This window comes from Streptomyces sp. TRD_SC_5 (assembly GCF_056836825.1).
Map to the genome: position 1 here is coordinate 2,888,996 of NZ_JBWZZS010000001.1, position 54,886 is coordinate 2,943,881.

Below are 54,886 nucleotides of genomic sequence, written 5' to 3' on the forward strand. Positions count from 1 at the left end.
GCGTGGTGATCTTCGGCTTCACGGCGGGTGGCGGGGGCGCGGCGAGCGGAGGGCGTGCGAGCCCCCACTTCTTGGCGGCGGCGACGCGCAGGGTCTGGGCGCGCCGCAGCCGTTCCGCGTACCCGGCCAGATCACCGGCCGCCCCCTGCCGGTCCGCCTGCTGCTGGCCGGCGGCGGGGGCGGCGGGCCGGCCCCCGCCGCCCGGCTCCGGCGTGCCGCCGGGCTCGGTGGCACATCCCGAGCCGATGGCGGAGGCGAGGAGCACGGCCAGGACCATACGGACCCGTCCGCGCCGCTTCCGTTTCATTTCTTCCTTTTGTCGTACTAGTTGCATGGCGTCGGATCCTGTCAGCGCGCGGCACCGTCGCCGGGGCGACACCGCGACCGGGCGCGCACGGTCCCCCGGCTGGCCCACAATTGACCGCGTGAACGACCTTGACGCCCCAGACCCCCTGGAATCCTTCGCCGCCCTGCGCACCGAAGAGGGCCGCGCCCTCCTCGCCGCGCTCCGCGACCACGACCCCGCGCAGGAGCTGGCGACCGCGACGCGGCTGCGCCGTGACCACCCCGCCGCACTGGTCTCGGCGGTGCTCGGGCAGGCGCGGCTGCGGCAGCGGGCGGTGGCGAAGTTCGGCGCCGAGGACGCGTACCGGATGTTCTTCACCCCGAACGGCGTCGAGCAGGCCACCCGCACGGCGGTGGCGACGTACCGCGCCGAGCGCTTCGCCGCGCTCGGCGTGCGCAGCGTCGCGGACCTCTGCTGCGGCATCGGCGGCGACGCGATCGCGCTGGCCCGCGCCGGAATCTCGGTCCTGGCGGTCGACCGCGACCCGCTGACGGCGGAGGTGGCCCGCGCGAACACGGAGGCGCTGGGCCTGTCCTCCCTCGTCGAGGTCCGCTGCGCCGACGTCACGACCGTCGACGCCTCCGCGTACGACGCGGTCTTCGTCGACCCCGCGCGGCGCGGCGGCCGCGGCCGGATCTTCGACCCCGAGGCGTACTCCCCGCCCCTGTCCTGGGCGATCGAGGCCGCCCGTACGTCCGCGCACGCCGCACTCAAGATCGCGCCGGGCGTCCCGCACGAGGCGGTCCCCGACGACGCCGAAGCCGAGTGGATCTCGGACGGCGGTGACGTGAAGGAGGCGGTGCTCTGGTTCGGCACGGCTCCGAAGGCGATCCGGGCCACCCTGCTCCCCGGCCCGCACACGCTGCTGGGCGCCGGTCTGCCTGACCCCGAGCCCGGCAGGGTCGGCCGCTACCTCTACGAGCCGGACGGCGCGGTGATCCGCTCGCACCTGGTGGCTGAGGTGGCGCGGCAGGTGGGCGGCCGCCTGATCGACGAGACGATCGCGTACGTGACGGCGGACGAACTCCACCCGACGCCGTACGCCACGGCGTACGAGATCACGGACCAGATCCCCTTCGGCCTGAAGAAGCTGAAGGCGCTGCTGCGGGAGCGGGGGGTCGGCGTACTGACGGTGAAGAAGCGCGGCTCGGCGATCGAGCCGGAGGAGCTGCGCCGCAAGATGAAGCTGTCCGGCCCGAACTCGGCGACGGTCTTCCTGACGCGGGTGGCGGGCGCCCCGACGGTACTGATCGGCCATCCGGCGCCGTAACCCCCGGCCGGCCCTGCGGGGCTTTCCCCTGCCCGGCCGGCCGGGTCAGCCCGCGTCGACCGACTCGAAGCGCCAGCGGTGAACCGCCCGCGTGACCAATCCGGCGTCGGGCTCCGGCAGTTCCGGCAGGTCGGCGTCGTACTCCGCGTCCCACCACGTCATCACGAGCACCCGGTCCTGCGGCGCCCGCAGGATCTCCCGGCGTACCGGCTCACCCGCCAGCACCCCGGCCTGCACCCGGGCCCACTCCAGCAGCTCCGCGCCCCTGCCCTCGACGGCGCGGGCCTCCCACATCAGCGCGACGGTCATGAGTAGAGGTTGTCCTTGCTGATCTCGTGCACGTGGTCATGATCGTGGGCAGTACCCGGTACGTGCGGCTCCGTCACCGGCAGCGACGAATCCGCCGACAGATCCCAGTCCGACGCCGCCCGCCCCCGCGCCACCATCTCCGCGCCGAGCGCCGCCACCATCGCCCCGTTGTCCGTGCACAGCCCCGGCCGCGGCACCCGCAGCCGGATCCCGGCCCGCTCGCACCGCTCGGCCGCGAGCGCCCGCAGCCGCGAGTTGGCCGCCACGCCGCCGCCGATCATCAGGTGGTCGACGCCCTCGTCCTTGCAGGCCCGCACCGCCTTGCGCGTCAGTACGTCGACGACCGCCTCCTGGAACGACGCCGCCACATCCCGCACCGGCACCTCTTCGCCGGCACTGCGCTTGGCCTCGATCCACCGCGCGACCGACGTCTTCAGCCCGGAGAAGGAGAAGTCGTACGCCGCGTCACGCGGCCCGGTCAGACCGCGTGGGAAGGCGATCGCCTTCGGGTCGCCCTCCCTCGCCAGCCGGTCGATGACAGGACCGCCCGGAAAGCCCAGATCCAGCACCCGCGCGATCTTGTCGAACGCCTCGCCCGCCGCGTCGTCGATCGTCGCGCCCATCGGCCGTACGTCGCTCGTGATGTCGGGGGCCAGCAGCAGCGACGAGTGCCCGCCGCTCACCAGCAGCGCCATCGTGGGCTCGGGCAACGGCCCGTGCTCCAGCTGGTCGACGCAGATGTGCGAGGCCAGGTGGTTCACGCCGTACAGCGGCTTCCCGAGCGCGTACGCGTACGCCTTCGCCGCCGACACGCCCACCAGCAGCGCCCCTGCGAGCCCCGGACCCGCCGTCACCGCGACGCCGTCCAGATCCGAAGCGGCGACCCCGGCCTCCTTCAGCGCGCGCTCGATCGTCGGGACCATCGCCTCCAGGTGCGCGCGCGAGGCGACCTCCGGCACCACGCCGCCGAAGCGGGCGTGCTCGTCGACGCTCGACGCGATCGCGTCGGCGAGCAGGGTCGTACCGCGGACGATGCCGACGCCGGTTTCGTCGCAGGAAGTTTCGATGCCGAGGACGAGCGGTTCGTCAGCCATGGTGAATCTCGGTTTCTTGTACGGAGGTCGCTGGGTTCGCCGGGTCGGTCGTCGTGGTCAGTCGCATCACGAGCGCGTCGATGTTGCCGGGTTGGTAATAGCCGCGCCGGAAGCCGATCGGCTCGAAACCGAACCGCTCGTACAGCTTCTGTGCGCGCGTGTTGTCCACACGCACTTCGAGGAGCACCTCGGTGCATTCGAAAGCGGTCGCGTGACCCAGCAGATCGGTGAGCAGCCGGGGCCCGAGCCCGGTCCCCCACTGGTCCTTCGAGACGGCGATCGTCTGTACGTCGCCGAGGCCGCCGGCGGCGGCCAGCCCGGCGTACCCGACGATCCGGCCGTCCCCGTCTTCGGCCACCACATACCGGCGGGTGGCCCCCGGTCCGCGCGCGTGGGCGAGTTCGGACCAGAACATCCCCGGCGACCAGGCGTCCTCGGGAAACAGCTCCCGCTCCAGATCGAGCACCGGATCGATGTCCCACCAGCGCATTTCTCTCAAGCGCGCGGTCACTTCGGGGTGACCACCTTGTAGTTCTTCGGCACCTGCGCGTCGGGCCGGCGCAGATACAGCGGCAGCGGCGGCAGGAATGCCCCGGACTCCCCCGCCGCGAGCTTCTCGGCGGCCAGCGACGCCAGCGCGCCCGCCGACTGGTGCTCGGGGCCGCGCGCGTCGGGGAAGGCCTCGGGGTAGAGGAGCGCACCGGAGCCGACCACCGGCAGGTCCGCGAGCTGTTCCGCGATGTCGGCGGGCCGGTCGACGGCGGGCTCGGACACGCGAGTACGGGCATCGGCGTACCGCGCCCAGTAGACCTCCTTGCGGCGCGCGTCGGTGGCCACGGCGAACGGCCCCGCGATCCCGGCGAGCCCGGCGGCGTACGCCAGACCGTCCAGGGTGCACAGCCCGTGGACCGGCACCCCGAGCACGAGGCCGAAGATCTCGGCCGTCGCGAGCCCGACGCGCAGTCCGGTGTACGGGCCCGGGCCGACGCCCACGACCACGCCGGTCACGGCGTCGAGTTTCAGACCGGCTTCGGCGAGCACCCGGTCGACGGTGGGCAGCAGAAGCTCCCCGTGACGGCGTGCGTCGACCTGGCCGGCCTCGGCGACGACGGAATCACCGTCGTGGAGAGCGACGGTGACGGCTGGGGTGGCGGTATCAACGGCGAGCAGGAGCACACAAACAGCCTACGGCCCGCGCACGGGGCGCACGGCGTCCCCCGTCCCTCCCGCCCCCTGCTGCTACCGTCACCACAAATACGCGCGCAGTACGAACATGAGGTGGAGCAAGGTGGCTAGGAGCAGCTCGGGAATCGTGGCCGGGCTCACCGCGGCAGCCGTGGCGGCAGTCGCTTTCCTCGCCTACCAGGCGTCGGCGAGCGCCCCCTCCCCCGCGCAGCTCGCCGAACCCCGCACCGGCAAGACCCCCGCGGCCCACGCCTCGCACCCGCCCAAGGCGCCGGCCAAGAAGAAGGACGCGCTCGCGGTGCCGGCCCAGTCGGGCACGGGCACGCGCGTCGTCTACTCGCTGTCCGAGCGACGGGTGTGGCTGGTGAACGGCAAGGGACCGGCCACCAGGACCTTCCAGGTCGCGCCGAGCACGGTCAGCCCGCCGCCCGGCACGTACGCGGTGACCTCGCGCTCCGGAATCATCACCGGCTCCGACGGGGTGCAGGTCGAACACGTCGTACGGTTCGCAACCGTCGAGGGCGTGTCGATCGGCTTCAGCGCGGCGGTCGACGGCTCCATGCCGGTCCCGGACCCGAAGAGCAAGACCGGCGGCGTCCGCATGCCGCGTGCTGACGGCGACGCGATCTGGAGCTTCGCGACGGTCGGCGTGAAGGTCGTCGTCGTTCCGTAAATACGCTCGTACGAGCGACAGGGTTACGCGGCGTCGCGCTGCTGCGGGCGTTCCTCGGCGACCTCGGGCGCGTCGCTCTCCTGCGGCTGCTTCCTCGGCGGTGTGGAGACCGCCGTGGCCGCCGCGCACGAGGCCAGCAGATCACGCATGGAGAGAGGCTGAGTCGGTTCGTGTTCTGAAGCCGGCATGGATGCCTCCTGGGCTCCGGTTGAGCAGGCGTGGTTAGGTAGACCTAACCAGTCACGGTATCCATGTGACCACGCCCGGCCGCACCGGCGCAACATCTTGCCGACGTCTTGTCGGAACGTACGGACCTCAGGCGCCCAGCGCGGCCAGGTCCTCCCCGGCCCAGCGCGCGCCGATACCGCTGACCGTCACCTGACGCACATCGTCGTCGGCGTCGCCCACGGCCCGGTGGATGACCACATGGAGCCGGTCGTCGGACAGCTCCTCGACCTTCCCGTCGCCCCACTCGACCACGACCACGGAGTCGGGCAGCGAGACGTCGAGATCCAGGTCTTCCATCTCGTCGAGCCCGCCGCCGAGCCGGTACGCGTCGACGTGCACCAGCGCGGGACCGCCGGTCAGCGAGGGGTGGACGCGCGCGATGACGAACGTCGGCGACGTCACGGCGCCGCGCACCCCGAGCCCTTCCCCGAGCCCGCGCGTCAGCGTCGTCTTGCCCGCGCCGAGCTCGCCGGTGAGCATCACGAGGTCGCCGGGCCGCAGTACTTTCGCGATCCGGCGCCCGAACTCCTGCATCAGATCGGGCGAGTGAACAGTGAGAACGGCGGTGACATCAGCCGCCGGGCTGTGCGGTGCTTCCATACGTCCCAACGTTAGCGGCTGCCGGTACGGCGCCCACCCTGGCCAGCAGATCCGCGAGCCGGTCGGTGACCACCTCGGGGTGCTCCAGCATGACCAGATGCCCGGCGTCCGGGACCATCACCAGCTCGGCGTCCGGCAGCAGGAGCGCGATCCCCTCGCTGTGCTCGCTGGGCGTCACGAGGTCCTTGTCGCCCGCCAGCACGAGGACCGGCACCTCGGCGAAGATCTCCAGCGCCTCCGCCTTGTCGTGATCGGTGAACGCCGGATAGAACTCGGCGACGACGTCGATCGGCGTCCCCTCGATCAGCCGCTCCGCGAACCGCGCGACGGCCGGATCGACGTCCCTCGAGCCGAACGAATAGCGCTTGATCAGCCCGGCGAAGAGATCCGCGGTGGCCCGCCGCCCGCGCTCGACGATCTCCGCCTGTGTACCGAGAGCGCGCAGCACGCGCGGCAGGACGCGGCGTACGGCGTTCACACCGGCCACCGGCAGCCCGAAATTCACCTCGCCGAGCTTCCCCGACGACGTACCGACGAAGACAGCGCCCACGACCCGCTCGCGAACGATCTCAGGGAACTGATCCGCGAGGGCCATCATGGTCATACCGCCCATCGAGTGCCCCACCAGCACCAGCGGCCCCTCCGGCGCGGCAGCGTCGATCACGGCCTTCAGGTCGCGCCCCAACTGCTCGATGTCGACCGCGACACCCCGGCCCTGGGCCGCGCCGCGCGCCGAGCGCCCGTGGCTGCGCTGGTCCCAGTGAACGGTCCGTACGACACCTCGCAGAGCCGCCCGCTGGAAATGCCAGGAGTCCTGGCTCAGACAGAAGCCGTGACTGAAGACAACAGTCACCGAAGCCGGCGTCTTGCGTCCGAAGAGCCGACGCCGTCGCGGCCCGGCAGTGGCGCCGTCCGCGTCGACCTCGTCCACTTCGTAGTAGATCTCGGTCCCGTCGTCCGCCGGAGCCTGCCCCGGCATGCCGCGCAGAGCGCCGTACGGCCCGGAGGCGTCCAGCGCGAGCCGCGCCTTCTTTCGCATGCCGCGGCCGACGGTCAGCCTCTCCAGAGCCACACCCGCGGCCGCGCCCGCAGCGACCACACCTATCGCGGCGCCGGCCACACCCGCCCGGCGCCAGTTGCCGACGGCGGCGGTCGCGGCCTCCGCCGCCACCTCCGCCACGCCGGGCGCGCTGCTCTCGCTCACGGTGCCGCTCTCCTAGCTTTCGGGGTCCTCATTCACATAGACGCGTGGTACCCGCGATCCGATGCGGGTGACAATTTCGTACGCGATGGTGCCCGCGGCCTGCGCCCAGTCCTCGGCGGTCGGTTCCCCCCGGTCGCCGGGCCCGAACAGCAGAGCCTCGTCCCCCGGCTCCACCCCGTCCCCTCCGAGGTCGACCACGAACTGATCCATGGCGACCCGCCCGGCGACCCGCCGCCACTTGCCGCCGACGAGCACGGGCCCGGTGCCCGACGCGTGGCGCGGAATTCCGTCGGCGTACCCGACGGGAATCAGCCCCAGCGTCGTCTCCTCACCCGTCACGTAGTGATGCCCGTAGCTGACGCCGTGCCCTTCCGGCACCCGCTTGACCAGCGCCACAGAGGCAGCGAGCGTCATCACGGGCCGCAGCCCGAAGTCGGCGGGCGTGCCGAGTTCGGGGCTCGGGGAGACGCCGTACATGGCGATGCCGGTCCGTACGAGATCGAAGTGCGTGCCGGGGAGGGTCAGCGTCGCGGGCGAGTTGGCGATGTGCCGCACCTCGGGCTCGACACCGGCCTTCTCGGCATAGGCGACGAGATCCCGGAAAACAGCCAGCTGAACATCGACCGAAGGATGCCCGGGCTCGTCCGCACAGGCGAAGTGAGACCAGAGTCCGGTAATCCGGACAGCGTCCCGCGCCGCCAGCGCATTGCGCACCAGCTCGGGCCAGTCGGCCGGCTGACACCCGTTGCGCCCGAGTCCGGTGTCGGCCTTGAGCTGTACGCGCGCCACCCGCCCCGCCGCACGCGCGGCCCGGGTGACTTCCTCCAGCGCCCACATCCCGCTCACGGACACGTCGATGCCTGCTTCGACCGCCTCGCGCCAGGGCCCGCCGGGGGTCCACAGCCAGCACAGCAGCGGCCCGTCGAACCCGGCGGCGCGCAGCGCCAGCGCCTCCTCGGGGGTCGCGGTCCCCAGCCAGGTGGCCCCCGCGTCGAGGGCGGCGCGGGCACAGCGCACAGCGCCGTGGCCGTACGCGTCCGACTTCACCACGGCCATCAACTGGGCACCCGCCGCGCGAGCACGCAAAGCCCGCACATTGGCTCGCAGGGCCGCCAGGTCGATCTCGGCGCGGGCTCGCATGGGGGTATGGGTCATCGCGGTCATCGCGCCAAGTGTCTCAGAGCCCTGCGACAGCCCCGGCGCACCCGACACCTCACGGGGCGCATGCCTCGGCGATCGACAGGCTGTTCTCGTAGAGGCGGTGCCGGGTGATCCGGCCGTCCTCGACGGTGAGGTGCAGCGCGAACGGGCCCTCGAAGAACTTTCCCGTCGCGCGTACGGTCCCCGACACGTGCCCCATCAGGACGGCGTCGGTGCCGTCGACGAGGAAGGTGTCGACGGAGGCGCGCGCGTCCTCGGGCACGGTGTGCTCCATCAGCTCCGTGAACTGGGCGGCGCATTCGACGGCGGTGGACCGCGGGCGGATCCACGGGACGGCGGGGTTCTCGGCGAGCAGCCAGTCGACCTCGTCGGCGAAGAGCGCGACGAGCCGCCCGGTGTCCCCGGCCGGCCGGGCGGCAAGGAACTCCTGCACCACGGCCCGGGTGGCCTCGGCGACGGAACTCGCTGTGGTGGCCGAACTCGCGGTGGTGGCAGTGGACTTTACGGACATGGCGCTCTCCTCGCGGCTGCGGCCGGAACCCGGCGGGGGTTTACGTCGATGTGCTTGATCCTGCCGGGGGAGGGGCGAGCGGTCGATTACCCCGGAGGTAATGGCCCCGGACTCTCTGCCGCCGCAGCCCGCTCGTCGCGCCCGCGCAGCATCCGCATGGGCGCCCCGAGCCGGTTTGGTGCCACCCGACCGAGGCCTCCCCCCGATCACGCAGTCCCGAATACCCTCCCCGGAGCGGCGCTCCCCCGCCCCACGACCCCCTGCCAAGCCGCCCGCAGCGCATCCGCGACATCCAGCGCCCCCACCGGCGCCCCGGACGCCGCCAACCGCCCCGCCAGCCCATGGACGTACGCCGCGACCGAACCCGCGTCCATCGCCCCGAGCCCCGCGGCCAGCAACGCCCCCGCAAGCCCCGACAGCACGTCCCCACTCCCCGCCGTGGCCAGCCACGGCGTGCCCGTCGGATTCACCCGCACCGGCCGCCGCCCCACAAACCCCACAGCCCCCGCGCCCCCCGCCGGCGCCACCAGCGTCGTAGACCCCTTCAGGAGCACAGTCGCCCCGTACAGCGCGGCCAGCTCCCGCACCGCGACCAGCCGCCCCGCCTCCACTTCCTCCCGCGACACCCCGAGCAACGCGGCCGCCTCCCCCGCGTGCGGTGTCAGCAGCGTCGGCGCGTCCCGCCCGCGCACCATCTCCGGCTCCAGCGGCCGCAGCCCGTCGGCGTCGACCAGCACCGGCACATCACTCGCCAGCACATCCCCCAGCGCCCCGCCCGCGTCCTCCCCCAGCCCGGGCCCGACCACCCACGCCTGCACCCGTCCCGCCTCGGACGGCGGGCCCGCGTGCACCAGCGCCTCGGGGAAGCGCGCGATGACCGCGTCCGCCCCGTGCCCGACGTACCGCACCGCCCCGGCCCCACCCCGCAGCGCGCCCGCGACCGCCAGCACCGCCGCCCCCGGATACCGCTCCGAGCCCGCCACGACGCCCACCACCCCGCGCCGGTACTTGTCACTCTCCGCACCAGGAGCCGGCAGCAGCGCGGCCACATCCGCGTGCTGCAGCGCCTCGACATCCGCCTCCGCCACTTCCAGGTCGAGCCCCAGCTCGACCAGCCGCACGGCCCCGGCGTACTCCCGGGCAGGGTCGATCAGCAGCCCGGGCTTGTACGTACCGAAGGTGACCGTCACATCGGCCCGTACGCACTCCCCCCGCACCTCCCCGCTGTCCGCCTCGACCCCGCTGGGCAGATCCACGGCGACGACGACCGCCCCGGAGTCCCGCGCGGCCCGCACCAACGGCACAGCGGTGTCCCGCAGCCCGCCCCGCCCTCCGATCCCGGTGATCCCGTCAACCACAAGCTCGGCCCGCGCAAGAGCGACAGCCGCAGCAGCACCCGCATCACCGGCCGCCGACCCCCCGGCGCGCCGCAAGGCGGCCAACCCGCCCGCGTGCACGCGTCCCTCATCCAGCAGCACGGCAGTGACACCGGCCCCCCGCCGGGCCAGCCGCGCCCCCGCGTACAGCGCGTCTCCCCCGTTGTCCCCACTCCCGACGAGGAGCACGACCCGCGACCCGTAGACCCGCCCCAGCAGCCCCGCGCACACCGCCGCAAGCCCCGCCGCGGCCCGCTGCATGAGCGCACCCTCGGGGAGCCGGGCCATCAGCTCCCGCTCGGCGGTCCGTACCGTCTCCACTCCATAAGCAGCACGCACGAGCAACACACCTCACCCTTCGGCAATGACAACCGCGGAAGCGATCCCCGCGTCATGACTGAGCGACACATGCCACGACCGCACCCCGAGCGCCTCCGCCCGCGCCAGCACCGTCCCGCTCACCCGCAGCCGGGGCTGCCCGCTGTCCTCGACGTACACCTCCGCGTCCGTCCAGTGCAGCCCGGCCGGCGCGCCCAGCGCCTTCGCGAGTGCCTCCTTCGCCGCGAACCGGGCGGCGAGCGAGGCGATCCCCCGCCGGTCCCCGCTCGGCAGGTTCAACTCACTTTCCACAAACAGCCGTTCCGCCATCTGCGGCGTACGCTCCATCGACGCCCGGAAGCGCTCGATCTCGGCGACATCGATCCCCACACCAATAATCACGAACTAACCCACTCACTCCACCGTCACCGACTTGGCCAGATTCCGCGGCTGATCAACCTCGTTGCCCCGAGCCGTAGCCAGCTCACACGCGAAAACCTGCAACGGCACAGTGGAGACCAACGGCTGCAAGAGGACCGGCGTAGCGGGAATCCGGATCAGGTGATCGGCGTACGGAACAACCGCCTCGTCCCCCTCCTCCGCGATCACAATCGTCCGCGCCCCCCGAGCCCGGATCTCCTGGATGTTCGACACGATCTTGTCGTGCAGAACAGACCGCCCCCGAGGCGAAGGCACAACGACGACCACCGGCAGATCATCCTCAATGAGCGCGATGGGCCCATGCTTCAGCTCGCCCGCCGCGAATCCCTCCGCATGCATATAAGCGAGCTCCTTCAGCTTGAGCGCACCCTCCAGGGCGACCGGATACCCCACATGCCGCCCCAGGAACAGCACCGTGTTCTTCCCCGCCAGCGACCGCGCCAGCTCGCGCACCGGCTCCATGGTCTCCAGGACCCGCTCCACCTCCCCCGAGATCGCGGACAGCTCACGCACCACGCCCCGGACCTCGTCCCCCCATTTGGACCCGCGCACCTGCGCCAGATAAAGGGCGACGAGATAACAGGCAACCAACTGCGTCAAGAACGCCTTGGTGGAAGCGACAGCGACTTCCGGCCCGGCATGCGTATAGAGCACCGCATCCGACTCCCGGGAAATGGTCGACCCGTTCGTATTGCATACGGCGAGCACCTTCGCGCCCTGTTCCCGCGCATGCCGCAGTGCCATCAGCGTGTCCATGGTCTCCCCGGACTGCGAGATCGCGATCACCAGCGTCCGCGAGTCGAGAATGGGATCGCGATACCGGAATTCGCTCGCCAGCTCGGTCTCGCAGGGAATCCGCGTCCAGTGCTCGATGGCGAGCTTCGCGATCATCCCCGCGTGATAGGCGGTCCCGCAGGCGACCACCACGATCTTGTCGACTTCCCGCAGCACAGCATCGGGGATCCGTACCTCGTCGAGCCTGAGCGAGCCACCGCCGTCGATCCGCCCCAGCAGCGTGTCGGCGACAGCCTTCGGCTGCTCGGCGATCTCCTTGAGCATGAAGTAGTCATAGCCGCCCTTCTCGGCGGCGGAGGCGTCCCAGTCGATGTGGTACGGCCGCACCTCTGCCGACGCACCGTAGAAGTCGGTGACCGCGACCGACACCCCGGAGGCAGCGCCGCCCCCGCCCTCGTCCCGCCGCAGCTCGACGACCTGGTCCTGCCCCAGCTCGATCGCCGACCGCGTATGCGCGATAAAGGCAGCCACATCCGACGCGAGGAAGGCTTCCCCTTCCCCCACACCCACCACCAGCGGCGAATTGCGCCGCGCCCCCACCACCACGTCGGGCTCGTCCGCGTGCACGGCGACCAGCGTGAACGCCCCGTCGAGCCGCCGGCAGACCAGCCGCATCGACTCCGCCAGGTCCCCGCACGAGGAGAACGACTCCGCGAGCAGATGCGCCACGACCTCGGTGTCCGTCTCGGAGACCAGCTCATGTCCACGCTCGGCGAGCTCGGCCCGCAGCGCCGCGAAGTTCTCGATGATCCCGTTGTGTACGACGGCGACGCGCCCGGCGTTGTCCAGATGCGGGTGCGCGTTGGCGTCGGTCGGCCCGCCGTGCGTGGCCCACCGGGTGTGTCCGATCCCGGTGGCCCCGGCCGGCAGCGGCCGTCCCACCAGCTCTTTCTCCAGGTTGACGAGCTTGCCCGCCTTCTTCCCCGAGGCCAGCCCACCGTCGGCGAGCACGGCCACGCCTGACGAGTCGTAGCCCCGGTATTCGAGCCGCTTCAGTCCCGCGACGACAACATCAAGCGCCGACTGCCCGCCGACGTACCCCACGATTCCGCACATGTCCGCACCCTACGGCCGACGCCCCCACGTGACCGAGCACACCACCCACGACGGCCCCGCGCACCCGACAATGTTCATGTGATCACTTCGCACCCAGGAAGCACCCAGCAAGGCGCCGCGCGAGGCGGCCCGCGCCGGCCGGACGTCTCGCCGTACCTGGACCTCACCCGGGCGGAGTGGAGCGCGCTGCGGGAGAAGACGCCGCTCCCCCTCACGGCGGAGGAGCTCGAACAGCTCCGCGGCCTGGGCGACGTCATCGACCTCGACGAGGTACGGGACGTCTACCTCCCCCTCTCCCGCCTGCTGAACCTCTACGTCCAGGCGACCTCGGGCCTGCGCGGCGCCCTGAACACCTTCCTCGGCGACGCGGCCAACGGCCACGGCTCCCAGCGCGGCACCCCGTTCGTCATAGGAGTGGCGGGAAGCGTCGCCGTAGGCAAATCAACAGTCGCCCGCCTCCTCCAGGCGCTGCTGGCCCGCTGGCCCGAGCACCCCCACGTCGAGCTGCTCACGACCGACGGTTTCCTCTACCCCATGGCGGAGCTCAAGCGCCGCGGCCTCATGGCGCGCAAGGGCTTCCCGGAGTCGTACGACCGGCGTGCCCTGACCCGCTTCGTCGCCGACATCAAGGCCGGCAAGGACGAGGTCACCGCGCCCGTCTACTCCCACCTGATCTACGACATCGTGCCGGGCGAGCGCCTCACGATCCACCGCCCGGACATCCTCATCGTCGAGGGTCTGAACGTCCTGCAGCCCGCGCTCCCCGGCAAGGACGGCCGCACCCGGGTCGGTCTCGCCGACTACTTCGACTTCAGTGTGTACGTCGACGCCCGCGCCGAGGACATCGAGACCTGGTACCTCAACCGCTTCCGCAAGCTGCGCGCGACGGCGTTCCAGGACCCCTCCTCCTACTTCAGGAAGTACACCCAGGTTTCCGAGGAAGAGGCCCTCGACTACGCCCGTACGATGTGGCGGACCATCAACAAGCCCAACCTGCTGGAGAACGTGGCGCCAACGCGGGGCCGCGCCACGCTGGTTGTGCGCAAGGGCCCCGACCACAAGGTCAAACGCCTCTCACTTCGCAAACTCTGAGGGACAGACACCGTGCTTCACCTTCGCCTGATCGTCCCGGCCGACCGCACCGAAGAGGTCGTAAGCACGGTGGAGAAGACGGTAGGCGCCACACACATCGCCGTCGTCCCCGGAGCGGCCCGCGACCCGGCGGGCGACCTGATCATGTGTGACGTGGCGCGCGAGGCGGGCGACGACCTCATCAACACACTCCGCGACCTCGGCATCGACGAATGCGGTTCGATCGCCGTGGAGAACATCGACCTCTCCCTCTCCACGCGAGCCGACCAGGCGGAGAAGGACGCGCCGGGCGAGGGCGCGGACGCGGTGCTGTGGGACCAGCTGTCGGACGCGACCCACGAGGAGTCGACGCTCTCCGTCACCTACATCGCGTTCCTGTCGCTGGCGACGATGATCGCGGCATGCGGTGTGGTGCTCGACAACGCGATCCTGATCGTGGGCGCGATGGCGGTGGGCCCGGAGTTCGGCCCGCTGGCCGGCTTCTGCACGGCGCTGGTGCAGCGCGCTCCGAAGCCGGCGTGGCGCTCGTTCGCCGCCCTGATCATCGGCTTCGCGGCGGCGATGGCCGTGACGGTCGCGTTCAGCCTCTTCATGAACGCGACAGGCATGTTCACCGAGGCCATGCTGGACGCGAAGCGCCCCAACACGGGCTTCATCTACGCCCCGGACCGGCTGTCGTTCGTAGTGGCCGTACTGGCGGGCGCGGCCGGCATGCTGTCTCTCACGTCGGCCAAGTCCGGCGCCCTGGTCGGCGTCGCCATCTCGGTGACGACGGTCCCGGCGGCGGCCAACGCCGCCGTGGCACTGAGCTACGGCGACGTGAAGCAGACCTGGGGCTCCACCGAGCAGCTCCTGCTGAACCTGCTCGGCATCGTCGTCGCCGGTACGCTCACGCTGCTGGCCCAGAAGTACTTCTGGGCGAAGCAGCGCGAGCGTACAGCCGCCAAAAGCGCTTAACCGAGCGCGGACTTCACCACATCGGCGAGCCGCCCCGCGACCGCCTTCGCCTGCTCGATGTCGGCCGCCTCGACCATGACCCGCACGAGCGGCTCGGTGCCCGAGGACCGCAGCAGCACCCGCCCCGTGGCGCCCAGCTCACGCTCGGCGTCGGCGACGGCGGCCGCCAGCTCGGCGGAGGTGGTGACGCGCGACTTGTCGACGTCGGGCACGTTGATGAGGATCTGCGGCAGCCGGTTCATGACCCCCGCGAGGTCCGCGAGCGTACGCCCGGTGGCGGCCACCCGCGCGGCCAGCATCAGACCGGTGAGGGTGCCGTCGCCGGTGGTCGCGTGGTCGAGCACGATGACATGCCCCGACTGCTCACCACCCAGCGCGTACCCCTCGGCCTTCATCGACTCCAGCACATACCGGTCACCGACAGCGGTCTGTACGAGCTGAATACCCTCGCGCTCCATGGCCAGCTTGAAGCCAAGGTTCGACATGACAGTGCCGACAACAGTGTTCTTACGGAGCTGACCGGCTTCCCGCATGGCAAGGGCCAGCACAGCGAGAATCTGATCCCCGTCGACCTCACGCCCCTCGGCATCAACGGCCAGACACCGGTCGGCATCCCCGTCATGCGCAACCCCAAGATCGGCGCCGTGCTCGACGACGGCGGCCTGGAGCATCCCCAGATGCGTGGACCCGCACCCGTCATTGATGTTCAGCCCATCAGGCTCGGCACCGATGGTGATGATCTCGGCGCCGGCCCGCGCGAAGGCCTCCGGCGAGACACGGGAGGCAGCCCCGTGCGCCTCGTCCAGCACGACCTTCACACCATCGAGCCGATTGGGCAGCACACCGATCAGATGGGCGATGTACTGGTCGAAGCCCGCGTCGTAATCGGAAACGCGACCGACACCGCCGCCCGTCGGCCGGGCCCACGGCTCACCGGTCCGGTGCTGCTCGTACACGGCCTCGATCCGGTGCTCCAGCTCGTCGGCGAGCTTGTGCCCACCGCGCGCGAAGAACTTGACACCGTTGTCCGGCATCGCGTTGTGGCTGGCGGAGAGCATGACGCCGAGATCAGCCCCGAGCGCGCCCGTCAGGTACGCCACCGCGGGGGTGGGCAGCACGCCCACCCGCAGCACATCGACGCCCGCACTCGCCAGGCCCGCCACGACGGCGGCCTCCAGAAACTCCCCCGACGCACGCGGATCACGTCCGACCACGGCGGTCGGCCGATGCCCCTCAAAGGTGCCCGCCTCGGCGAGCACGTGCGCCGCCGCGACCGACAGACCGAGCGCGAGCTCGGCCGTCAGATCCGCGTTGGCGACACCGCGCACACCGTCAGTGCCGAAGAGTCGTCCCACTGGTGTCCTCCGAAAATGCTCCGAAAATGCGAGGTGGCTACAAAGCCATAAACGAACGCCCCGGCAGCACACAATGTGCCGCCGGGGCGAACGTCTGATGCAGGCGAGCAGGCGGGATTAGCGCTTGCTGTACTGCGGCGCCTTACGGGCCTTCTTGAGACCGGCCTTCTTGCGCTCGACCGCACGGTCGTCGCGAGAGAGGAAGCCGGCCTTCTTCAGCGTGGCGCGGTTGTTGTCCACGTCCGCCTCGTTCAGCGCACGGGCGACACCGAGACGGAGCGCACCGGCCTGACCGGAGACGCCGCCACCCGAGATGCGGGCGATGACGTCGTAGCGGCCGTCGAGCTCGAGCACCTTGAAGGGCTCGTTGACTTCCTGCTGGTGAACCTTGTTCGGGAAGTAGTCCTCGAGCGTACGCCCGTTGATCTTCCACTTGCCGGTGCCCGGGACGATCCGGACGCGGGCGATGGCGTTCTTGCGACGGCCCAGTCCGGCCGCCGGCTGCGGGTCACCGAAGCGGCCCGCGAGGGACTCGCTGGTGTACTCGCCCTCGACGGGAACCTCGGACTCGAAGGTGGTCACCTCGGCGAAGGTCTCTTCAGCCTCGGAACCCTCGACGGGCGTCTCTGCAGTGGTCTCGGCCACGATTCTCCTCAGATTTCTTTCGTTCTTAGGGGGGTGTGGCCGGAACTACTGCGCGACCTGGGTGATCTCGAACGGCACCGGCTGCTGGGCAGCGTGCGGGTGCTCGGGACCTGCGTAGACCTTCAGCTTCGAAAGCATCTGACGCCCCAGGGTGTTCTTGGGGATCATGCCCTTGATGGCCTTCTCGACGGCCTTCTCGGGGTTCTTCGAAAGCAGCTCGTCGTAACGGACGGAACGCAGACCACCCGGGAAACCGGAGTGGCGGTACGCCATCTTCTGGGTCTTCTTGTTGCCGGAAAGGTGAACCTTCTCGGCGTTGACGATGATGACGAAGTCACCCATGTCCATGTGCGGGGCGTAGATCGCCTTGTGCTTGCCCCGCAGGAGGGTGGCGGCGGTCGTCGCCAGACGGCCCAGGACGATGTCCTGCGCGTCGATGATGTGCCACTGGCGCGTGACATCGCCGGGCTTGGGGCTGTACGTACGCACGGTCGTAGCCTTCGCTTCTTCAGTGAGTGAGTCCTGACAAGGCCACTGGGACGATCACGACAGCCATGGCGGCATTCGGGGACGCAACCCGTCTGCCTGCCGCTGGTCATCGGCCCGGTGGACCGGCGTAAGGGCCCCTCGCGTGAGAACGACCAAGCCAATACGCATAACGAACTGGAAGCTTACCCGCCTGCCCCCGCGCGGGTCAAAACGATCCGGCTGCCCCAAGCCCCCACCCACATTCGGCCCACCCCGCCTCGCAGGTCTCGGTGCCGGGAGGGGACGCCCCGGCGCGGCACCGACCCCAGAGCCCCGCACCGACCCCAGAGCCCCCGCTCCCGCCCCCCGGACGCCGCCGCCCGTCCTACCGGGCCCGCTCCACCCGCCGCTCGTCCCACACCGGCTCCGCCGTCTCCCGCACAACCCCGTCCGACCCGAACACCAGATACCGATCGAAGGACTTCGCGAACCACCGGTCGTGCGTAACGGCCAGCACAGTCCCGTCGTACGCCTCCAGCCCCTCCTGCAACGCCTCCGCCGACTCCAGGTCAAGGTTGTCCGTAGGCTCGTCGAGGAGCAGCGCGGTCGTCCCCTCCAGCTCCATCAGCAGGATCTGGAAGCGCGCCTGCTGCCCGCCCGACAGCCGGTCGAACGCCTGGTCCCCCTGGCGCTCCAGCTCGTACCGCCGCAGCATGCCCATCGCCCCGCCCCGGTCCTTGGAGTGCTCGGACCACAGGATGTCGACGAGCGTCCGCCCGACCAGCTCGGGGTGCGCGTGCGTCTGCGCGAAGTGCCCGGCCACCACCCGCGCGCCCAGCTTCCACTCCCCCTTGTGCGCCACGTCCTCCCCCGCCAGCAGCCGCAGGAAGTGCGACTTCCCGGACCCGTTCGACCCGAGCACGGCGACCCGCTCCCCGTAATAGACCTCCAGATCAAAGGGCTTCATCAGCCCAACGAGCTCAAGCCCCTCACACACAACGGCCCGAACCCCCGTCCGCCCGCCCCGCAGCCGCATCCGGATGTCCTGCTTCCGCGGCGGCTCCGGCGGCGGCCCCGCCTCCTCGAACTTCTCGAACCGCGTCCGCATGGCCCGGTACCGCGAGGCCATGTCGGGGCTGCTCGCGGCCTGCCCCCGCAGCCTCAGCACCAGCGCCTTGAGCCGCGCGTGCTCCTCCTCCCACCGGCGCAAGAGTTCCTCGAACCGGGCGAACCGCTCGGCCCGCGCCTCGTGGAAGGTGTCGAACCCGGCGCCGTGCACCCACGCGTCGGCCCCCGTCACCCCCGGCTCCAGGCTCACGATCTTGTCGGCGGCCCGCGAAAGCAGCTCACGGTCATGTGAAACGAAGAAGACCGTCTTACGGGTCTCCTTCAACCGCTCCTCCAGCCACCGCTTCCCCGGCACATCCAGATAGTTGTCGGGTTCATCCAGCAGCAGCACTTCATCCGGCCCCCGAAGCAGCGCCTCCAGCACGAGCCGCTTCTGCTCACCCCCGCTGAGCGTCCGCACCTCGCGGAACTGCGCCGTGTCGTAGGCAATCCCCAGCGCCGCCATGGAGCACATGTCCCAGACGGTCTCGGCGTCGTACCCGCCCACCTCCGCCCAGTCGGACAACGCCTGCGCATAAGCCATCTGCGCCTTCTCGTCGTCCACGGTGAGGATCCCGTGCTCAGCCCGATCGACAGCGGCGGCCGCCTCCCGGATCCGCTCCGGAGACACCGAGACCAGCAGGTCCCGCACGGTCCGCTCGTCCTGTACGGACCCCACGAACTGCCCCATCACCCCGAGCCCGCCGCTCACCGTCACCGACCCGCCGTGCGGCTGCAGCTCCCGGGAGATCAGCCGGAGCAGTGTCGTCTTGCCCGCTCCGTTGGGCCCCACCAGGGCCACGACCGCGCCCTCCCCGACCCGGAACGAGACGTCGCCGAGCAACGGCCGCCCGTCCGGCAGGTAGTACTCGACGTGTGCGGCCTCAAGATGTCCCATGCTCCGCATTGTCACCGCCGTCACCGAGATCACCCAACCGGATTAGGATGCGCGGCATGAGCTTTGGGCAAGGGGGGCCCTCCTGGGGCGGCCCCGAGGGACAGCAGAACCCTCAGGATCCGTACGGAACGACGAACAGCACCACACCCGACACACCGGACTGGGCGGCACTCGCCGACGCCTCCGCCGCACGCGCCCGCCGCAAACGGTGGACGTACATCGGCGGCGGCATCCTGGCGACGGCCGTGGTCGGCGCGATCGTCGCCACGGCGGTGGTCACGACAAACAGCAACAGCCCGAACAACACCAACTCCGCGAGCGAGCTGCCGACCCCCGAGACCCTACCGACGGAATCCGCGCAGCCGGGCCCCTCCTTCTCCTCCCAGGCGCCGCCGCCCCCGCCGAACCCGAGGGACTTCATCTCCAGCGCGAAGAAGGACAAGCTGCCGCTGAGCGCCGGCACCCTCTTCCCCGGCACGAAGCTGAAGATGGGCGACCGCGCGTACGCCAAGGGCGCGACGAACCGCACCACCAGCTGCTCCGCCGCGACCCAGGGCGCGCTGGGTTCCGTACTCGCCAACAACGGCTGCGACCAGGTCATCCGCGCGACGTACACGAAGAACGGCGTGGCCGTCACCGTGGGCGTCGCGGTCTTCGACACCGCCGCCCAGGCCGAGAAGGCCAAGGACCAGGCGAGCGGCGGCCTCGCCTCCCTCTCCGGAGGCGGCGTCCCCACGTTCTGCCGGGGTGGTTCGATCTGCCGCAGGACCACCAACGCCTACGGCCGCTACGCCTACTTCACGGTGAGCGGCTTCACCAGCGGCAAGAACGTCACGCAGGCCGACAAGGACGTCTTCACGACCGGCGACGACCTCGCGGAGTTCACGTTCCGTCAGATCCACCAGCGCGGAAAGACCCAGGCGTCAGCAGCAGCCACCGCCGGACAGTGAACCGGCCGGCGATCCCGGCAGTGTCCGCATGTTGCGGGCCTGCCGAGCCCGCGCCGCCAGCAAGTCATCAGCCGGGTAGCCGACCTCCTCCAGAGTGAGGCCGTGCGGGCGTACGACATGGACGGCCGAGTCCCGTACGCCCGCCGCCAGCACCTCCCCCGGCCAGTCCGCGTCCCGGTGCCCGTCCCCGACGAACAGCATCGCGCCCACCAGCGAGCGCACCATGTTGTGGCAGAAGGCATCGGCGCGCACGGTAGCGGTAATGACACCGTCCGCCCCCCGCTCCCACGCGAGCTGCTGCAAGGTGCGAATGGTCGTCGCGCCCTCACGCCGCTTGCAGTACGCCGCGAAGTCGTGCTCTCCGACCAGCTTCTCCGCCGCCCGGTTCATGGCGTCCACGTCCAACGGCCAGTCGTGCCACAGCACATGTCCGCGCAGCAGCGGGTCGACGCCCCCGGGATTGTCCGTCACGCGGTACGCGTAGCGCCGCCAGACGGCCGCGAACCTGGCGTTGAACCCCGCGGGTGCCTCCGCCACCTTCCAGACCCGTACGTCGTGCGGCAGCCGCCCCGCGAGCCGCCGCAGCAGCTTGTCGTGGTGCTCGGCCCACACGTCTTCCGGCAGGTCGACGTGCGCGACCTGCCCGCGCGCGTGCACGCCCGAGTCCGTACGCCCGGCGACCGTCAGCTCGTACGTCACCGAGGACCGCGTCACGGTCCGCAGCGCACTCTCCAGCTCACCCTGGACCGTGCGCCGCTCGGTCTGCTTCGCCCACCCGGAAAAGTCCTTCCCGTCGTACGAAAGATCCAGCCGCACCCGCACGAAGCCGGGCGCCGCACCCTCAATGCCGTCGCTCACGAGCGATTCCTCTCCCACAGATCCCACAGACTCGAAAACCAGAACGGGCCCGCACCGCCCCGAAGGGTGATGCGGGCCCGCCCAGTGGTGTCAGAACGCTCAGGCGTCCTTGGACTCACCCTCGGCAGCTTCGGCGGCCGGAGCGTCGTCCTTGGCAGCCTCGTCCTTCTTGAGGGCGTCTTCCTTCACCGCACGCTTCGTCGCGGCCTCTGCCTCACCGGTGGCGGCCTGCGCCACGGTCAGGGCCTCGACGAGCTCGATGACCGCCATCGGGGCGTTGTCGCCACGACGGTTGCCGATCTTCGTGATGCGGGTGTAACCACCGGGGCGGTTCTCGTACCGCGGGGCGATCTCGGTGAAGAGCGTGTGCACGATGCTCTTGTCCGTGATCGTCTGCAGCACCAGGCGACGGTTGTGGATGTCGCCCTTCTTCGCCTTGGTGACCAGGCGCTCGGCGACGGGGCGCAGGCGGCGGGCCTTGGCCTCGGTCGTCGTGATGCGGCCGTGCTCGAACAGCGACTTCGCCAGGTTGGCGAGAAGCAGACGCTCGTGCGCGGCGCTGCCGCCCAGACGGGCACCCTTTGCGGGACGCGGCATGGTGTTTCTCCTAGTGTCTGCACCGGCCGTATCAGGTACCGGTGTCAGTTACCGACGAGCTAGTGCCCGCCGGAAGTCTTGATCAGTACTGCTCGGTCTCGACGAAACCGGCGTCCGCGTCGTCGTCGGCGCCGAAGGCGTCGGCGGCAGCGGTCGGGTCGAAGCCGGGAGGCGAGTCCTTCAGCGCGAGGCCCATACCGGCCAGCTTCGCCTTGACCTCGTCGATCGACTTCGCACCGAAGTTGCGGATGTCGAGCAGGTCGGCCTCGGAGCGGGCCACGAGCTCACCCACGGAGTGGATGCCCTCGCGCTTGAGGCAGTTGTACGAACGAACGGTGAGCTCGAGCTCCTCGATCGGCAGCGCGAGATCGGCAGCGAGCGCGGCGTCCGTCGGGGACGGGCCCATGTCGATGCCCTCGGCGTCGATGTTGAGCTCGCGCGCCAGACCGAACAGCTCGACCAGGGTCTTACCGGCGGACGCCATGGCGTCGCGCGGGCGCATGGCCTGCTTGGTCTCGACGTCGACGATCAGCTTGTCGAAGTCGGTGCGCTGCTCGACACGGGTCGCCTCGACCTTGTACGTGACCTTGAGCACCGGCGAGTAGATGGAGTCGACCGGAATACGGCCGATCTCCTGGCCCACCTGCTTGTTCTGGACGGCGGAGACGTAGCCGCGACCGCGCTCGACGGTCAGCTCCATCTCCAGCTTGCCCTTGCCGTTGAGCGTGGCGAGCACCAGGTCGGGGTTGTGCACCTCGACGCCGGCCGGCGGGGCGATGTCAGCGGCGGTGACCAGGCCCGGTCCCTGCTTGCGCAGGTACATCACGACGGGCTCGTCGTGCTCGCTGGAAACGACCAGCTGCTTGATGTTCAGGATGAGGTCGGTGACGTCCTCCTTGACACCCGGCACGGTGGTGAACTCGTGCAGGACGCCGTCGATCCGGATGCTGGTGACAGCAGCGCCGGGGATCGAGGAGAGGAGCGTACGACGCAGGGAGTTGCCGAGGGTGTAACCGAAGCCCGGCTCGAGGGGCTCGATCACGAACCGCGAGCGGTACTCGTCGACGACCTCTTCGGTCAGCGACGGACGCTGAGCGATAAGCATGAGAAATGCCTCCAGTCTTGGCACCCACTATTTGATGCCAACTGTTACAAGGGTACGGGCGGCACGGCCCGAAGGACCGTACCGCCCGAGTACAACGCGTTCGGAAGTGAAGGTCGGTCTTCACTCCGAACGCATTGCAACAACCAGAGTCGGACGCGAAGCGTCAGACGCGGCGGCGCTTGGGAGGGCGGCAGCCGTTGTGCGGGGTGGGGGTGACGTCCTGGATCGAGCCGACCTCGAGGCCAGTGGCCTGGAGGGAGCGGATCGCGGTCTCACGGCCGGAGCCGGGACCCTTGACGAAGACGTCAACCTTGCGCATGCCGTGCTCCTGCGCGCGACGGGCGGCCGACTCGGCGGCCATCTGCGCGGCGAAGGGGGTGGACTTGCGCGAGCCCTTGAAGCCGACGTGGCCGGCGGAGGCCCAGGAGATCACGTTGCCCGAGGGGTCCGTGATCGAGACGATCGTGTTGTTGAACGTGCTCTTGATGTGGGCGTGCCCATGAGCGACGTTCTTCTTTTCCTTGCGGCGCACCTTCTTGACAGCGCCCTGACGACCCTTGGGGGGCATCTATAACTCCTACGGGAGGTGGTCGGTCCTACAGCGAAGACCGCTGGTAAGCGTCCGGCTGAGGACTACTTCTTGCCCGGCTTCTTCTTGCCGGCGATCGCGCGACGCGGGCCCTTGCGGGTACGAGCGTTCGTGCTGGTGCGCTGGCCGTGAACCGGCAGGCCGCGGCGGTGACGCAGACCCTGGTAGCAGCCGATCTCGACCTTGCGGCGGATGTCGGCCTGCACCTCGCGACGGAGGTCACCCTCGGTCTTGAAGTTGACGTCGACGTACTCGCGGATCTTGACGAGGTCTTCCTCGGCCAGGTCACGAACGCGCGTGTCGGGGTTCACGCCGGTAGCGGCGAGAGTCTCCTGGGCACGGGTGCGACCGATGCCGAAGACGTAGGTGAGGGCGACCTCGATACGCTTTTCGCGCGGGAGGTCAACGCCTTCAAGGCGTGCCATGCATGGCTCCTGTTTGCTCGGAGGTCTTCCGCAGAACCGCTCCGTGGCCACCGACCACTCCCGTCAGGGAGCGTTACGGACCAGGTCCCCGGCCTCCGCCGGAGGTATCAGCACCCGAGGGCACTGGGTTCTGCGTAATTACGTTTTTACGTGCGTCGCGCGAAGTACTGCGAGATGCAGGGGGTCGTGCGTCAGCCCTGGCGCTGCTTGTGGCGCAGGTTGTCGCAAATGACCATGACCCGGCCGTGACGGCGGATCACCTTGCACTTGTCGCAGATCTTCTTGACGCTCGGCTTGACCTTCATGAAAGTGAGGTTCTCCGGGTCAGTGCCACCGCCCCGCTGACACGAGGCGTGGGCAAGATCTACTTGTACCGGTAGACGATCCGGCCACGCGTGAGGTCGTACGGAGAAAGCTCCACCACGACCCGGTCATCCGGGAGGATGCGGATGTAGTGCATACGCATCTTGCCGCTGATGTGCGCTAGGACTTTGTGACCGTTCTGAAGTTCCACCTTGAACATTGCGTTCGGGAGGGACTCGATCACGGTGCCCTCGATTTCGATGGCACCTTGCTTCTTGGCCACGCTTCGCCCTTCGAATCGGCTACCTTGATCGACTTACGCATCCGTATGCAGGCATACGGGTACACGTGAGCCGACGAGTCAGTCTACGTCAGGCACCCGGAAAAGACGAATCCGGGGAGTTTGCCCAACTGTCAAGATCGTTAAGCTGTTCGGTCCAGCGCTCGTCCGGGCTCAGCCCATCGGATCCGGCGCCGTCGTGACCCCGTACTCCGCCAGCTTCGCCTTGCCGCCGTCCACCGCGGTCAGGACCAGCGGTCCCTCCTCGGTCAGCGCCACCGAGTGCTCCCAGTGCGAGGACCAGGTCCCGTCCGTCGTGACGACGGTCCAGTTGTCCTCCAGGACGTCCGTCTGCGCCGTACCGAGGCTCACCATCGGCTCGATCGCCAGGCAGAAGCCGGGCACCAGCTTCGGGCCCTTGCCGCGCTTGCGCGTGACGTAGTTCAGCAGGTGCGGGTCCATGTGCATCTCGGAGCCGATGCCGTGGCCGCCGTAGTCCTCGATGATCCCGTACTTGCCCGTCGCCGGACGCGGCTGCCGGCGGATGTACGACTCGATCGCCTTGGAGATGTCGACGAGCCGGTTGCCCAGCTTCATCGCGGCGAGGCCGGCCCACATCGACTCCTCGGTCACCCGGGAGAGCTCGACCAGCTCGGGCGCGTGTCCCGTACCGACGAAGGCGGTGTACGCCGCGTCGCCGTGCCAGCCGTCGACGATCGCGCCGGCGTCGATCGAGATGATGTCGCCGTCCTTCAGGACGGTCTTCTCGTCCGGGATGCCGTGGACGACGACCTCGTTCACCGAGGTGCAGATGGTGGCGGGGAAACCGCCGTACCCGAGGAAGTTCGACTTCGCACCGTGCTCGGCGAGCACCTTGCGGGACACCTCGTCCAGGTCCCTGGTGGTGGCGCCCGGTACGGCCGCCTCACGCGTGGCCGCGTGGACGGCGGCGACGACCAGCCCCGCCTCACGCATCTTCGCGATCTGCTCGGGGGTCTTGATCTCCACCATGCGTGTGCCTTCCACATTCGCTGTAACTACTTGTACCCGCCCAACAGTACGGCCGCGGCGCCTCTCGGACACCGCGGCCGCAACCGTTGTACTGCTTGCTCGATCAGCCCTCGTCGGAGGACTTCTTCAGGGCTTCCATCGCACGCTTGGTCACTTCGTCGACCTTGCCCAGCGCGGAGATGGTGACCACCAGGCCCTGAGCCTTGTAGTGGTCGATGATCGGCTCGGTCTCGCTGTGGTAGACCTCCAGCCGGCGCCGCACCGTTTCCTCGGTGTCGTCGCCACGCTGGTAGAGCTCGCCGCCGCAGACATCACAGACGCCGTCCTGCTTGGGCGGGCTGTACGTCACGTGGAAGACGTGGCTCGAGTCGTTGCGGCAGGTACGGCGACCCGCGATCCGCTTCACGACCTCGTCCTCGGGGACTTCCAGGTCCAGTACGCCGTCCAGCTGCTGCCCGTCGGCCTTGAGCGACTCGTCGAGCGCGACGGCCTGCGAAACGTTTCGCGGGAAGCCGTCCAGCAGGAACCCGCCCTCGGCGTCGGGCTGGGCCATGCGGTCCTTGGCCATCCCGATGGTGACCTCGTCCGGTACCAGGTTGCCGGCGTCCATGAAGGCCTTCGCCTGCTTGCCGAGGGCCGTGCCCTGGCTGATGTTGGCGCGGAAGAGGTCGCCCGTGGAGATGTGCGGGATCGACAGGTTCTTGGCAAGGAACGCAGCCTGCGTTCCCTTGCCGGCACCGGGCGGCCCGACGAGGACGATTCGCATCAGCGGAGGAACCCTTCGTAATTGCGCTGCTGGAGCTGGCTCTCGATCTGCTTCACGGTCTCCAGACCCACACCCACGATGATGAGGATGCTTGTCCCGCCGAAGGGGAAGTCCTGGTTCGCGCCGAAGCTCGCCAACGCCATCGTCGGCACAAGAGCGATCAGACCCAGATACAGCGAGCCCGGCCAAGTGATCCGGTTGAGCACGTAGCTCAGGTACTCGGCGGTAGGCCGACCTGCCCGGATACCCGGGATGAAGCCACCATACTTCTTCATGTTGTCGGCGACTTCCTCGGGGTTGAACGAAATCGCCACATAGAAGAAGGCGAAGAACACGATCAACAGGAAGTACGTGGCGATGTAGATGGGCTTGCCATCGACGAAGTTCGCCTGAATCCACGTGCCCCAGCTGGTACTTCCGCCGCCACCGCTGAACTGGACGATGAGCATGGGGATGTAGAGCAGCGACGAGGCGAAGATGACCGGGATCACACCGGCCTGGTTCACCTTGAGCGGGATGTACGTCGACGTACCGCCGTAGGACTTGCGCCCGATCATGCGCTTCGCGTACTGCACCGGGATCCTGCGCTGCGCCTGCTCGACGAAGACCACGAGGCCGACCATGGCGAAGCCGACGAGCATCACGATGCCGAACTCGATCCAGCCGTCGGCGAGTTCGCCCTTCTTCTTGATGGTCCACAGGGCGCCGGGGAAGCCGGCGGCGATCGAGATGAACATCAGGATCGACATGCCGTTGCCGATGCCCCGGTCGGTGACGAGCTCACCGAGCCACATGACGGCCGCGGTGCCCGCGGTCATCGTGACGACCATCACGAGGGTGATGAAGATGGACTTGTCCGGCACGATCTGGTCCGCGACCTGACAGCCCTGGAAGATCGCGCCGTTACGGGCGGTGGCCACCAGGCCCGTGCCCTGAAGCACCGCGAGGGCCACCGTCAGATAACGCGTGTACTGCGTGATCTTGGCGGTACCGGACTGCCCCTCCTTCTTGAGCGCCTCGAGCCGCGGGATCACCACGGTCAGAAGCTGGAGGATGATGCTCGCCGTGATGTACGGCATGATGCCGAGCGCGAAGATCGTGATCTGCAGCAGGGCGCCACCACTGAACAGGTTGACGAGCCCGAAGAGCCCGCCTGTCTCCGCCTGGTCGACGCAGATCTGCACGTTCTTGTAGTTGACGCCGGGAACCGGAACGTGGGCCCCGAGCCTGTACAGCACGATGATGCCCAGTGTGAAGAGCAGCTTCTTGCGCAGGTCGGGCGTCTTGAACGCCCGGGCGAACGCGGTGAGCACGGTGCCTCCTGCGACCCCCGCGCTACTGCGTCAGAGGTGACGGTATTGAGGATCGACGAATCCGACGAAAAACGATTAGCAGTCAAAAGCCGTGCGGACGCACCGCACGGAAGTTAACGGTGCACGCCACCATACCGGCGACCATGCCCCCCTAGGAACGACCAACCGGGGATGCCCCTTTTGGGAGGCATCCCCGGTCGGTGTTCAAGCCATCGGGCTCGTCTCTCAGACGAGCTCGGTGACGGTGCCGCCAGCGGCAGCGATCTTCTCCTTGGCGGAGGCGGAAACGGCGTCAACCGTCACCGTCAGCGCCACGGAGATCTCGCCGGCGCCGAGCACCTTGACGAGTTCGTTCTTACGAACCGCACCCTTGGCGACCAGATCGGCCACCGTGACCTCTCCACCCTGCGGGTAGAGGTCGGCGAGCTTGTCCAGGTTCACGACCTGGTACTCGGTGCGGAACGGGTTCCGGAAGCCCTTGAGCTTCGGCAGACGCATGTGGAGGGGCATCTGCCCGCCCTCGAAGCGCTGCGGAACCTGGTAACGGGCCTTGGTGCCCTTGGTGCCACGACCTGCGGTCTTACCCTTGGACGCCTCGCCACGACCCACACGGGTCTTGGCGGTCTTGGCGCCCGGGGCGGGCCGGAGGTTGTGGACCTTCAGCGGGTTGTTCTCCGCCATGTCAGTCGACCTCCTCAACCGTCACGAGGTGGCGGACGGTGTGAACCATTCCGCGGAACTCGGGGCGGTCCTCCTTGACAACCACGTCGTTCAGGCGCTTGAGCCCGAGCGAACGCAGGGTGTCGCGGTGGTTCTGCTTGCTGCCGATGTACGACTTCGTCTGCGTGATCTGGAGACGGGCCATTACGCACCCGCTCCCGCACGCGCACGGAGCAGGGCCGCGGGGGCCACGTCCTCGAGGGGCAGACCACGGCGAGCCGCGATCTCCTCGGGACGCTGCAGGCCCTTGAGGGCCGTCACAGTCGCGTGAACGATGTTGATCGGGTTCGACGAGCCGAGCGACTTCGACAGGATGTCGTGAACGCCGGCGCACTCGAGCACGGCTCGCACCGGGCCACCGGCGATAACGCCGGTACCGGGGGAAGCCGGCTTGAGCAGGACGACGCCCGCAGCCTTCTCGCCCTGAATCGGGTGAGGGATGGTGCCCTGGATGCGCGGAACCTTGAAGAAGGACTTCTTCGCCTCTTCAACGCCCTTGGCAATGGCCGCGGGAACTTCCTTGGCCTTGCCGTATCCGACGCCTACAGTGCCGTCACCGTCGCCCACCACGACCAGCGCGGTGAAGCTGAAGCGGCGACCACCCTTGACAACCTTGGCAACGCGGTTGATCGCGACAACGCGCTCAACGTAAGCGGTCTTCTCGGCGGCAGCGCCACCGTCGCGACCCTTCCGGTCCCGCCGCTCGCCGCCACCGGCACCGCTTCCGCGGCGCTGGGGTCCAGCCATTGGATTTACCTCTCTCTGTTACGTCCGTTAGTCCCGGAACCGGGGCTTAGAACTTCAGCCCGGCTTCGCGGGCGGCGTCAGCCAGAGCGGCAATGCGCCCGGCGTACCTGTTGCCACCACGGTCGAACACGACGACCTCGACGCCGGCAGCCTTCGCGCGCTCGGCGACGAGCGCGCCAACCTGCTGGGCCTGGGCGCTCTTGTCGCCTTCGCCACCACGGATCGAGGTGTCCAGGGTCGACGCCGAAGCGAGCGTGTGGCCCGCGATGTCGTCGATGACCTGCGCGACAATGTTGCGGTTGGAACGCGTCACGACCAGGCGCGGACGCTCCGGCGTACCGGAGACGTGCTTGCGAACCCGGATGTGGCGGCGCTTGATGGCAGCGCGCTTGTACGCGTCACCCTTGGCGATCTTTACACCGTATGCCATGGCTTACTTACCCGCCTTTCCAACCTTGCGGCGGATAACCTCGCCGGCGTACTTGACGCCCTTGGCCTTGTACGGGTCGGGCTTCCGCAGCTTGCGGATGTTAGCGGCGACCTCGCCGACCTTCTGCTTGTCGATGCCCTCGACGCTGAGCTTCGTGGGCGACTCGACCTTGAAGGTGATGCCCTCGGGGGCCTCAACGACGATCGGGTGGCTGTAGCCCAGGGCGAACTCCAGGTTGGAGCCCTTCGCCTGGACGCGGTAACCGACACCGCTGATCTCGAGCGCCTTCGTGTAACCCGTGGTCACGCCGGTGATCATGTTCGCCACCAGCGTGCGGGACAGGCCGTGGAGGGCCTTGTTCTGACGCTCGTCGTTGGGGCGCAGCACCGCAAGGGTGCCGTCCTCGCCCTTGGTGACCTCGATCGGCGCGGCGACGGTGTGCGAGAGGGAACCCTTGGGGCCCTTCACCGCGACCGTGCGGCCATCGATGGTGACGTCCACACCGGCGGGAACCTGGATGGGGAGCTTGCCGATTCGCGACATTAGCTTTTCCTCCGTTCCCGACTACCAGACGTAGGCGAGGACTTCCCCACCTACGCCCTTCTTGCCTGCCTGCTGGCCGGTCAGAAGACCGTGGGACGTGGAGATGATCGCCACGCCCAGGCCGCCAAGGACCTTCGGCAGGTTGGTGGACTTCGCGTAAACGCGCAGACCCGGCTTCGAGATCCGCTTGATGCCCGCAATGGAGCGCTCACGGTTCGGGCCGAACTTCAGCTCGAGGACGAGGGACTTGCCAACTTCGGCATCCTCGACCTTCCAGCCAGTGATGAAGCCCTCCTGCTGGAGGATCTCCGCGATGTGCGACTTGATCTTGCTGTGCGGCATAGCCACGGTGTCGTGGTACGCCGAGTTCGCGTTACGCAGACGAGTCAGCATGTCCGCGATCGGATCAGTCATGGTCATGAATTGGCCTTCGGCCTCTCTCGCCGGGGTTTCCTGTATGCGCCATCCCTCTCCCCACTCAGTGGCGGGACGGGTGCGGTGCGGGGACCTACGGCGTAGTAAGTCGGTCAGGGCGGCAGGCGCCCAACCCTTCAAGCCTACGGCATTCGGGGGAGGGCTCCTGCCGACCAGATACTTACCGAGAGCTTCGGGAAATCCGTACGCCCAAAGGGCAGTACTGGATTACCAGGAGCTCTTGGTCACGCCCGGCAGCTCGCCACGGTGAGCCATCTCACGAAGGCACACGCGGCACAGGCCGAACTTGCGGTAGACGGAGTGCGGCCGGCCGCAGCGCTGGCAACGCGTGTACGCGCGCACAGCGAACTTCGGCTTGCGGGCCGCCTTAGCGATCAGGGCCTTCTTCGCCACGGTCAGTTCTCCTTGAACGGGAAGCCGAGGTGACGAAGGAGGGCACGACCCTCGTCGTCGTTGGTCGCCGTGGTGACCACGGTGATGTCCATGCCCCGGACCCGGTCGATCTTGTCCTGGTCGATCTCGTGGAACATGACCTGCTCCGTGAGACCGAAGGTGTAGTTGCCACGGCCGTCGAACTGCTTCGGCGACAGACCACGGAAGTCACGGATACGCGGCAGCGCGAGCGACAGCGTACGGTCCAGGAACTCCCACATGCGGTCACCGCGGAGGGTGACGTGGCAGCCGATCGGCTGACCCTCGCGCAGCTTGAACTGCGCGATGGACTTCCGGGCCTTGGTGACGGCCGGCTTCTGGCCCGTGATCGTGGTGAGGTCGCGAATGGCGCCATCGATCAGCTTGGAGTCGCGGGCGGCGTCGCCCACACCCATGTTGACCACGATCTTGACGAGACCGGGGATCTGCATGACGTTCTCGTACGAGAACTCTTCACGCAGCTTGCCCGCGATCTCCTCGCGGTAGCGCAGCTTGAGGCGCGGTGCGGTGGTGGTAGTCATCAGATGTCCTCACCGGTCCGCTTGGCAACGCGGATCTTGTTGCCCTCGTCGTCAAAGCGGTAGCCGACGCGGGTAACGACCTTCTTGCCGTCCTTCTCCACAACCAGCTGAACGTTGCTGACGTGGATCAGGGCCTCGGTCGTCACAATGCCACCGGTCTGCGAACCGCGAGCGGTCTGACCGGCCTTGGTGTGCTTCTTGACCCGGTTGACACCCTCGACCAGGACACGGTTCTCGCGGGGCACGGCCAGAATGACCTTGCCCTGCTTGCCCTTGTCCTTACCGGTGATGACCTGAACCAGGTCGCCCTTCTTGATCTTCATGCTTACAGCACCTCCGGCGCGAGCGAGATGATCTTCATGAACTTCTTCTCGCGCAGCTCACGGCCCACCGGGCCGAAGATACGGGTGCCACGAGGGTCGCCGTCGTTCTTGAGAATGACAGCGGCGTTCTCGTCGAAGCGGATGTACGAGCCGTCCTGGCGGCGGCGCTCCTTGACGGTGCGAACGATGACAGCCTTGACGACGTCACCCTTCTTCACGTTGCCGCCGGGGATCGCGTCCTTGACGGTGGCGACGATGACGTCGCCGATGCCCGCGTAGCGGCGACCCGAGCCACCGAGAACACGGATGGTGAGAATTTCCTTCGCACCCGTGTTGTCGGCGACGCGCAGTCGCGACTCCTGCTGGATCACGTCTATCTCCTGATCGTCTGCCGGTTCCCGGCAGGGGCACCGAAATGCCCCTGCCGAGCCTGGCGGAACTGCCCTGAGGGAAACCCCTCAGGGGTTTTTACTTGGCCTTCTCGAGGATCTCGACGATGCGCCAGCGCTTGCTCGCCGACAGCGGACGCGTCTCCATGATGAGGACGCGGTCGCCGACGCCTGCGGCGTTGGACTCGTCGTGAGCCTTGAGCTTGTTCGTACGGCGGATGACCTTGCCGTACAGCGCGTGCTTGACGCGGTCCTCGACAGCGACGACGACAGTCTTGTCCATCTTGTCGCTGACGACGAGACCCTCACGGGTCTTGCGGAAGCCGCGGTCGGTGTTGGTCTCAGTCACAGTCTTCTCGCTCATCAGGCGCTCTCCACCGTCTCGATGCCCAGCTCGCGCTCACGCATCAGGGTGTAGATCCGGGCGATGTCCTTACGGACGGACTTGAGCCGGCCGTGGTTCTCGAGCTGTCCGGTCGCCGCCTGGAAGCGGAGGTTGAACAGTTCTTCCTTGGCCTCACGGAGCTTGGCGACGAGGTCCTCGTCGTTCAGCTCGCGCAGCTCAGTCGCCTTCGTACCGGCCACCATCACGACTCACCTGCCTCGCGCCGAACAATCCGGCACTTCATCGGAAGCTTGTGAGCAGCGCGGGTGAGCGCCTCACGAGCAATCTTCTCGTTCGGGTAGGACAGCTCGAACATGACCCGGCCCGGGTGCACGTTCGCGATCCACCACTCGGGAGAACCCTTACCGGAACCCATGCGGGTCTCGGCGGGCTTCTTCGTCAGCGGACGGTCCGGGTAGATGTTGATCCAGACCTTGCCGCCACGCTTGATGTGGCGGGTCATCGCGATACGAGCAGCCTCGATCTGGCGGTTCGTCACGTAGGCCGGGGTCAGCGCCTGGATGCCGTACTCGCCGAATGCGACCTCAGTGCCACCCTTCGCCATACCGCGGCGCTTGGGGTGGTGCTGCTTGCGGTGCTTGACCCTACGAGGGATCAGCATTTCGGTCAGGCCTCCGTTCCGGTGCTCTCAGCCGGAGCAGCGGCGGCGGGAGCGTCGGCCTTGGGGGCCTCTGCTGCCGGTGCGCCCTGCTGCGGCTTGCGGCCGCGGCCGCCACGCTCGCCACCACGACCACCACGGCCACCGGCCGGACGGTCGGCCGCGCCGCCACCACGGGCCGGGCGGTTACCCGCACGGGCCGCGGCGTTCTCGGCACGGACCTCGGCGATGTTCTTGACGTCGCCCTTGTAGATCCAGACCTTCACGCCGATACGGCCGAAGGTGGTCTTGGCCTCGAAGAAGCCGTAGTCCACGTTCGCGCGCAGCGTGTGCAGCGGCACACGACCCTCGCGGTAGAACTCGGACCGGGACATCTCGGCGCCGCCGAGACGGCCACCACACTGGATCTTGATGCCCTTGGCGCCGGCCTTCATCGTGCCCTGCATGCTCTTACGCATGGCGCGACGGAAGGAGACGCGGGAGGAGAGCTGCTCGGCAACGGCCTGAGCAACCAGCTGAGCGTCCATCTCGGGGTTCTTGACCTCGAGGATGTTCAGCTGGACCTGCTTGCCCGTGAGCTTCTCGAGGTCGCCGCGGATGCGGTCGGCCTCGGCGCCACGGCGGCCGATGACGATGCCCGGACGTGCGGTGTGGATGTCCACACGCACGCGGTCACGGGTGCGCTCGATCTCAACCTTCGAGATGCCGGCGCGCTCCATGCCGGACGTCATCATCCTGCGGATGGCGACGTCTTCCTTGACGTAGTCCTTGTACAGCTTGTCGGCGTACCAACGGGACTTGAAGTCCGTGGTGATGCCGAGCCGGAACCCGTGCGGGTTTACCTTCTGGCCCATTACCGGGAACCTTCCTTGCTGCTGACGACCACGGTGATGTGGCTGGTCCGCTTGCGGATCCGGTAGGCACGGCCCTGAGCACGCGGACGGAACCGCTTCAGGGTCGGGCCCTCGTCGACGTACGCCTCGCTGATGACCAGCGAGGAGGCGTCCGTGTGGTCGTAGTTGTGCGCAGCGTTGGCAATGGCGCTGTCAAGCACCTTGCCGACCGGCACGCTCGCGGCCTGCGCGGCGAAACGCAGGACCGCCTGAGCCTCCGTGGCATCCATGCCACGGATAAGGTCCACCACGCGGCGGGCCTTCATGGGCGTGACGCGGATGTACCGCGCCTGGGCCCTGGCTTCCATGGTTGTCCCTTCGGTGTCGTTCATAGTCATCGCACCCCGCCTTAGCGGCGCTTCGACTTGCGGTCGTCCTTGACGTGGCCGCGGAAGGTGCGGGTCGGCGCAAACTCGCCGAGCTTGTGGCCGACCATCGACTCGGTGACGAACACCGGGACGTGAATCTTGCCGTTGTGCACCGCGATGGTGTGACCCAGCATGCTGGGAATGATCATCGAGCGCCGGGACCAGGTCTTGATGACGTTCTTGGTGCCAGCTTCGTTCTGGACGTCCACCTTCTTTACGAGGTGTCCGTCGACGAAGGGCCCCTTCTTGAGACTGCGCGGCATCTAAACCCGCTCCTAGCGCTTCTTGTTCGACTTGCGGCGGCGGACGATGTACTTGCTCGATGCCTTCTTCGGCGAGCGAGTACGACCTTCCTTCTGACCCCACGGGCTGACCGGGTGACGACCACCGGAAGTCTTGCCCTCACCACCACCGTGCGGGTGGTCAACGGGGTTCATCGCGACACCACGAACGGTCGGGCGGACGCCCTTCCAGCGCATGCGGCCGGCCTTGCCCCAGTTGATGTTCGACTGCTCGGCGTTGCCGACCTCGCCAATCGTGGCGCGGCAGCGGGCGTCGACCAGGCGGATTTCACCGGAAGGCATACGAAGGTGGGCCATCGTGCCCTCCTTCGCCAGCAGCTGCACGGAGGCACCCGCGGAACGGGCGAACTTCGCGCCGCCGCCGGGCCGCAGCTCGATGGCGTGGATGGTCGTACCGACCGGGATGTTGCGCAGCGCCAGGTTGTTGCCGGGCTTGATGTCGGCGCCAGGGCCGTTCTCAATCCGGTCACCCTGCGTGAGCCCACGCGGTGCGATGATGTAGCGCTTCTCGCCGTCTGCGTAGTGCAGAAGCGCGATGCGCGCGGTGCGGTTCGGGTCGTACTCGATGTGCGCGACCTTGGCCGGCACGCCGTCCTTGTCGTGACGACGGAAGTCGATCACGCGGTAGGCGCGCTTGTGTCCGCCACCCTGGTGGCGAACGGTGATCCGACCGGCGTTGTTACGGCCGCCCTTGCTGTGCAGGGGGCGAACCAGCGACTTCTCCGGCGTGGACCGCGTGATCTCGACAAAGTCGGCGACGGAGGAGCCACGGCGGCCCGGCGTCGTCGGCTTGTACTTGCGGATTCCCATTTCTCAGTCCTCGTCCGATTCCGGACGACTCGACCTCCGTCAGGAGGTCGGGCCGCCGAAGATGTCGATACGGTCGCCCTCGGCGAGGGTCACGATGGCGCGCTTCGTGTCGGAGCGCTTGCCGAAGCCGGTCTTGGTGCGCTTGCGCTTGCCCTGCCGGTTGATCGTGTTGACCCCGGTGACCTTGACCCCGAAGACCGCCTGAACGGCCTGCTTGATCTGGGTCTTGTTGGAGCCGGGCGCGACGATGAACGTGTACTTGTTCTCGTCGAGCAGCGCGTAGCTCTTCTCGGACACAACCGGCTTGACGAGTACGTCACGCGGGTCCGTGAAGGTCTTGCTGGTTACGGTCGCCTCAGCCATCAGACGTCGCTCCCTTCGGTCTCATCGGCCTTGGTGGGGCCAGACACGAAAGACTCGAAAGCAGCCTTGGTGAAGACCACGTCGTCAGAGACGAGCACGTCGTACGTGTTCAGCTGGCCCGGCTCCAGGAGGTGCACCTGGGGCAGGTTGCGGGCGGAGAGCCACGCGGCCTCGTCCGAACGCTCGGCGACCAGGAGCACGTGCTTGCGCTCGCTGACCTTGCCCAGCAGGTTCTTCGCGGCCTTCGTGGACACAACCGCACCCTCGACCACGTCGGAGACGACGTGGATACGAGCGTTGCGGGCCCGGTCGGTCAGGGCGCCACGCAGAGCGGCGGCCTTCATCTTCTTGGGCGTGCGCTGCGAGTAGTCACGCGGCTGCGGGCCGTGAACGACGCCACCGCCTGCGAACTGCGGGGCGCGGGTCGAACCCTGACGGGCGCGGCCGGTGCCCTTCTGGCGGTAGGGCTTCCTGCCGCCACCACGGACTTCGCCGCGACGCTTGGTCTTGTGCGTGCCCTGACGGGCAGCGGCCAGCTGTGCGACAACGACCTGGTGGATCAGCGGAATGCTGACCTTGGCATCGAAGATCTCCGCGGGGAGTTCGACGGTACCGGCCTTGTCGCCTGCCGGCGTAAGGATGTCAATGGTGCTCATCGGTTCCTCAAACCCCCTTGGCCGCGGTACGGACCAGGACGAGGCCACCGTTGGGGCCGGGGACGGCGCCCTTGATGAGCAGCAGACCCTTCTCGGCGTCAACGGCGTGGACGGTCAGGTTCTGGGTGGTGACCCGCTCGTTGCCCATACGACCCGCCATGCGCATGCCCTTGAAGACACGGCCGGGGGTGGCACAGCCACCGATGGAACCAGGCTTGCGGTGCACGCGGTGGGCACCGTGCGAAGCCTTGCCACCGGCGAAGTTGTGACGCTTCATGACACCGGCGAAGCCCTTGCCCTTGCTCTTGCCCGTGACGTCAACCTTGACGCCGGACTCGAACACCTCGGCAGTGATCTCCTGGCCGAGCGTGTACTCGCTGGCGTCGGAGGTACGGAGCTCCACCAGGTGGCGGCGCGGGGTCACGTCGGCCTTGGCGAAGTGGCCCTTGAGGGGCTTGTTCACCTTGCGAGGGTCGATCTCGCCGAAGGCGATCTGGACCGACTCGTAGCCGTCGGAGTCATTCGTGCGGACCTGGGTCACGACATTAGGCCCGGCCTTGACGACGGTCACCGGGACAACCCGGTTGTTCTCGTCCCAGACCTGGGTCATGCCGAGCTTCTCGCCCAGGATTCCCTTAATCTGCTTAGCCATCTCCGCGCCCCTCAGAGCTTGATCTCGATGTCAACGCCGGCCGGAAGGTCCAGGCGCATCAGCGAGTCAACGGTCTTGGGGGTCGGGTCGAGGATGTCGATGAGGCGCTTGTGCGTGCGCATCTCGAAGTGCTCGCGAGAATCCTTGTACTTGTGCGGCGACTTGATGACGCAGTACACGTTCTTCTCTGTGGGCAGCGGCACCGGGCCTGCGACCGACGCACCAGTGCGAGTCACCGTCTCGACGATCTTCTTCGCCGAAGAGTCGATGACCTCGTGGTCGTAGGCCTTGAGCCGGATGCGGATCTTCTGTCCCGCCATGGCTACCTAGTAGTCCTGTTCTCTCGTAACGCTCTGGGACCCGGGGGCTGTCTTTGCCAGCACTGCTCTTCTCCGACCCACGCGGTCGGGCGTGTCGCATCCTCGCCAGTAAGAAATCCCGAAGGTTTTCCCTGCTGTAGGGGATGCGGTCCGCGACCGCAAGCCGGGGGAGAACGCCCACCGGGTGCCTGGCTTCAGCCCCGCTGACACTTCCCGAAAGATTCCCGTACGTCCGCTCCAGCGCTGCCCAGAGGGCAGTTGGGGCGACGAGTACTGTGGGACTCGCTTCCGGTCCTCCCGACGGGAGGCGCGCAGCATCGGCACTCAACCGAGCAACCCCGACAGTCTGCCATACGGGGCACAGCCCACGCCAATCGGGCGCAGAAGATTACCCCGTGCGTGACGTAGGTCAAACCCAGGGCTACACCCGGGCGCGCCGCACCGCCCACCACCCGTGCTCTCGAACGCCACGACGCACGGCCTCGTACGAGGCGGGACTTCCGTCTCACGCTCACCATCACGGCCGCCGACACGCTCCGTATCGAGGTGACCGACGCACGCGGTGACCGGTTGCCCACGATTCAGGCGTCCGGCGACGGGGCCGGTGCCCTGCAAGACGGTGTGGGCCGAGACGGGCCTCTGAACCGGGTCGCGGGCTGTCGCGACCCGGTGAGCCGCGTCGTGGGGCCGCACGACGTCTGAAAACATTCAATCCCCGGGAGCAAAAGACCCCTCCCAACCCCACCTACCTCCCGTCACTCACACGGGTGGTCTCCGCCAACTGGGCTGGCGTCCATGCCTGTTGGCTGGCATATGCTCGCCGCGACAACCCCAGACATGCGACGGCCCCCGGCCGGGACGGCCATCCCGAACGAGGGCCTGACCAACGAGGAAGCGAACCCCTTCCCGATGGATGTTCAGCACCTTAGCGCGCGCTCGCGCGCCTCGTCCGGTGTTCGCCGGGCCGCCGTCCGTTCCGGCGTCGTACACGCCAACACCCGGCACACCAGCCGCTACACCGTCGTCGGCAATCACCTCAGCCAGCACCGTGAGCTGACCCTCGTCGCGATCGGACTCGCCGTACACATCCAGTCACTGCCCGCCGGGGCCCGTATCGGCATCAAGTTCCTCGCGGCGCGGTTCCCGGAGAGCGAGGCCCGTATCGCCTCCGCGCTGCGCGAGCTGGAGGCTTGCGGGTACTTGGAACGTTCGCGGGAGCGGCTGCCCAATGGGCGCATCGTCACCCGTACGGTGTCCTGCAACCAGCCGGGGGCACGACCCGCCGCCGCTGCCCCGCCACGGGCCCGGCGGCCGAAGGCGCCCCGGCCCGCGCCCGTCGACGTACCGGCGGGGCAGGAAGTCACGGCGTACCCCTGGCCGGAGCTCGTCGACGTACCACCGGAGCAGGAACCGGCTCCCGAGCCCGACACGGACTCCGCCCCCGCGCCGCACCGCGCCCCGCCGCCGCCACTCCCCGTGCCCCTCACCCAGGACCCGGTACGCGACCAGGCCGCCCGCGACCTCCTCGCCGGGCTGCGCCGGGACGACCCGCGCCTGACGCTCGCCGAGCGGGACGTGCACCGGCTGGCTCCCGGCGTCGCCACCTGGCTGGAGCTCAACACCGCGCCCGAGGCGGTGCAGCAGGCGCTGCGCGCCAACCTCCCGGAGCAGCTGGCCAGCCCGGCGGGGCTGATCGCGCACCGGCTGACCGCGCTGCTGCCGGGCCCGCTCCCGGCCGAGCCCGTCGTCGTACGGCCGGATCCCTTCCAGGACTGCGAGGGCTGCGACCGCCCGTTCCGGGCGCCGGAGCCGGGGCGCTGCCGCGACTGCCGCACAGGCATGACGGGGGCTGCCTAGCATGAGGGTGAACTGACCAGCGGGAGATTCGAGATCACCAAGGAAGACGGAGCAGCTGCCCCGCTACCCGAAGGGACCAGCGCCCTCACCGCTCACAGCCGGTTGGCGCGCCGGCGTCGCTTGATTACGACGTAGCCCACGGTCAGAGCGGCGGCGACGGCCGTCAGACCGAGGCCGAGTGCGGTCTCGGCATTACTGCTGCCGCCTTCGACGGTGCTTCCGGTGCCGCCCCTGACCCCAAGACTCGGGGACACGGTGGGCTGAACGGGTGCCGCTGTGGTGGCTGGAGCGGTGGCGGTGGTGGCCGGGGCCACGGGCGGCGCTGTGGTCGTGGTGGTAACCGTGGCCGTGGCCGGCGGCGGGGGCACAGCCGTGGCTGTGCCGATTTCACCCCTGCTGGGCAGCGCCTCGCAGGCCATCCGGTCGTCGTCCCCCGGGTCCTCGTCCAGCCGGTACGGGTCGCTGGGGTCCCGGTCGAACTCCGCCTGCGCCTCCTCCTGGAAGGTGAAGTCGCTGCAGTCGAGGTCGGGCTGCGCATGCGCGACGCCGGACAACGGGGCGGAGGCGGCGGCAGCCAGCACCAGGGCCGCTGCGGCAGTGCGAAGGTTCATTTCTCGAACGTAAGCAGGGTGATCATTCCCTGCCACTCGACCGCGATCACGACACCGGTGAACCGGGTTGCCCGGCCGGGCAACCCCGACGTCCCGACAGCCGTCTAGACCAGCGCGGCCCGGACCAGGGGGTGGGTCGCCGCCTTCAGTGATCGACGGGGTGCACGCGCGGCGCGAGAAACGCCCGTTGCGGGGGAAGCGGACGGAGCGCGGGTCTTGGGGAGCATGAACGAAGGCGGCCGCGTGCCCGGACGCTCTGGAGAGGGTGGGCTCGGGGCCGGCCCCGGCAGGCGCGTCGTGATCACCTCGGCCGCCGCCGTCACCGCCGGGCTGGCCGTCTCCTCCTGCTCGGTCCCCGCTCCCCGCCGCAAGGGCCCCGCGCCCGACCCCCTGCCGGGCAAGCGCATATCCAGCCCCCGGCACGCACTGCTGATGCAGATACTCGCGCACCCGGACGACGACCTGTACTTCATGAACCCGGACACCCGGCAGACGCTGGACTCCGGCGTCCCCCTGGTCTGCGTGTACGTCACGGCCGGCGAGGCCAACGGCGTCAACCGGATACCGGGCGCGGGACCGCAGCCGGCCGACCGGACGGCGTACTCCTCCGCTCGCCATCAGGGACTGCGTCAGGCGTACGCCGTCCTCCTGGGGCTCCCCCGGTTCACCAAGTGGCAGAAGTCCGTCACCACCCTGCGCGGGGACCACCGCGCCGAGCTCAACACACTCGTGAACGGCGGCCGCCGGGTCGAGCTGATCTTCCTCAACCTGGCCATGCACACCACATGGGGGCGGATGGGCCTGCCCAGCCTCTGGGAAGCGCGCGGCCTGTCACTGCGCACCGTCGTGGCCGACGACTCGCCGCTGCAGAAGGCCGGCTCGTACGACTACGACGGGCTCATCGACGTACTCGCGGGGCTGATGGAGCAGTACCGGCCCACGGTCGTGCAGACCCTCGATCCCGACCCCGACATCCAGCACAGCGACGAGGCCACCCGTCGCCGCGACAGCGAGCAGCCCGGGTACTCGGACCACGCGGATCACACCGCCGTCGCCTCCTTCGCCTGGGCCGCGATGATCCGACGGATCGCCGAGGCCACCGAGGGCGGCGGTGAGGTGCCGGGCTTCGTCGCCACGGCGTACCGCGGCTACTACAACCGGCACTGGCCGAAGAACCTCCCCGCGCAGGTGGTCCGGGAGAAGGCCGCGCACCTCGTTCCGTACGGCGGCGCTCCCGACTGGGAGTGCGGGAACCCGGCGGGCTGCGGCGACTACAACGTCGGTGGCGACCGCCCCCTCACCAACCGCAAGGGCTGGGTCCGCTCCACGCACTACCGCTACCCCGGCGCCCGCCCGGTCGTCGCCACCGGCCCCGACGGGCGGCTGACGGCGTACGGCGTGCTGGGTCTGCGCGTCGTGCGCCGGCGCGAGACGGCGCCCGGCAGCGCCGTGTGGGGCGCGCCGGACGACCTCGGCGGCGGGCCACTCGCGCCCGCGCTCGGCGCGGCCACGCTCGCGGACGGCCGGCAGTTGCTCTTCGGCCTGCGCTTCTCCGCGCTCGCCGGTCATGGCGCGGCCAATACGCGCGAGATCGTACTGCTCGAACAGCGCGCACCCGGCGGTCGGTTCGGCGCCTGGACCGGTCTCGGCAATCCGGAGAAGCGCCACGACCGGGGCCGCCGCATCGGCTCCCCCGTCGCGGTGACGGCCCCCGACGGCCGAGTCCACCTCTTCGTACGGAACGCGGACAAGGGCATCAGTACGCGCGTCCGCAGCGCGGCCGGCCGCTGGAACGCCTGGCGCGACCTCGGCGGCGGCGAGATCCAGGACGGCCTGGCCACGGCGGTGGACGGCGACGGCCGCGTCCATGTCTTCGCCGCCGGCCACGAGACCGTGCACCACTGGACGCAGGGCACCCCGGGCCGCCCGATGGCCCCCGGCCCGGCCACGGGCCTGCCCACTCCGGGCGGCTCCCCCACCGCGTTCGCCGCACCCGACGGCGGCATAGACCTGGTCTACCGACGCCCGGCCACCGCCCGCCTGACGACCGCACGGGTGGGCGGCAGCAGCCCGGTACGGCTGCGCTTCCACGGTTACGGCGCGGTGGGCGCCGCGTCGGCACCGGCGGGCCCGGTCCTCCTGGGCCGGGACCGGAAGGGCCAGGTGCAGCTGCTGGCGGAGGGCCGCCTGATACGCCGCAAGGACGCCGTCTCAGCCCTGGAGGGCCCCACTCTCCACCTCGGCCCGAAGGGCCCGGTAGTGGTCGGCCTGGGCCCGGACGCGACACCGTGGCTCTGGCGCCCCTAGGAGGGCTGCCACGCACGACAGAAGGGCCCCCGCACCGCCGCGAACGACGGAGCAGGGGCCCTTCTTGGTGCTCGTTCAGGAGCAACCAGGTCAAGCCGGCAAATTACTTGCTGATCTTGGTGACCTGGCCGGCGCCCACGGTCCGGCCACCCTCACGGATGGCGAACTTCAGGCCCTCCTCCATGGCGACCGGCTGAATCAGCGAGACCGTCATGATGGTGTTGTCGCCCGGCATGACCATCTCGGTGCCCTCGGGGAGGGTAACGACGCCGGTCACGTCAGTCGTACGGAAGTAGAACTGCGGGCGGTAGTTGTTGAAGAAGGGGGTGTGACGACCACCCTCGTCCTTCGACAGGATGTAGGCCTGGGCCTCGAACTCGGTGTGCGGCGTAACCGAACCGGGCTTGATGATGACCTGGCCGCGCTCGACGTCCTCGCGCTTGATGCCACGGAGGAGCAGACCGACGTTCTCACCGGCCTGGCCCTCGTCGAGCAGCTTGCGGAACATCTCGATGCCGGTGACCGTGGTGGTGGTCTTCTCGGTCTTGATACCGACGATGTCGACGGTCTCGTTGACCTTGAGGATGCCACGCTCGATACGGCCGGTGACGACCGTGCCACGACCGGTGATCGTGAAGACGTCCTCGATCGGCATCAGGAACGGCTTGTCGACGTCGCGCTCGGGCTGCGGGATCGACTCGTCGACGGCCTTCATCAGGTCGAGGACGGTCTGGCCCCACTCCTTGTCGCCCTCGAGCGCCTTGAGCGCCGAGACCTTGACGACCGGGAGGTCGTCGCCCGGGAACTCGTACTCGGAGAGGAGCTCACGAACCTCGAGCTCGACGAGCTCCAGGATCTCCTCGTCGTCCACCATGTCGGCCTTGTTGAGGGCGACGACGATGTACGGCACGCCTACCTGGCGGGCCAGGAGCACGTGCTCCTTGGTCTGCGGCATCGGGCCGTCGGTGGCCGCGACCACGAGGATGGCGCCGTCCATCTGCGCCGCACCCGTGATCATGTTCTTGATGTAGTCCGCGTGACCGGGGCAGTCGACGTGCGCGTAGTGACGCGACTCCGTCTGGTACTCGACGTGCGCGATCGAGATCGTGATACCGCGCTGGCGCTCCTCGGGAGCCTTGTCGATCTGGTCGAAGGCCGAGGCCTCGTTCAGGTCGGGGAACGCGTCGTGCAGCACCTTGGTAATCGCCGCGGTCAGCGTCGTCTTACCGTGGTCAATGTGACCAATGGTGCCGATGTTGACGTGCGGCTTAGTCCGCTCGAACTTTGCCTTCGCCACTGGGTCCTCCTGCGGAGTGGTTCTGTACGCCTTGCTTCATCGGCGCCAGGTGATCTTTGCTGGGATGCCGACCGCCGGGGGTTTCCCATACGGGTCGCGGGGGAAAGCCCCCGGCGGTCGGGTCAAGCCTAAAGCGTCAACTCGGGGGAGTTACTCGCCCTTGGCCTTCGCGATGATCTCCTCGGCGACGTTCCGCGGAACCTCGGCGTAGGAGTCGAACTGCATCGAGTAGCTTGCGCGACCCGAGGTCTTGCTGCGGAGGTCTCCGACGTAGCCGAACATCTCCGAGAGAGGCACGAGGCCCTTCACGACGCGAGCGCCGCTGCGCTCCTCCATGGCCTGAATCTGGCCACGGCGGGAGTTGAGGTCGCCGATGACTTCGCCCATGTAGTCCTCGGGCGTGGTGACCTCGACGGCCATCATCGGCTCGAGGAGTACGGGAGATGCCTTGCGGGCACCTTCCTTGAACGCCTGCGAACCGGCGATCTTGAAGGCGAGCTCCGAGGAGTCGACCTCGTGGTAACCACCGTCGAGAAGGGTGACGCGGACGCCCACCATCTCGTAGCCGGCCAGGATGCCGAACTGCATGGCTTCCTGCGCGCCCGCGTCCACCGACGGGATGTACTCCCTGGGGATGCGGCCACCGGTGACCTTGTTGACGAACTCGTACGAGGCGTCGCCACCCTCGATGGGCTCAAGGGCGATCTGCACCTTCGCGAACTGGCCGGTACCACCAGTCTGCTTCTTGTGCGTGTAGTCGATACGCTCGACGGTCTTGCGAATCGTCTCGCGGTAAGCGACCTGGGGCTTGCCGACATTCGCCTCGACGCGGAATTCGCGCTTCATGCGGTCGACGAGCACCTCGAGGTGAAGCTCGCCCATACCACCGATGATGGTCTGGCCGGTCTCCTCGTCCGAGTGCACCTGGAAGGAGGGGTCCTCCTCCGCGAGCCGCTGGATGGCAACACCCAGCCGCTCCTGGTCACCCTTGGACTTGGGCTCGATCGCGACCTGAATGACCGGCGCCGGGAAGTCCATGGACTCCAGGATCACCGGGTTCTTGTCGTCGCACAGCGTCTCACCGGTGGTGGTCTGCTTCAGACCCATGACGGCGACGATGTCACCGGCACCCACCGAGGGGATCTCCTCACGCTTGTTCGCGTGCATGCGGTAGATCTTGCCGATGCGCTCCTTCTTGCCCTTCACCGAGTTCAGCACCGCGGTGCCGGCCTCGAGGCGACCGGAGTAGATCCGGACGAAGGTGAGCTTGCCCAGGTGCGGGTCGCTCGCGATCTTGAAGGCAAGGCCGGAGAACGGCTCCTCGTCCGACGGCTGACGCTTGACGACCTTCTCCGGGTCCTTGACGTCGTGGCCCTCAATGGCCTCGACGTCCAGGGGAGACGGCAGGTAGCGAACAACGGCGTCGAGCAGGGGCTGGACGCCCTTGTTCTTGAACGCGGTACCGCAGAACACCGGGGAGACGGTGACGGAGTCGGCACTGCCCTTGGAGGCCAGAGTGATACGACGGATGGCGGCGTACAGCTGCTCCTCGGTCGGCTCCTGGCCGTCGAGGTACATCTCCATCATCTCGTCGTCGTGCTCGGAAACAGCCTCGAGGAGCTTGCCGCGCCACTCGTCGGCAGCCTCGACGTGCGTCGCCGGGATGTCGACGATGTCGTACGCCTCGCCCTTGGCCGCCTCGGCGGACCAGACGAAGGCCTTCATCGTCACGAGGTCGACAACACCCTGGAAGTCGGCCTCGGCGCCGATCGGCAGTTGCATGACCAGCGGAACCGCACCGAGGCGGTCGACGATCATGTCGACGCAGCGGTGGAACTCGGCGCCGGTACGGTCGAGCTTGTTGACGAAGCAGATACGCGGCACGCCGTAGCGGTCCGCCTGACGCCAGACAGTCTCGGACTGGGGCTCGACGCCCGCCACACCGTCGAACACGGTGACGGCACCGTCGAGGACGCGGAGCGAACGCTCCACCTCGACGGTGAAGTCGACGTGACCGGGGGTGTCAATGATGTTGATCGTGTGATCAACTTCATTGAGCGGCCAGTGGCAGGTCGTCGCGGCAGACGTGATCGTGATGCCGCGCTCCTGCTCCTGCTCCATCCAGTCCATCGTGGCTGCGCCGTCGTGGACTTCACCGATCTTGTAAGACACACCGGTGTAGAAGAGGATCCGCTCGGTGGTGGTCGTCTTGCCCGCGTCGATGTGGGCCATGATCCCAATGTTGCGGACCTTGGCCAGGTCAAGCGAAGTGGTGGCCATAAGGCTCAATCTTCTCTCGGTCTCGAGGTGGGTAGCGACTACCAGCGGTAGTGCGCGAAGGCCTTGTTGGACTCGGCCATCTTGTGGGTGTCCTCACGCTTCTTGACGGCAGCGCCAAGACCGTTGGAGGCGTCGAGCAGCTCGTTCATGAGGCGCTCGGTCATGGTCTTCTCGCGGCGGGCGCGGGAGTAACCCACGACCCAGCGCAGCGCGAGGGTGGCCGCACGACCGGGCTTGACCTCGATCGGCACCTGGTACGTCGCGCCACCGACACGGCGGGACTTGACCTCGAGCGAGGGCTTGACGTTCTCAAGCGCGCGCTTCAGCGTGATGACCGGGTCGTTGCCGGTCTTCTCGCGGAGGCCTTCCATGGCGCCGTACACAATGCGCTCGGCGGTGGAACGCTTGCCGTCAAGCAGAAGCTTGTTGATAAGCGACGTGACAAGAGGAGAGCTGTAGACCGGGTCAATGATGACCGGGCGCTTCGGGGCGGGGCCCTTACGAGGCATTCTTACTTCTCCTTCTTGGCGCCGTAGCGGCTGCGGGCCTGCTTGCGGTTCTTGACACCCTGGGTGTCGAGCGAACCGCGGATGATCTTGTAGCGAACACCCGGCAGGTCCTTCACACGGCCACCACGCACGAGCACAATGGAGTGCTCCTGCAGGTTGTGTCCCTCACCCGGGATGTAAGCAGTAACTTCGATCCCGCTGGTCAGACGCACACGCGCGACCTTACGCAGGGCCGAGTTCGGCTTCTTCGGGGTGGTCGTGAACACTCGCGTGCAGACGCCGCGACGCTGAGGGGAACCCTCAAGTGCGGGCGTCTTGTTCTTCTCGACCTTGTCCTGTCGGCCCTTGCGGACCAGCTGCTGGATCGTAGGCACTACTTCTCCGGTTTCTGTGTGCCGATCACTGTGAAACTAACCTGGAACACCTCCGACCCACGCGGTCGGGTGTGTCGAACACTGGAAGCCCCCACCGAAGCGGAGAAGTCGCAGATTGCGGCGTGTTTTCTTCCTGGCTCCCCGAGCGGACATAAGCACGCGCGCGGCAGCCGGGACACACCCCAGGCACAAGGTCTGACTGTACCTACCTCATCGACTCCGGTCAAAACAAATGCCGTGCACCCCAACACGCCGGACTTCCTGGGGGCGCCGGCCACGCCGAACGCGGCCACAACGCCGAAGGGCGGCCACCCCGTGGGGTGACCGCCCTTCGTCAGACATGCGCCTTACTGGTTGTACGGACCGTAGTCGTAGTCCTCCAGCGGAACGGCCTGGCCGGAGCCGGTACCGAACGGCGAGTAGTCGATGTCGTCGTAGCCGACGGCCGAGTACATCGCGGCCTTGGCCTCCTCGGTGGGCTCCACCCGGATGTTGCGGTAGCGGGACAGACCCGTACCGGCCGGGATGAGCTTACCGATGATGACGTTCTCCTTGAGGCCGATCAGGGAGTCGGACTTGGCGTTGATCGCCGCGTCCGTCAGAACCCTGGTCGTCTCCTGGAAGGACGCCGCCGACAGCCACGACTCGGTCGCCAGCGAGGCCTTGGTGATACCCATCAGCTGCGGACGGCCGGAGGCCGGGTGGCCGCCTTCCGTGACCACACGACGGTTCTCGCCCTCGAAGCGGCCGCGCTCGACGAGCTCGCCCGGAAGCAGCTCGGCGTCGCCCGACTCGATGATCGTCACGCGGCGGAGCATCTGCCGGATGATGATCTCGATGTGCTTGTCGTGGATCGACACACCCTGGCTGTTGTAGACCTTCTGGACTTCGCCGACCAGGTGGACCTGGACCGCGCGCTGACCAAGGATGCGAAGCACGTCGTGCGGGTTGGTGGCACCCACGGTGAGCTTCTGGCCCACCTCGACGTGGTCGCCCTCGCCCACGAGCAGACGGGCACGCTTCGAGATCGGGAACGCCGTCTCGTCGCTGCCGTCGTCCGGGGTGACGACGAGCTTCTTGGTCTTCTCGGTCTCCTCGATACGGATGCGGCCTGCCGCCTCCGAGATCGGGGCGACACCCTTGGGCGTACGAGCCTCGAAGAGCTCGACGACACGGGGCAGACCCTGGGTGATGTCGTCACCGGCCACACCACCGGTGTGGAAGGTACGCATCGTCAGCTGGGTACCGGGCTCACCGATGGACTGGGCGGCGATGATGCCGACCGCCTCACCGATGTCGACCAGCTTGCCGGTGGCGAGCGAGCGTCCGTAGCAGAAGGCACAGGTGCCGACCGCGGACTCGCAGGTCAGGACCGAGCGGGTCTTGACCTCCTCGACGCCGTGCATGAGCAGCTGGTCGATGAGCACGTCACCGAGGTCGACGTTCGCCGGCGCGATGACCTTGCCGTCGATGACGACGTCCTCGGCGAGCATGCGTGCGTACACGCTGGTCTCGACATCGTCCGTCTTGCGCAGGACACCGTCGGCGCCCTTGGCAGCGATCTTCAGCTTGAGGCCGCGGTCGGTGCCACAGTCCTCCTCGCGGATGATCACGTCCTGCGAGACGTCCACCAGACGACGGGTCAGGTAACCCGAGTCGGCGGTACGCAGGGCGGTGTCGGCCAGACCCTTACGGGCACCGTGGGTGGAGATGAAGTACTCCAGCACGGACAGACCCTCACGGAACGACGCCTTGATGGGGCGGGGAATCGTCTCGTTCTTGGCGTTCGACACCAGACCACGCATACCGGCGATCTGACGCATCTGCATCATGTTTCCTCGGGCACCCGAGTCAACCATCATGAAGATGGGGTTCGTCTTGGGGAAGTTCGCGTTCATCGCCTCGGCAACCTCATTGGTCGCCTTGGTCCAGATCGCGATGAGCTCCTGAGTGCGCTCTTCCTTGGTGATGAGACCGCGCTCGTACTGCTTCTGGACCTTCTCGTCCAGCGCCTCGTAGCCCTTGACGATGGCCTTCTTGGCCTCGGGCACGACGACGTCGGAGATGGCCACGGTGACGCCCGAACGGGTCGCCCAGTGGAAGCCGGCCGCCTTCAGGTTGTCGAGCGTCGCCGCCACGATCACCTTGGGGTAGCGCTCCGCCAGGTCGTTGACGATCTCGGAGAGCTGCTTCTTGCCCACCGAGTAGTCGACGAACGGGTAGTCCTCGGGCAGCAGCTCGTTGAAGAGCGCGCGGCCCAGCGTCGTACGAAGACGGAAGCTGTCGCCCTGCTGGAACTCCTGCTCGCCCTCCTCGGCGACCGGCGGCACCCAGCCACGCGGCGGGATGGTGCCCACCGGGAAGCGGATGTCGACCTTGGCCTGGAGCGAGAGCTCGCGGTTGTCGAACGCCATGGTCGCCTCGGCGGTCGAGCCGAAGCTGCGGCCCTCACCGATGACCTTGCGCTCTTCCTCGTCGGTCGTGAGGAAGAAGAGACCGAGAACCATGTCCTGGGTCGGCATGGTGACGGGACGACCGTCGGCCGGCTTCAGGATGTTGTTCGAGGACAGCATCAGGATGCGGGCCTCGGCCTGCGCCTCCGCGGAGAGCGGCAGGTGCACGGCCATCTGGTCACCGTCGAAGTCCGCGTTGAACGCGGTGCAGACGAGCGGGTGGATCTGGATGGCCTTGCCCTCGACCAGCTGCGGCTCGAAGGCCTGGATGCCGAGGCGGTGCAGCGTCGGCGCACGGTTCAGCAGAACCGGGTGCTCGGCGATGACCTCTTCCAGTACGTCGTACACGACCGTGCGGCCGCGCTCGACCATGCGCTTCGCCGACTTGATGTTCTGCGCGTGGTTGAGATCGACCAGGCGCTTCATCACGAACGGCTTGAAGAGCTCCAGCGCCATGGCCTTGGGCAGACCACACTGGTGCAGCTTCAGCTGCGGGCCGACGACGATCACGGAACGCGCGGAGTAGTCCACACGCTTACCGAGAAGGTTCTGACGGAATCGACCCTGCTTGCCCTTGAGCATGTCGCTCAGGGACTTCAGCGGGCGGTTACCGGGACCGGTGACCGGACGGCCACGACGACCGTTGTCGAACAGCGCGTCGACGGCCTCCTGAAGCATGCGCTTCTCGTTGTTCACGATGATCTCGGGAGCACCGAGGTCAAGGAGACGCTTCAGACGGTTGTTGCGGTTGATCACGCGGCGGTACAGGTCGTTCAGGTCGGAGGTCGCGAAGCGGCCACCGTCCAGCTGCACCATCGGACGCAGGTCCGGCGGGATGACCGGCACGCAGTCCAGAACCATGCCCTTGGGGCTGTTGCTGGTCTGCAGGAACGCGGAGACGACCTTGAGGCGCTTGAGCGCACGGGTCTTCTTCTGGCCCTTGCCGGTACGGATGATCTCGCGAAGCCGCTCGGCCTCTTCGTCGAGGTCGAAGGACTCCAGGCGCTTCTGCAGAGCAGCGGCGCCCATCGAGCCGTCGAAGTACGTACCGAAGCGGTCGCGCAGTTCGCGGTAGAGCAGCTCGTCGCCCTCGAGGTCCTGGACCTTGAGGTTCTTGAAGCGGCTCCACACCTCGTCGAGACGGTCGATCTCGCGCTGCGCACGGTCGCGCAGCTGCTTCATCTCACGCTCGGCACCTTCGCGCACCTTGCGGCGTACGTCGGCCTTGGCGCCCTCGGCCTCGAGCTCGGCCAGGTCGGTCTCGAGCTTCTTGGCGCGGGCTTCGAGGTCGGAGTCGCGACGGTTCTCGACCTGCTGACGCTCTACGGAGACGTGTGCCTCCAGCGACGGCAGGTCACGCGTGCGGCGCTCCTCGTCCACGAACGTGATCATGTACGCGGCGAAGTAGATGACCTTCTCGAGGTCCTTCGGCGCGAGGTCCAGCAGGTAGCCAAGGCGCGACGGGACGCCCTTGAAGTACCAGATGTGGGTGACGGGTGCGGCCAGCTCAATGTGGCCCATCCGCTCACGACGCACCTTGGCGCGAGTGACCTCGACGCCGCAGCGCTCGCAGATGATGCCCTTGAAGCGGACACGCTTGTACTTACCGCAGTAGCACTCCCAGTCCCGGGTCGGGCCGAAGATCTTCTCGCAGAAGAGTCCGTCCTTCTCGGGCTTGAGCGTGCGGTAGTTGATGGTCTCCGGCTTCTTCACTTCGCCGTGCGACCAGGTCCGGATGTCGTCCGCGGTGGCGAGGCCGATCCGCAGCTCGTCGAAGAAGTTGACGTCGAGCACTTGTCGTCAATCCCTCTTTCGGGGTCGAGAGTCAATCATGGTCTGAACGGGTCCGGGGAGAGCCGGCCGCTGCGGTGAAGCAGCGGCCGGACAACCCGTCAGACCTCTTCGACGCTGCTCGGCTCGCGCCGGGACAGGTCGATACCGAGCTCTTCCGCAGCGCGGAAGACGTCCTCGTCGGTGTCGCGCATCTCGATGGACATGCCGTCCGAGGACAGCACCTCCACGTTGAGGCACAGGGACTGCATCTCCTTGATGAGCACCTTGAAGGACTCGGGGATGCCGGGCTCAGGAATGTTCTCGCCCTTGACGATGGCCTCGTAGACCTTCACGCGGCCGGTGACGTCGTCGGACTTGATGGTCAGCAGTTCCTGGAGGGCGTAAGCGGCGCCATAAGCTTCGAGCGCCCACACCTCCATCTCACCGAAGCGCTGGCCACCGAACTGGGCCTTACCACCCAGCGGCTGCTGGGTGATCATCGAGTACGGACCGGTCGAACGAGCGTGCAGCTTGTCGTCGACCAGGTGGTGGAGCTTGAGGATGTACATGTAGCCGACCGAGACCGGCTCCGGGAAAGGCTCACCCGAGCGGCCGTCGAACAGGTTGGCCTTGCCCGAGGGCTGCACCATCCTGTTGCCGTCGCGGTTCGGGATCGTGGACTCGAAGAGACCCGAGATCTCGTCCTCGCGCGCACCGTCGAAGACCGGGGTGGCGACGTTGGTACCGGGGGCGACCTCGTCGGCCCCGATCACCTTCAGACGCTCCATCCAGTCCTCGCCGCCCTCGACCTTCCAGCCCTGACTGGCGAGCCAGCCCAGGTGGATTTCGAGGACCTGTCCCGGGTTCATTCGGGACGGGACACCCAGCGGGTTCAGGATGATGTCGACCGGGGTGCCGTCCTCCAGGAACGGCATGTCCTCGATCGGCAGGATCTTCGAGATGACGCCCTTGTTGCCGTGACGGCCGGCGAGCTTGTCACCATCGGTGATCTTGCGCTTCTGCGCGACGTAGACGCGAACCAGCTGGTTCACACCCGGCGGCAGCTCGTCGCCCTCTTCGCGGTCGAAGACGCGGACACCGATGATCTTGCCGACCTCGCCGTGCGGCACCTTCAGCGAGGTGTCGCGCACTTCGCGCGCCTTCTCACCGAAGATCGCGCGCAGCAGGCGCTCTTCCGGCGTCAGCTCGGTCTCACCCTTGGGCGTGACCTTGCCGACGAGGATGTCACCGGCGACGACCTCGGCACCGATACGGATGATGCCGCGCTCGTCGAGGTCCGCGAGGACCTCTTCGGAGACGTTCGGGATGTCCCGGGTGATCTCCTCCGGGCCGAGCTTGGTGTCACGGGCGTCGACCTCGTGCTCCTCGATGTGAATCGAGGAGAGGACGTCGTCCTGCACCAGACGCTGGCTGAGGATGATCGCGTCTTCGTAGTTGTGACCCTCCCACGGCATGAACGCCACGAGCAGGTTCTTGCCGAGCGCCATCTCACCCTGCTGGGTGGCGGGCCCGTCGGCGAGGACCTGGCCCTCGACGACCCGGGCGCCCTCGTCCACGACAACCTTCTGGTTGACCGAGGTGCCCTGGTTGGAGCGGGAGAACTTCGCGATCCGGTACGTGGTGTACGTACCGTCGTCGTTGGCGACGGTGACGTAGTCCGCGGAAACCTCCTGGACCACACCGTCCTTCTCCGCCTTGATGACGTCACCGGCGTCGACCGCGCAGCGGTACTCCATGCCGGTGCCGACGAGCGGCGCCTCGGACGTGATCAGCGGCACGGCCTGACGCATCATGTTCGCGCCCATGAGCGCGCGGTTCGCGTCGTCGTGCTCGAGGAACGGGATCATCGCGGTGGCGACCGACACCATCTGGCGCGGCGAGACGTCCATGTAGTCGACGTCGTCGCCGGGGATGTAGTCGATCTCGCCGCCACGACGGCGGACGAGCACGCGCGACTCGGTGAAGCGCATGTCCTCACCCAGCGTCGCGTTGGCCTGCGCGATGACGAAGCGGTCCTCTTCATCGGCGGTCAGGTAGTCGACGTCGTCGGTGACGACACCCTCGACAACCTTGCGGTACGGCGTCTCGACGAAGCCGAACGCGTTGACGCGGCCGTACGAGGCGAGCGAACCGATCAGACCGATGTTCGGGCCTTCGGGGGTCTCAATCGGGCACATACGGCCGTAGTGAGACGGGTGCACGTCACGGACCTCGAAGCCGGCCCGCTCACGGGAGAGACCACCCGGGCCAAGCGCCGACAGACGGCGCTTGTGGGTGAGACCCGACAGCGGGTTGTTCTGGTCCATGAACTGCGACAGCTGGCTGGTGCCGAAGAACTCCTTGATGGAGGCGACGACCGGCCGGATGTTGATCAGGGTCTGCGGCGTGATCGCCTCGACGTCCTGAGTCGTCATCCGCTCACGCACGACGCGCTCCATACGAGCCAGACCCGTACGGACCTGGTTCTGGATGAGCTCGCCGACGTTGCGCAGACGACGGTTGCCGAAGTGGTCGATGTCGTCGGTCTCGACGACGATGCTCCGGCCCGACTCGCCGACCGTCTCGACCTCGCCGGCGTGCAGCCGGACCAGGTACTTGATGGTGGCGATGATGTCCTTGCTGGTGAGGACACCCGCGTTCAGCGGCTCATCGGCGCCGAGCTTCTTGTTCACCTTGTAGCGGCCGACCTTCGCGAGGTCGTAGCGCTTCGGGTTGAAGTAGAGGTTCTCGAGCAGCGTCTGAGCGGCCTCACGCGTGGGCGGCTCGCCCGGGCGGAGCTTGCGGTAGATGTCGAGCAGCGCGTCGTCCTGGCCCTGGGTGTGGTCCTTCTCCAGGGTGGCGCGCATGGACTCGTACTCGCCGAACTCTTCGAGGATCTGCTCGGTGGTCCAACCGAGAGCCTTGAGGAGAACGGTGACGGACTGCTTGCGCTTGCGGTCGATGCGGACACCGACCATGTCGCGCTTGTCGATCTCCATCTCCAGCCAGGCACCCCGGGAAGGGATGATCTTGGAGGAGAAGATGTCCTTGTCGGACGTCTTGTCGATGGAGGAGTCGAAGTAGACACCCGGCGAGCGGACCAGCTGCGACACAACGACACGCTCGGTGCCGTTGATGACGAAGGTGCCCTTGTTGGTCATGAGCGGGAAATCGCCCATGAAGACCGTCTGGGACTTGATCTCGCCGGTCTCGTTGTTGGTGAACTCTGCGGTGACGAAGAGGGGAGCCGCGAACGTGAAGTCGCGCTCCTTGCACTCGTCGATCGAGTTCTTCGGGGGCTCGAACCGGTGGTCGCGGAACGTCAGCGACATCGACCCGGAGAAGTCCTCGATCGGCGAGATCTCCTCGAAGATCTCTTCCAGACCAGACTTGGTGGGGACGTCCTGTCCGCTCTCGAGAGCGGCCTCGACGCGACCCTTCCAAGCGGCATTACCGAGCAGCCAGTCAAAGCTCTCGGTCTGCAGCGCGAGGAGGTTAGGAACCTCGAGGGGCTCCTTGATCTTTGCAAAGGAGATGCGCAGCGGGGCGGTGCTGGCGCCGTTGTTCGTATTGGAGGTCGAGGCGTTGCGCGAGGCGGCCAAGAGGGGGTCCTTCCGAGGGCTCGGACTCACTACGCGCGTACCGGTCCCAAGCTGGCACAGCGGCAGAAGTCCCTGGTCGGGGATGTCGGCCGTCGATGCTCGAGCGAGGGTATGCCCCTGGTGACGGGCAGGAGGCAGCTAACAGGCAGCGCAAAGGGTCAGTGTAGCCACTTGGCCCACTGATGTCCAGTGCGGGTTGTTTGACACCCTCGCTGTACTCAACTCCTGCGAAAAGCCATGCGCGGTATGCGCATATCAGTACTGCCCTCTACGTCGCCGATCCATGCCTCGGATCCGGATCGGTATGACGACGCGTCCTGAGAATTGCGCGCCTCGTGCGGTTCGTCAAGGCCCCCCGCTCTCCACAGAGATCGTCACTGGCCACGACGCCGTACGGCGCACGGCCACCCGCGGGGCGTACGGCGAAGATCACGATACTCGCCACGGCGCCAAGAGCAAGGACGGCGTCCCGGGAACGCCTGAGGGCGACCACCCGAATGGGTGATCGCCCTCAGAACGTGAGCAGCTGAGTCAGAGACTCAACGAGGTCACTTGACCTCGACAGCCGCGCCGGCGGCCTTGAGGGACTCGGCGGCCTTCTCAGCGGCCTCCTTGGCGACCTTCTCGAG

General features: G+C 68.0%; 63 protein-coding genes (2 of these 63 cut by a window edge). 7 read left to right on the forward strand and 56 right to left on the reverse strand.

Features of this window, described 5'->3' with window-relative positions; genetic code table 11:
- Window positions 1–307: the 5' end (the start) of a polysaccharide deacetylase family protein gene (locus AC1P0E_RS13235; protein ID WP_482742384.1), read on the reverse strand. Its footprint begins 614 nt before the window's first position; the window shows 307 of its 921 coding nt (coding positions 1–307); the start codon lies at window positions 305–307; the stop codon falls past the left edge of the window.
- 118 nt (window positions 308–425) lie between these two features.
- On the opposite strand from AC1P0E_RS13235, the gene AC1P0E_RS13240 reads away from it, so the two are divergent.
- Window positions 426–1,616 carry a THUMP-like domain-containing protein gene (locus AC1P0E_RS13240; RefSeq protein WP_482742385.1) on the forward strand — a complete coding sequence of 397 codons (1,191 nt, stop codon included), beginning with the start codon at window positions 426–428 and terminating at the stop codon, window positions 1,614–1,616.
- A gap of 45 nt (window positions 1,617–1,661) precedes the next feature.
- Here AC1P0E_RS13240 and AC1P0E_RS13245 read toward each other — a convergent pair whose 3' ends face one another.
- From AC1P0E_RS13245 to tsaB, 4 genes are read right to left on the reverse strand one after another with little or no spacing between them, the layout of a single operon-like run.
- Entirely contained in the window at window positions 1,662–1,925 is a 264-nt protein-coding gene (locus tag AC1P0E_RS13245) for a hypothetical protein (protein WP_482742386.1), read from the reverse strand.
- On the reverse strand, window positions 1,922–3,019 hold the full coding sequence (tsaD, locus tag AC1P0E_RS13250; protein ID WP_482742387.1) for a tRNA (adenosine(37)-N6)-threonylcarbamoyltransferase complex transferase subunit TsaD: 1,098 nt from the start codon (window positions 3,017–3,019) through the stop codon (window positions 1,922–1,924). The genes AC1P0E_RS13245 and tsaD overlap by 4 nt, the downstream gene beginning before the upstream one ends.
- Window positions 3,012–3,509 carry a ribosomal protein S18-alanine N-acetyltransferase gene (gene rimI / locus AC1P0E_RS13255; RefSeq protein ID WP_482745743.1) on the reverse strand — a complete coding sequence of 166 codons (498 nt, stop codon included), beginning with the start codon at window positions 3,507–3,509 and terminating at the stop codon, window positions 3,012–3,014. The genes tsaD and rimI overlap by 8 nt, the downstream gene beginning before the upstream one ends.
- A gap of 17 nt (window positions 3,510–3,526) precedes the next feature.
- A complete protein-coding gene (gene tsaB / locus AC1P0E_RS13260) occupies window positions 3,527–4,195 on the reverse strand; it encodes a tRNA (adenosine(37)-N6)-threonylcarbamoyltransferase complex dimerization subunit type 1 TsaB (RefSeq protein ID WP_482742388.1) in 669 nt (222 codons plus the stop codon).
- A 97-nt stretch (window positions 4,196–4,292) separates the two neighbouring features.
- On the opposite strand from tsaB, the gene AC1P0E_RS13265 reads away from it, so the two are divergent.
- Window positions 4,293–4,877 (forward strand): hypothetical protein, encoded by a 585-nt coding sequence (locus AC1P0E_RS13265; protein WP_482742389.1) that lies wholly within the window; start codon window positions 4,293–4,295, stop codon window positions 4,875–4,877.
- Window positions 4,878–4,900: 23 nt separating this feature from the next.
- Here AC1P0E_RS13265 and AC1P0E_RS13270 read toward each other — a convergent pair whose 3' ends face one another.
- The 8 genes from AC1P0E_RS13270 to glmS all read right to left on the reverse strand — a co-directional run bounded on the left by AC1P0E_RS13270 (window position 4,901) and on the right by glmS (window position 12,567).
- The gene (locus AC1P0E_RS13270; RefSeq protein WP_482745979.1) at window positions 4,901–5,026 is read right to left on the reverse strand and encodes a hypothetical protein; all 126 of its coding nucleotides are present in this window, start codon (window positions 5,024–5,026) and stop codon (window positions 4,901–4,903) included.
- Window positions 5,027–5,192: 166 nt separating this feature from the next.
- Window positions 5,193–5,705 (reverse strand): tRNA (adenosine(37)-N6)-threonylcarbamoyltransferase complex ATPase subunit type 1 TsaE, encoded by a 513-nt coding sequence (gene tsaE, locus AC1P0E_RS13275; protein WP_482742390.1) that lies wholly within the window; start codon window positions 5,703–5,705, stop codon window positions 5,193–5,195.
- On the reverse strand, window positions 5,677–6,909 hold the full coding sequence (locus tag AC1P0E_RS13280) for an alpha/beta fold hydrolase (protein ID WP_482742391.1): 1,233 nt from the start codon (window positions 6,907–6,909) through the stop codon (window positions 5,677–5,679). Before AC1P0E_RS13280 ends, tsaE begins: the two co-directional genes overlap by 29 nt.
- 12 nt (window positions 6,910–6,921) lie before the next feature.
- Window positions 6,922–8,064 (reverse strand): alanine racemase, encoded by a 1,143-nt coding sequence (alr, locus tag AC1P0E_RS13285; protein ID WP_482745744.1) that lies wholly within the window; start codon window positions 8,062–8,064, stop codon window positions 6,922–6,924.
- Window positions 8,065–8,122: 58 nt separating this feature from the next.
- Window positions 8,123–8,581: a nuclear transport factor 2 family protein gene (locus AC1P0E_RS13290; RefSeq protein WP_482742392.1), complete on the reverse strand. Its 459-nt coding sequence runs from the start codon at window positions 8,579–8,581 to the stop codon at window positions 8,123–8,125.
- A 206-nt stretch (window positions 8,582–8,787) separates the two neighbouring features.
- Window positions 8,788–10,296: an NAD(P)H-hydrate dehydratase gene (locus tag AC1P0E_RS13295; protein WP_482742393.1), complete on the reverse strand. Its 1,509-nt coding sequence runs from the start codon at window positions 10,294–10,296 to the stop codon at window positions 8,788–8,790.
- Between the two features lie 12 nt (window positions 10,297–10,308).
- A complete protein-coding gene (locus AC1P0E_RS13300; protein ID WP_482742394.1) occupies window positions 10,309–10,677 on the reverse strand; it encodes a holo-ACP synthase in 369 nt (122 codons plus the stop codon).
- Window positions 10,678–10,689: 12 nt separating this feature from the next.
- On the reverse strand, window positions 10,690–12,567 hold the full coding sequence (glmS, locus tag AC1P0E_RS13305; RefSeq protein WP_482742395.1) for a glutamine--fructose-6-phosphate transaminase (isomerizing): 1,878 nt from the start codon (window positions 12,565–12,567) through the stop codon (window positions 10,690–10,692).
- Window positions 12,568–12,723: 156 nt separating this feature from the next.
- On the opposite strand from glmS, the gene coaA reads away from it, so the two are divergent.
- Window positions 12,724–13,659 (forward strand): type I pantothenate kinase, encoded by a 936-nt coding sequence (coaA, locus tag AC1P0E_RS13310; RefSeq protein ID WP_482745745.1) that lies wholly within the window; start codon window positions 12,724–12,726, stop codon window positions 13,657–13,659.
- Window positions 13,660–13,671: 12 nt separating this feature from the next.
- Window positions 13,672–14,616, forward strand: a complete 945-nt coding sequence (locus AC1P0E_RS13315; protein ID WP_482742396.1) for a DUF389 domain-containing protein — start codon at window positions 13,672–13,674, stop codon at window positions 14,614–14,616.
- Here the strand turns inward: AC1P0E_RS13315 and glmM are convergent.
- From glmM to AC1P0E_RS13335, 4 genes are all read right to left on the reverse strand, one after another.
- Complete coding sequence (gene glmM / locus AC1P0E_RS13320; protein ID WP_482742397.1) at window positions 14,613–15,971, reverse strand: phosphoglucosamine mutase; 1,359 nt, start codon at window positions 15,969–15,971, stop codon at window positions 14,613–14,615. The genes AC1P0E_RS13315 and glmM overlap by 4 nt on opposite strands.
- 117 nt (window positions 15,972–16,088) lie before the next feature.
- A complete protein-coding gene (rpsI, locus tag AC1P0E_RS13325) occupies window positions 16,089–16,616 on the reverse strand; it encodes a 30S ribosomal protein S9 (protein ID WP_482742398.1) in 528 nt (175 codons plus the stop codon).
- 45 nt (window positions 16,617–16,661) lie between these two features.
- Window positions 16,662–17,105, reverse strand: a complete 444-nt coding sequence (rplM, locus tag AC1P0E_RS13330) for a 50S ribosomal protein L13 (protein WP_482742399.1) — start codon at window positions 17,103–17,105, stop codon at window positions 16,662–16,664.
- A 364-nt stretch (window positions 17,106–17,469) separates the two neighbouring features.
- Window positions 17,470–19,098, reverse strand: a complete 1,629-nt coding sequence (locus AC1P0E_RS13335; protein ID WP_482745746.1) for an ABC-F family ATP-binding cassette domain-containing protein — start codon at window positions 19,096–19,098, stop codon at window positions 17,470–17,472.
- 47 nt (window positions 19,099–19,145) lie between these two features.
- Here AC1P0E_RS13335 and AC1P0E_RS13340 point away from each other — a divergent pair, with 47 nt between their 5' ends.
- On the forward strand, window positions 19,146–20,039 hold the full coding sequence (locus AC1P0E_RS13340; protein ID WP_482742400.1) for a hypothetical protein: 894 nt from the start codon (window positions 19,146–19,148) through the stop codon (window positions 20,037–20,039).
- Here AC1P0E_RS13340 and truA read toward each other — a convergent pair.
- The 31 genes from truA to rpsJ form a co-directional block, all read right to left on the reverse strand.
- Window positions 20,013–20,897, reverse strand: coding sequence for a tRNA pseudouridine(38-40) synthase TruA (gene truA, locus AC1P0E_RS13345; RefSeq protein ID WP_482742401.1), 885 nt, complete (start codon window positions 20,895–20,897; stop codon window positions 20,013–20,015). The genes AC1P0E_RS13340 and truA overlap by 27 nt on opposite strands.
- Window positions 20,898–20,996: 99 nt before the next feature.
- Window positions 20,997–21,494 (reverse strand): 50S ribosomal protein L17, encoded by a 498-nt coding sequence (rplQ, locus tag AC1P0E_RS13350; protein ID WP_482742402.1) that lies wholly within the window; start codon window positions 21,492–21,494, stop codon window positions 20,997–20,999.
- A gap of 82 nt (window positions 21,495–21,576) precedes the next feature.
- Window positions 21,577–22,599: a DNA-directed RNA polymerase subunit alpha gene (locus AC1P0E_RS13355; protein WP_003956430.1), complete on the reverse strand. Its 1,023-nt coding sequence runs from the start codon at window positions 22,597–22,599 to the stop codon at window positions 21,577–21,579.
- A gap of 163 nt (window positions 22,600–22,762) precedes the next feature.
- A complete protein-coding gene (rpsK, locus tag AC1P0E_RS13360) occupies window positions 22,763–23,167 on the reverse strand; it encodes a 30S ribosomal protein S11 (RefSeq protein WP_017949643.1) in 405 nt (134 codons plus the stop codon).
- Window positions 23,168–23,232: 65 nt separating this feature from the next.
- Window positions 23,233–23,613: a 30S ribosomal protein S13 gene (gene rpsM / locus AC1P0E_RS13365; protein WP_028812356.1), complete on the reverse strand. Its 381-nt coding sequence runs from the start codon at window positions 23,611–23,613 to the stop codon at window positions 23,233–23,235.
- A 191-nt stretch (window positions 23,614–23,804) separates the two neighbouring features.
- Window positions 23,805–23,918: a 50S ribosomal protein L36 gene (rpmJ, locus tag AC1P0E_RS13370; protein WP_003956441.1), complete on the reverse strand. Its 114-nt coding sequence runs from the start codon at window positions 23,916–23,918 to the stop codon at window positions 23,805–23,807.
- A gap of 59 nt (window positions 23,919–23,977) precedes the next feature.
- On the reverse strand, window positions 23,978–24,199 hold the full coding sequence (gene infA / locus AC1P0E_RS13375) for a translation initiation factor IF-1 (protein WP_003956442.1): 222 nt from the start codon (window positions 24,197–24,199) through the stop codon (window positions 23,978–23,980).
- Window positions 24,200–24,370: 171 nt separating this feature from the next.
- A complete protein-coding gene (gene map, locus AC1P0E_RS13380; RefSeq protein ID WP_482742403.1) occupies window positions 24,371–25,207 on the reverse strand; it encodes a type I methionyl aminopeptidase in 837 nt (278 codons plus the stop codon).
- 103 nt (window positions 25,208–25,310) lie between these two features.
- Window positions 25,311–25,973, reverse strand: a complete 663-nt coding sequence (locus AC1P0E_RS13385) for an adenylate kinase (RefSeq protein WP_482742404.1) — start codon at window positions 25,971–25,973, stop codon at window positions 25,311–25,313.
- Window positions 25,973–27,286: a preprotein translocase subunit SecY gene (gene secY, locus AC1P0E_RS13390; RefSeq protein WP_482742405.1), complete on the reverse strand. Its 1,314-nt coding sequence runs from the start codon at window positions 27,284–27,286 to the stop codon at window positions 25,973–25,975. The genes AC1P0E_RS13385 and secY overlap by 1 nt, the downstream gene beginning before the upstream one ends.
- A gap of 225 nt (window positions 27,287–27,511) precedes the next feature.
- Window positions 27,512–27,967, reverse strand: coding sequence for a 50S ribosomal protein L15 (gene rplO / locus AC1P0E_RS13395; protein WP_215135513.1), 456 nt, complete (start codon window positions 27,965–27,967; stop codon window positions 27,512–27,514).
- A 1-nt stretch (window position 27,968) separates the two neighbouring features.
- Complete coding sequence (gene rpmD / locus AC1P0E_RS13400; RefSeq protein WP_028812361.1) at window positions 27,969–28,151, reverse strand: 50S ribosomal protein L30; 183 nt, start codon at window positions 28,149–28,151, stop codon at window positions 27,969–27,971.
- On the reverse strand, window positions 28,151–28,753 hold the full coding sequence (rpsE, locus tag AC1P0E_RS13405) for a 30S ribosomal protein S5 (protein WP_028812362.1): 603 nt from the start codon (window positions 28,751–28,753) through the stop codon (window positions 28,151–28,153). Before rpsE ends, rpmD begins: the two co-directional genes overlap by 1 nt.
- Before the next feature lie 46 nt (window positions 28,754–28,799).
- Window positions 28,800–29,183, reverse strand: a complete 384-nt coding sequence (gene rplR, locus AC1P0E_RS13410) for a 50S ribosomal protein L18 (RefSeq protein WP_482742406.1) — start codon at window positions 29,181–29,183, stop codon at window positions 28,800–28,802.
- 3 nt (window positions 29,184–29,186) lie between these two features.
- A complete protein-coding gene (gene rplF, locus AC1P0E_RS13415) occupies window positions 29,187–29,726 on the reverse strand; it encodes a 50S ribosomal protein L6 (RefSeq protein ID WP_214974336.1) in 540 nt (179 codons plus the stop codon).
- 21 nt (window positions 29,727–29,747) lie between these two features.
- Window positions 29,748–30,146, reverse strand: coding sequence for a 30S ribosomal protein S8 (rpsH, locus tag AC1P0E_RS13420; RefSeq protein WP_028812365.1), 399 nt, complete (start codon window positions 30,144–30,146; stop codon window positions 29,748–29,750).
- A gap of 222 nt (window positions 30,147–30,368) precedes the next feature.
- A complete protein-coding gene (locus AC1P0E_RS13425; protein ID WP_004571834.1) occupies window positions 30,369–30,554 on the reverse strand; it encodes a type Z 30S ribosomal protein S14 in 186 nt (61 codons plus the stop codon).
- A gap of 2 nt (window positions 30,555–30,556) precedes the next feature.
- Window positions 30,557–31,114 carry a 50S ribosomal protein L5 gene (gene rplE, locus AC1P0E_RS13430; protein WP_028812366.1) on the reverse strand — a complete coding sequence of 186 codons (558 nt, stop codon included), beginning with the start codon at window positions 31,112–31,114 and terminating at the stop codon, window positions 30,557–30,559.
- The gene (rplX, locus tag AC1P0E_RS13435; RefSeq protein ID WP_069927444.1) at window positions 31,114–31,437 is read right to left on the reverse strand and encodes a 50S ribosomal protein L24; all 324 of its coding nucleotides are present in this window, start codon (window positions 31,435–31,437) and stop codon (window positions 31,114–31,116) included. Before rplX ends, rplE begins: the two co-directional genes overlap by 1 nt.
- 2 nt (window positions 31,438–31,439) lie before the next feature.
- A complete protein-coding gene (gene rplN, locus AC1P0E_RS13440) occupies window positions 31,440–31,808 on the reverse strand; it encodes a 50S ribosomal protein L14 (RefSeq protein WP_003966950.1) in 369 nt (122 codons plus the stop codon).
- A gap of 97 nt (window positions 31,809–31,905) precedes the next feature.
- On the reverse strand, window positions 31,906–32,190 hold the full coding sequence (gene rpsQ, locus AC1P0E_RS13445) for a 30S ribosomal protein S17 (protein WP_482742407.1): 285 nt from the start codon (window positions 32,188–32,190) through the stop codon (window positions 31,906–31,908).
- A complete protein-coding gene (gene rpmC, locus AC1P0E_RS13450) occupies window positions 32,190–32,414 on the reverse strand; it encodes a 50S ribosomal protein L29 (RefSeq protein WP_138894199.1) in 225 nt (74 codons plus the stop codon). The genes rpsQ and rpmC overlap by 1 nt, the downstream gene beginning before the upstream one ends.
- The gene (gene rplP / locus AC1P0E_RS13455) at window positions 32,414–32,833 is read right to left on the reverse strand and encodes a 50S ribosomal protein L16 (RefSeq protein ID WP_028812370.1); all 420 of its coding nucleotides are present in this window, start codon (window positions 32,831–32,833) and stop codon (window positions 32,414–32,416) included. Before rplP ends, rpmC begins: the two co-directional genes overlap by 1 nt.
- 5 nt (window positions 32,834–32,838) lie before the next feature.
- Window positions 32,839–33,684: a 30S ribosomal protein S3 gene (gene rpsC, locus AC1P0E_RS13460; RefSeq protein WP_028812371.1), complete on the reverse strand. Its 846-nt coding sequence runs from the start codon at window positions 33,682–33,684 to the stop codon at window positions 32,839–32,841.
- On the reverse strand, window positions 33,684–34,031 hold the full coding sequence (rplV, locus tag AC1P0E_RS13465) for a 50S ribosomal protein L22 (protein WP_069927445.1): 348 nt from the start codon (window positions 34,029–34,031) through the stop codon (window positions 33,684–33,686). The genes rpsC and rplV overlap by 1 nt, the downstream gene beginning before the upstream one ends.
- 41 nt (window positions 34,032–34,072) lie before the next feature.
- Window positions 34,073–34,354 (reverse strand): 30S ribosomal protein S19, encoded by a 282-nt coding sequence (rpsS, locus tag AC1P0E_RS13470; protein WP_138894198.1) that lies wholly within the window; start codon window positions 34,352–34,354, stop codon window positions 34,073–34,075.
- Window positions 34,355–34,366: 12 nt separating this feature from the next.
- Entirely contained in the window at window positions 34,367–35,203 is an 837-nt protein-coding gene (gene rplB / locus AC1P0E_RS13475) for a 50S ribosomal protein L2 (protein WP_069927446.1), read from the reverse strand.
- A gap of 39 nt (window positions 35,204–35,242) precedes the next feature.
- Window positions 35,243–35,566, reverse strand: coding sequence for a 50S ribosomal protein L23 (rplW, locus tag AC1P0E_RS13480; protein ID WP_138894197.1), 324 nt, complete (start codon window positions 35,564–35,566; stop codon window positions 35,243–35,245).
- Window positions 35,566–36,222 carry a 50S ribosomal protein L4 gene (rplD, locus tag AC1P0E_RS13485; RefSeq protein ID WP_274561382.1) on the reverse strand — a complete coding sequence of 219 codons (657 nt, stop codon included), beginning with the start codon at window positions 36,220–36,222 and terminating at the stop codon, window positions 35,566–35,568. Before rplD ends, rplW begins: the two co-directional genes overlap by 1 nt.
- Before the next feature lie 7 nt (window positions 36,223–36,229).
- Window positions 36,230–36,874 carry a 50S ribosomal protein L3 gene (gene rplC, locus AC1P0E_RS13490; RefSeq protein ID WP_028812377.1) on the reverse strand — a complete coding sequence of 215 codons (645 nt, stop codon included), beginning with the start codon at window positions 36,872–36,874 and terminating at the stop codon, window positions 36,230–36,232.
- A gap of 11 nt (window positions 36,875–36,885) precedes the next feature.
- The gene (rpsJ, locus tag AC1P0E_RS13495) at window positions 36,886–37,194 is read right to left on the reverse strand and encodes a 30S ribosomal protein S10 (protein ID WP_003948644.1); all 309 of its coding nucleotides are present in this window, start codon (window positions 37,192–37,194) and stop codon (window positions 36,886–36,888) included.
- A gap of 837 nt (window positions 37,195–38,031) precedes the next feature.
- Between rpsJ and AC1P0E_RS13500 the strand changes: the two genes are divergently transcribed.
- The gene (locus AC1P0E_RS13500) at window positions 38,032–39,051 is read left to right on the forward strand and encodes a helix-turn-helix domain-containing protein (protein ID WP_482742408.1); all 1,020 of its coding nucleotides are present in this window, start codon (window positions 38,032–38,034) and stop codon (window positions 39,049–39,051) included.
- 92 nt (window positions 39,052–39,143) lie between these two features.
- Here AC1P0E_RS13500 and AC1P0E_RS13505 read toward each other — a convergent pair whose 3' ends face one another.
- Window positions 39,144–39,662, reverse strand: a complete 519-nt coding sequence (locus AC1P0E_RS13505; protein WP_482742409.1) for an excalibur calcium-binding protein — start codon at window positions 39,660–39,662, stop codon at window positions 39,144–39,146.
- Between the two features lie 225 nt (window positions 39,663–39,887).
- On the opposite strand from AC1P0E_RS13505, the gene AC1P0E_RS13510 reads away from it, so the two are divergent.
- Complete coding sequence (locus tag AC1P0E_RS13510) at window positions 39,888–41,969, forward strand: PIG-L family deacetylase (RefSeq protein ID WP_482745747.1); 2,082 nt, start codon at window positions 39,888–39,890, stop codon at window positions 41,967–41,969.
- 103 nt (window positions 41,970–42,072) lie between these two features.
- On the opposite strand, the gene tuf is transcribed toward AC1P0E_RS13510, so the two are convergent.
- The 7 genes from tuf to rplL form a co-directional block, all read right to left on the reverse strand.
- Window positions 42,073–43,266 carry an elongation factor Tu gene (gene tuf, locus AC1P0E_RS13515; protein WP_482742410.1) on the reverse strand — a complete coding sequence of 398 codons (1,194 nt, stop codon included), beginning with the start codon at window positions 43,264–43,266 and terminating at the stop codon, window positions 42,073–42,075.
- A 150-nt stretch (window positions 43,267–43,416) separates the two neighbouring features.
- Complete coding sequence (gene fusA, locus AC1P0E_RS13520) at window positions 43,417–45,546, reverse strand: elongation factor G (RefSeq protein WP_482742411.1); 2,130 nt, start codon at window positions 45,544–45,546, stop codon at window positions 43,417–43,419.
- Between the two features lie 38 nt (window positions 45,547–45,584).
- Window positions 45,585–46,055 (reverse strand): 30S ribosomal protein S7, encoded by a 471-nt coding sequence (gene rpsG, locus AC1P0E_RS13525; RefSeq protein ID WP_482742412.1) that lies wholly within the window; start codon window positions 46,053–46,055, stop codon window positions 45,585–45,587.
- Window positions 46,056–46,057: 2 nt separating this feature from the next.
- A complete protein-coding gene (gene rpsL, locus AC1P0E_RS13530; protein ID WP_003948652.1) occupies window positions 46,058–46,429 on the reverse strand; it encodes a 30S ribosomal protein S12 in 372 nt (123 codons plus the stop codon).
- 347 nt (window positions 46,430–46,776) lie between these two features.
- Window positions 46,777–50,676, reverse strand: coding sequence for a DNA-directed RNA polymerase subunit beta' (locus AC1P0E_RS13535; RefSeq protein WP_482742413.1), 3,900 nt, complete (start codon window positions 50,674–50,676; stop codon window positions 46,777–46,779).
- A gap of 98 nt (window positions 50,677–50,774) precedes the next feature.
- Window positions 50,775–54,257 carry a DNA-directed RNA polymerase subunit beta gene (gene rpoB, locus AC1P0E_RS13540; RefSeq protein ID WP_482742414.1) on the reverse strand — a complete coding sequence of 1,161 codons (3,483 nt, stop codon included), beginning with the start codon at window positions 54,255–54,257 and terminating at the stop codon, window positions 50,775–50,777.
- A 548-nt stretch (window positions 54,258–54,805) separates the two neighbouring features.
- A protein-coding gene (rplL, locus tag AC1P0E_RS13545) for a 50S ribosomal protein L7/L12 (RefSeq protein ID WP_482742415.1) crosses the window boundary here: on the reverse strand, window positions 54,806–54,886 show its end. The gene runs 303 nt beyond the window's last position; 81 of the gene's 384 nt are visible here — the last part of the coding sequence; its start codon lies beyond the right edge, outside the window; the stop codon is at window positions 54,806–54,808.

What these genes read in the sequence shown, in the direction of transcription:
- AC1P0E_RS13245 (WP_482742386.1), bottom strand. Translation starts at nt 1,925, where the DNA reads ATGACCGTCGCGCTGATGTGGGAGGCCCGCGCCGTCGAGGGCAGGGGC.
- tsaD (WP_482742387.1), bottom strand. Translation starts at nt 3,019, where the DNA reads ATGGCTGACGAACCGCTCGTCCTCGGCATCGAAACTTCCTGCGACGAA.
- rimI (WP_482745743.1), bottom strand. Translation starts at nt 3,509, where the DNA reads ATGCGCTGGTGGGACATCGATCCGGTGCTCGATCTGGAGCGGGAGCTG.
- AC1P0E_RS13265 (WP_482742389.1), top strand. Translation starts at nt 4,293, where the DNA reads ATGAGGTGGAGCAAGGTGGCTAGGAGCAGCTCGGGAATCGTGGCCGGG.
- AC1P0E_RS13270 (WP_482745979.1), bottom strand. Translation starts at nt 5,026, where the DNA reads ATGCGTGATCTGCTGGCCTCGTGCGCGGCGGCCACGGCGGTCTCCACA.
- tsaE (WP_482742390.1), bottom strand. Translation starts at nt 5,705, where the DNA reads ATGGAAGCACCGCACAGCCCGGCGGCTGATGTCACCGCCGTTCTCACT.
- alr (WP_482745744.1), bottom strand. Translation starts at nt 8,064, where the DNA reads ATGACCCATACCCCCATGCGAGCCCGCGCCGAGATCGACCTGGCGGCC.
- AC1P0E_RS13290 (WP_482742392.1), bottom strand. Translation starts at nt 8,581, where the DNA reads ATGTCCGTAAAGTCCACTGCCACCACCGCGAGTTCGGCCACCACAGCG.
- glmS (WP_482742395.1), bottom strand. Translation starts at nt 12,567, where the DNA reads ATGTGCGGAATCGTGGGGTACGTCGGCGGGCAGTCGGCGCTTGATGTT.
- AC1P0E_RS13335 (WP_482745746.1), bottom strand. Translation starts at nt 19,098, where the DNA reads ATGCGGAGCATGGGACATCTTGAGGCCGCACACGTCGAGTACTACCTG.
- AC1P0E_RS13340 (WP_482742400.1), top strand. Translation starts at nt 19,146, where the DNA reads ATGAGCTTTGGGCAAGGGGGGCCCTCCTGGGGCGGCCCCGAGGGACAG.
- rplQ (WP_482742402.1), bottom strand. Translation starts at nt 21,494, where the DNA reads ATGCCGCGTCCCGCAAAGGGTGCCCGTCTGGGCGGCAGCGCCGCGCAC.
- AC1P0E_RS13355 (WP_003956430.1), bottom strand. Translation starts at nt 22,599, where the DNA reads ATGCTTATCGCTCAGCGTCCGTCGCTGACCGAAGAGGTCGTCGACGAG.
- rpsK (WP_017949643.1), bottom strand. Translation starts at nt 23,167, where the DNA reads ATGCCCCCCAAGGGTCGTCAGGGCGCTGTCAAGAAGGTGCGCCGCAAG.
- rpsM (WP_028812356.1), bottom strand. Translation starts at nt 23,613, where the DNA reads ATGGCACGCCTTGAAGGCGTTGACCTCCCGCGCGAAAAGCGTATCGAG.
- rpmJ (WP_003956441.1), bottom strand. Translation starts at nt 23,918, where the DNA reads ATGAAGGTCAAGCCGAGCGTCAAGAAGATCTGCGACAAGTGCAAGGTG.
- map (WP_482742403.1), bottom strand. Translation starts at nt 25,207, where the DNA reads ATGGTGGAGATCAAGACCCCCGAGCAGATCGCGAAGATGCGTGAGGCG.
- AC1P0E_RS13385 (WP_482742404.1), bottom strand. Translation starts at nt 25,973, where the DNA reads ATGCGAATCGTCCTCGTCGGGCCGCCCGGTGCCGGCAAGGGAACGCAG.
- rplO (WP_215135513.1), bottom strand. Translation starts at nt 27,967, where the DNA reads ATGGCGGAGAACAACCCGCTGAAGGTCCACAACCTCCGGCCCGCCCCG.
- rpmD (WP_028812361.1), bottom strand. Translation starts at nt 28,151, where the DNA reads ATGGCCCGTCTCCAGATCACGCAGACGAAGTCGTACATCGGCAGCAAG.
- rpsE (WP_028812362.1), bottom strand. Translation starts at nt 28,753, where the DNA reads ATGGCTGGACCCCAGCGCCGCGGAAGCGGTGCCGGTGGCGGCGAGCGG.
- rplR (WP_482742406.1), bottom strand. Translation starts at nt 29,183, where the DNA reads ATGGCATACGGTGTAAAGATCGCCAAGGGTGACGCGTACAAGCGCGCT.
- rplF (WP_214974336.1), bottom strand. Translation starts at nt 29,726, where the DNA reads ATGTCGCGAATCGGCAAGCTCCCCATCCAGGTTCCCGCCGGTGTGGAC.
- rpsH (WP_028812365.1), bottom strand. Translation starts at nt 30,146, where the DNA reads ATGACCATGACTGATCCGATCGCGGACATGCTGACTCGTCTGCGTAAC.
- rplE (WP_028812366.1), bottom strand. Translation starts at nt 31,114, where the DNA reads ATGACTACCACCACCGCACCGCGCCTCAAGCTGCGCTACCGCGAGGAG.
- rplX (WP_069927444.1), bottom strand. Translation starts at nt 31,437, where the DNA reads ATGAAGATCAAGAAGGGCGACCTGGTTCAGGTCATCACCGGTAAGGAC.
- rpsQ (WP_482742407.1), bottom strand. Translation starts at nt 32,190, where the DNA reads ATGAGCGAGAAGACTGTGACTGAGACCAACACCGACCGCGGCTTCCGC.
- rpmC (WP_138894199.1), bottom strand. Translation starts at nt 32,414, where the DNA reads ATGGTGGCCGGTACGAAGGCGACTGAGCTGCGCGAGCTGAACGACGAG.
- rplP (WP_028812370.1), bottom strand. Translation starts at nt 32,833, where the DNA reads ATGCTGATCCCTCGTAGGGTCAAGCACCGCAAGCAGCACCACCCCAAG.
- rpsC (WP_028812371.1), bottom strand. Translation starts at nt 33,684, where the DNA reads ATGGGCCAGAAGGTAAACCCGCACGGGTTCCGGCTCGGCATCACCACG.
- rplV (WP_069927445.1), bottom strand. Translation starts at nt 34,031, where the DNA reads ATGGAAGCCAGGGCCCAGGCGCGGTACATCCGCGTCACGCCCATGAAG.
- rpsS (WP_138894198.1), bottom strand. Translation starts at nt 34,354, where the DNA reads ATGCCGCGCAGTCTCAAGAAGGGGCCCTTCGTCGACGGACACCTCGTA.
- rplB (WP_069927446.1), bottom strand. Translation starts at nt 35,203, where the DNA reads ATGGGAATCCGCAAGTACAAGCCGACGACGCCGGGCCGCCGTGGCTCC.
- rplW (WP_138894197.1), bottom strand. Translation starts at nt 35,566, where the DNA reads ATGGCTGAGGCGACCGTAACCAGCAAGACCTTCACGGACCCGCGTGAC.
- rplD (WP_274561382.1), bottom strand. Translation starts at nt 36,222, where the DNA reads ATGAGCACCATTGACATCCTTACGCCGGCAGGCGACAAGGCCGGTACC.
- rplC (WP_028812377.1), bottom strand. Translation starts at nt 36,874, where the DNA reads ATGGCTAAGCAGATTAAGGGAATCCTGGGCGAGAAGCTCGGCATGACC.
- rpsJ (WP_003948644.1), bottom strand. Translation starts at nt 37,194, where the DNA reads ATGGCGGGACAGAAGATCCGCATCCGGCTCAAGGCCTACGACCACGAG.
- AC1P0E_RS13500 (WP_482742408.1), top strand. Translation starts at nt 38,032, where the DNA reads ATGCGACGGCCCCCGGCCGGGACGGCCATCCCGAACGAGGGCCTGACC.
- AC1P0E_RS13505 (WP_482742409.1), bottom strand. Translation starts at nt 39,662, where the DNA reads ATGAACCTTCGCACTGCCGCAGCGGCCCTGGTGCTGGCTGCCGCCGCC.
- AC1P0E_RS13510 (WP_482745747.1), top strand. Translation starts at nt 39,888, where the DNA reads ATGAACGAAGGCGGCCGCGTGCCCGGACGCTCTGGAGAGGGTGGGCTC.
- fusA (WP_482742411.1), bottom strand. Translation starts at nt 45,546, where the DNA reads ATGGCCACCACTTCGCTTGACCTGGCCAAGGTCCGCAACATTGGGATC.
- rpsG (WP_482742412.1), bottom strand. Translation starts at nt 46,055, where the DNA reads ATGCCTCGTAAGGGCCCCGCCCCGAAGCGCCCGGTCATCATTGACCCG.